34 protein-coding genes are annotated in these 41,091 nt (G+C 71.5%); 14 read left to right on the forward strand and 20 right to left on the reverse strand.

Annotated elements, in window-relative coordinates; all coding sequences use genetic code 11:
* Window positions 1-198 precede the first annotated feature (198 nt).
* From ACIA8K_RS20880 to ACIA8K_RS20890, 3 genes are all read right to left on the reverse strand, one after another.
* Entirely contained in the window at window positions 199-498 is a 300-nt protein-coding gene (locus ACIA8K_RS20880) for a DUF1905 domain-containing protein (protein WP_396061524.1), read from the reverse strand.
* On the reverse strand, window positions 495-1,082 hold the full coding sequence (locus tag ACIA8K_RS20885; protein WP_396061527.1) for a class I SAM-dependent methyltransferase: 588 nt from the start codon (window positions 1,080-1,082) through the stop codon (window positions 495-497). The genes ACIA8K_RS20880 and ACIA8K_RS20885 overlap by 4 nt, the downstream gene beginning before the upstream one ends.
* A gap of 91 nt (window positions 1,083-1,173) precedes the next feature.
* Window positions 1,174-2,040: a helix-turn-helix domain-containing protein gene (locus ACIA8K_RS20890; RefSeq protein WP_396061529.1), complete on the reverse strand. Its 867-nt coding sequence runs from the start codon at window positions 2,038-2,040 to the stop codon at window positions 1,174-1,176.
* Between the two features lie 140 nt (window positions 2,041-2,180).
* Here ACIA8K_RS20890 and ACIA8K_RS20895 point away from each other — a divergent pair, with 140 nt between their 5' ends.
* On the forward strand, window positions 2,181-3,191 hold the full coding sequence (locus tag ACIA8K_RS20895) for an alcohol dehydrogenase catalytic domain-containing protein (RefSeq protein ID WP_396061531.1): 1,011 nt from the start codon (window positions 2,181-2,183) through the stop codon (window positions 3,189-3,191).
* Window positions 3,192-3,195: 4 nt separating this feature from the next.
* Here the strand turns inward: ACIA8K_RS20895 and ACIA8K_RS20900 are convergent, their stop codons facing one another.
* Window positions 3,196-3,762, reverse strand: coding sequence for a GIY-YIG nuclease family protein (locus tag ACIA8K_RS20900; protein ID WP_396061534.1), 567 nt, complete (start codon window positions 3,760-3,762; stop codon window positions 3,196-3,198).
* 76 nt (window positions 3,763-3,838) lie between these two features.
* Between ACIA8K_RS20900 and ACIA8K_RS20905 the strand changes: the two genes are divergently transcribed.
* Window positions 3,839-4,507 carry a VOC family protein gene (locus tag ACIA8K_RS20905; RefSeq protein ID WP_396061537.1) on the forward strand — a complete coding sequence of 223 codons (669 nt, stop codon included), beginning with the start codon at window positions 3,839-3,841 and terminating at the stop codon, window positions 4,505-4,507.
* Here ACIA8K_RS20905 and ACIA8K_RS20910 read toward each other — a convergent pair.
* From ACIA8K_RS20910 to ACIA8K_RS20930, 5 genes are read right to left on the reverse strand one after another with little or no spacing between them, the layout of a single operon-like run.
* Window positions 4,482-5,270, reverse strand: a complete 789-nt coding sequence (locus ACIA8K_RS20910) for a carbohydrate ABC transporter permease (protein ID WP_396061539.1) — start codon at window positions 5,268-5,270, stop codon at window positions 4,482-4,484. The two genes, ACIA8K_RS20905 and ACIA8K_RS20910, sit on opposite strands and share 26 nt — an antisense overlap.
* Complete coding sequence (locus ACIA8K_RS20915; RefSeq protein WP_396061541.1) at window positions 5,267-6,166, reverse strand: carbohydrate ABC transporter permease; 900 nt, start codon at window positions 6,164-6,166, stop codon at window positions 5,267-5,269. Before ACIA8K_RS20915 ends, ACIA8K_RS20910 begins: the two co-directional genes overlap by 4 nt.
* The gene (locus ACIA8K_RS20920; RefSeq protein WP_396061543.1) at window positions 6,163-7,401 is read right to left on the reverse strand and encodes an ABC transporter substrate-binding protein; all 1,239 of its coding nucleotides are present in this window, start codon (window positions 7,399-7,401) and stop codon (window positions 6,163-6,165) included. Before ACIA8K_RS20920 ends, ACIA8K_RS20915 begins: the two co-directional genes overlap by 4 nt.
* Window positions 7,402-7,410: 9 nt before the next feature.
* On the reverse strand, window positions 7,411-10,206 hold the full coding sequence (locus ACIA8K_RS20925) for an MGH1-like glycoside hydrolase domain-containing protein (protein WP_396061545.1): 2,796 nt from the start codon (window positions 10,204-10,206) through the stop codon (window positions 7,411-7,413).
* Window positions 10,207-10,230: 24 nt separating this feature from the next.
* The gene (locus tag ACIA8K_RS20930; protein WP_396061548.1) at window positions 10,231-12,045 is read right to left on the reverse strand and encodes a glycoside hydrolase family 127 protein; all 1,815 of its coding nucleotides are present in this window, start codon (window positions 12,043-12,045) and stop codon (window positions 10,231-10,233) included.
* A gap of 145 nt (window positions 12,046-12,190) precedes the next feature.
* Between ACIA8K_RS20930 and ACIA8K_RS20935 the strand changes: the two genes are divergently transcribed.
* Window positions 12,191-13,216 (forward strand): LacI family DNA-binding transcriptional regulator, encoded by a 1,026-nt coding sequence (locus ACIA8K_RS20935; RefSeq protein WP_396061551.1) that lies wholly within the window; start codon window positions 12,191-12,193, stop codon window positions 13,214-13,216.
* Here ACIA8K_RS20935 and ACIA8K_RS20940 read toward each other — a convergent pair.
* Window positions 13,211-14,404: a cellulose-binding domain-containing protein gene (locus tag ACIA8K_RS20940; RefSeq protein WP_396061554.1), complete on the reverse strand. Its 1,194-nt coding sequence runs from the start codon at window positions 14,402-14,404 to the stop codon at window positions 13,211-13,213. The two genes, ACIA8K_RS20935 and ACIA8K_RS20940, sit on opposite strands and share 6 nt — an antisense overlap.
* Window positions 14,405-14,557: 153 nt before the next feature.
* On the opposite strand from ACIA8K_RS20940, the gene ACIA8K_RS20945 reads away from it, so the two are divergent.
* The 3 genes from ACIA8K_RS20945 to ACIA8K_RS20955 all read left to right on the forward strand — a co-directional run bounded on the left by ACIA8K_RS20945 (window position 14,558) and on the right by ACIA8K_RS20955 (window position 20,350).
* A complete protein-coding gene (locus ACIA8K_RS20945) occupies window positions 14,558-17,050 on the forward strand; it encodes a DUF6493 family protein (protein WP_396061556.1) in 2,493 nt (830 codons plus the stop codon).
* A gap of 151 nt (window positions 17,051-17,201) precedes the next feature.
* A complete protein-coding gene (locus ACIA8K_RS20950; RefSeq protein ID WP_396061559.1) occupies window positions 17,202-19,763 on the forward strand; it encodes a glycoside hydrolase family 97 catalytic domain-containing protein in 2,562 nt (853 codons plus the stop codon).
* Between the two features lie 122 nt (window positions 19,764-19,885).
* Entirely contained in the window at window positions 19,886-20,350 is a 465-nt protein-coding gene (locus ACIA8K_RS20955; protein ID WP_396061562.1) for a hypothetical protein, read from the forward strand.
* Between the two features lie 22 nt (window positions 20,351-20,372).
* On the opposite strand, the gene ACIA8K_RS20960 is transcribed toward ACIA8K_RS20955, so the two are convergent.
* The 5 genes from ACIA8K_RS20960 to ACIA8K_RS20980 form a co-directional block, all read right to left on the reverse strand.
* Window positions 20,373-21,596, reverse strand: coding sequence for an MFS transporter (locus ACIA8K_RS20960; RefSeq protein WP_396061564.1), 1,224 nt, complete (start codon window positions 21,594-21,596; stop codon window positions 20,373-20,375).
* 48 nt (window positions 21,597-21,644) lie between these two features.
* On the reverse strand, window positions 21,645-23,585 hold the full coding sequence (locus tag ACIA8K_RS20965) for an Hsp70 family protein (RefSeq protein WP_396061567.1): 1,941 nt from the start codon (window positions 23,583-23,585) through the stop codon (window positions 21,645-21,647).
* A 33-nt stretch (window positions 23,586-23,618) separates the two neighbouring features.
* Entirely contained in the window at window positions 23,619-24,209 is a 591-nt protein-coding gene (locus ACIA8K_RS20970) for a peptide chain release factor-like protein (RefSeq protein ID WP_396061569.1), read from the reverse strand.
* On the reverse strand, window positions 24,206-25,291 hold the full coding sequence (locus ACIA8K_RS20975) for an RNA ligase RtcB family protein (protein WP_396061571.1): 1,086 nt from the start codon (window positions 25,289-25,291) through the stop codon (window positions 24,206-24,208). The genes ACIA8K_RS20970 and ACIA8K_RS20975 overlap by 4 nt, the downstream gene beginning before the upstream one ends.
* Window positions 25,292-25,531: 240 nt before the next feature.
* Window positions 25,532-26,137 (reverse strand): nitroreductase family protein, encoded by a 606-nt coding sequence (locus ACIA8K_RS20980; RefSeq protein ID WP_396061574.1) that lies wholly within the window; start codon window positions 26,135-26,137, stop codon window positions 25,532-25,534.
* 224 nt (window positions 26,138-26,361) lie between these two features.
* On the opposite strand from ACIA8K_RS20980, the gene ACIA8K_RS20985 reads away from it, so the two are divergent.
* Together ACIA8K_RS20985 and ACIA8K_RS20990 are read left to right on the forward strand one after the other, a co-directional pair.
* Window positions 26,362-26,802: a hypothetical protein gene (locus tag ACIA8K_RS20985; protein WP_396061577.1), complete on the forward strand. Its 441-nt coding sequence runs from the start codon at window positions 26,362-26,364 to the stop codon at window positions 26,800-26,802.
* 191 nt (window positions 26,803-26,993) lie between these two features.
* Window positions 26,994-29,231: a putative bifunctional diguanylate cyclase/phosphodiesterase gene (locus ACIA8K_RS20990; protein WP_396061580.1), complete on the forward strand. Its 2,238-nt coding sequence runs from the start codon at window positions 26,994-26,996 to the stop codon at window positions 29,229-29,231.
* Here ACIA8K_RS20990 and ACIA8K_RS20995 read toward each other — a convergent pair.
* Both ACIA8K_RS20995 and ACIA8K_RS21000 read right to left on the reverse strand, forming a co-directional pair.
* A complete protein-coding gene (locus ACIA8K_RS20995; protein WP_396061583.1) occupies window positions 29,206-29,637 on the reverse strand; it encodes an ATP-binding protein in 432 nt (143 codons plus the stop codon). The genes ACIA8K_RS20990 and ACIA8K_RS20995 overlap by 26 nt on opposite strands.
* A 62-nt stretch (window positions 29,638-29,699) precedes the next feature.
* A complete protein-coding gene (locus ACIA8K_RS21000) occupies window positions 29,700-30,515 on the reverse strand; it encodes an SAM-dependent methyltransferase (RefSeq protein ID WP_396061586.1) in 816 nt (271 codons plus the stop codon).
* Window positions 30,516-30,783: 268 nt separating this feature from the next.
* On the opposite strand from ACIA8K_RS21000, the gene ACIA8K_RS21005 reads away from it, so the two are divergent.
* Both ACIA8K_RS21005 and ACIA8K_RS21010 read left to right on the forward strand, forming a co-directional pair.
* Window positions 30,784-31,905 (forward strand): glycosyltransferase, encoded by a 1,122-nt coding sequence (locus tag ACIA8K_RS21005; protein WP_396061588.1) that lies wholly within the window; start codon window positions 30,784-30,786, stop codon window positions 31,903-31,905.
* A gap of 43 nt (window positions 31,906-31,948) precedes the next feature.
* Complete coding sequence (locus tag ACIA8K_RS21010) at window positions 31,949-32,557, forward strand: TetR/AcrR family transcriptional regulator (protein WP_396061590.1); 609 nt, start codon at window positions 31,949-31,951, stop codon at window positions 32,555-32,557.
* Here the strand turns inward: ACIA8K_RS21010 and ACIA8K_RS21015 are convergent.
* Window positions 32,541-32,756 carry a hypothetical protein gene (locus ACIA8K_RS21015; RefSeq protein ID WP_396061593.1) on the reverse strand — a complete coding sequence of 72 codons (216 nt, stop codon included), beginning with the start codon at window positions 32,754-32,756 and terminating at the stop codon, window positions 32,541-32,543. The two genes, ACIA8K_RS21010 and ACIA8K_RS21015, sit on opposite strands and share 17 nt — an antisense overlap.
* 107 nt (window positions 32,757-32,863) lie before the next feature.
* On the opposite strand from ACIA8K_RS21015, the gene ACIA8K_RS21020 reads away from it, so the two are divergent.
* Window positions 32,864-33,346 (forward strand): MarR family winged helix-turn-helix transcriptional regulator, encoded by a 483-nt coding sequence (locus ACIA8K_RS21020; protein WP_396061596.1) that lies wholly within the window; start codon window positions 32,864-32,866, stop codon window positions 33,344-33,346.
* Here the strand turns inward: ACIA8K_RS21020 and ACIA8K_RS21025 are convergent.
* Both ACIA8K_RS21025 and def read right to left on the reverse strand, forming a co-directional pair.
* Window positions 33,343-36,015 carry a DUF4132 domain-containing protein gene (locus ACIA8K_RS21025; protein WP_396061599.1) on the reverse strand — a complete coding sequence of 891 codons (2,673 nt, stop codon included), beginning with the start codon at window positions 36,013-36,015 and terminating at the stop codon, window positions 33,343-33,345. The genes ACIA8K_RS21020 and ACIA8K_RS21025 overlap by 4 nt on opposite strands.
* Window positions 36,016-36,051: 36 nt before the next feature.
* Window positions 36,052-36,552: a peptide deformylase gene (def, locus tag ACIA8K_RS21030; RefSeq protein ID WP_396061602.1), complete on the reverse strand. Its 501-nt coding sequence runs from the start codon at window positions 36,550-36,552 to the stop codon at window positions 36,052-36,054.
* 79 nt (window positions 36,553-36,631) lie between these two features.
* Here def and ACIA8K_RS21035 point away from each other — a divergent pair, with 79 nt between their 5' ends.
* From ACIA8K_RS21035 to ACIA8K_RS21045, 3 genes are all read left to right on the forward strand, one after another.
* On the forward strand, window positions 36,632-37,690 hold the full coding sequence (locus tag ACIA8K_RS21035; RefSeq protein WP_396061605.1) for a FecCD family ABC transporter permease: 1,059 nt from the start codon (window positions 36,632-36,634) through the stop codon (window positions 37,688-37,690).
* Between the two features lie 126 nt (window positions 37,691-37,816).
* On the forward strand, window positions 37,817-38,665 hold the full coding sequence (locus tag ACIA8K_RS21040) for an ABC transporter substrate-binding protein (protein ID WP_396061608.1): 849 nt from the start codon (window positions 37,817-37,819) through the stop codon (window positions 38,663-38,665).
* Window positions 38,662-39,747, forward strand: coding sequence for an ABC transporter ATP-binding protein (locus tag ACIA8K_RS21045; protein WP_396061611.1), 1,086 nt, complete (start codon window positions 38,662-38,664; stop codon window positions 39,745-39,747). Before ACIA8K_RS21040 ends, ACIA8K_RS21045 begins: the two co-directional genes overlap by 4 nt.
* Window positions 39,748-41,091: the final 1,344 nt, after the last annotated feature.

Raw genomic sequence — 41,091 nt, forward strand, 5'->3', positions numbered from 1 at the left:
ACCCGGAAGACCCCCCCCGCCGCTGCAAGCGGGACCGGCACACCCACCACCGAGACCCTGGCGGCTCTGCGCGCCCTTGCGACGCCGCTGAATGGGCGCTCAGAGCCGCAAGGATCTAGATGGGCGCGAATTGCCGGGTATGCACGTACGCCAGGTCGGGAAGTGGGAGATCCGGGTAGCGGCACAGCGGGGCAGGGATCAGCCCGCGAGTACCTCGACAGTGACGGCGGCCAGATCGCCCACGCCCAGCTTGTTCCTCTCGCGGACCGCCCGCTTGACCGGCAGCACGTAGGCGCCCCGCTTGCTGTCCGGGAAGATGGAGGTGGACCACTCGCTGACGCCGATCGCGGCGCGGACCTTGACCGCGCCGAAGCCGCGCCGCAGCCCTTCGGTCAGGTGTTTGATGTCCTCGGAGACGTCCTCGGGCAGGCTGACGAACGTCCAGCTCTCCCGGCGGGCGTCCCACTCCCACAGCGGCGCCTCGAACTCGACGATCATCGGGTGAGCACCGCGACCAGGAAGTCGGAGTCCGGGCCGAACGGGCGCAGGTCCCACGTGCCGAGCAGCAGCGACTGGGTCAGGCCTGCTTCTTTCACGTCGGCGAGGTAGGCGTCGAAGTCGTAGCCGCGGCCGGCGCCGAAGCCGGTGATCAGGCGGCCGCCGTCGGCCAGGTGACCGGCGAAGCGGCGGAGGATCTCCACGCGGGTGGACGGCGCCACGAAGGTCAGCACGTTCCCGGCGCAGACGATCAGGTCGAAATGGTCAGGCAGTTCCAGTGCCGACAGGTCGCCGACGAGCCACTGCGATCGGGGGTACGACGTGCGCGCGTCCTCGATCAGCGCCGGGTCCAGGTCGACGCCGGTCACTGTGTGCCCGGCCTCGGCCAGCCGCCCGCCGACGCGCCCGGTGCCGCAGCCGGCGTCCAGGATGCGCGCGCCGCGCGGTGCCATCGCGTCGATCAGGCGGGCCTCGCCGTGGAGGTCGGCGCCGCGGGCGGCCATGTCCCGGAACCGCTTGATGTACCACTGCGAATGGTCCGGGTTCTCCGCGAGCTGCCGCAGCCAGAGGTTCTCCTCGGTCATGACGCGTCCCTCATCCCGTACCCGTGAAGATCTGCTCGTGCTAACGGTAGCCGGGCCGGATCGGGGGGAGCAGGACGGGCCTGCGGGCGGGTCAGACGTGTTCGGGAACGTCCGCGGGCGACGACGCGGTCCACTGGGCGAGCAGCCGAAGCGCGGTGTGCGCGGGCGTCCCGGCGGCCGCGGTGTAGACGAACAGCGTCTGCTCCGCGTCGTCCGGCAGGGTCAGTGCCTGGTAGGTGAGCGTCAGCTCGCCCACCACCGGATGCCGGTACCGTTTCGTCCCCGATGTCCGGGCGAGTACCTGGTGGTCCGCCCACCACCGCCGGAACTCCTCGCTGTGCACGGACAGCTCTCCGACGAGCGCGGACAGGTCCGGATCGTCCGGCTGCCGCCCGGCGTAGAGCCGTAGCGCCGCCACCGTCTCCGCCGCGATCGTCGCCCAGTCGGCGTGCAGCTCGCGCGCGTTCCCGTCGAGGATCACGAACCGTGCGTAGTTGCGGTCGCGGGCGGGCAGCGCGTGCAGATCCCCGATCAGCGCGCGGGCGGTCCGGTTGATCGCCAGCACGTCCATCCGCCGGCCGAGCAGCAGCGCCGGGCTCGCGGCAAGATCCAAGGTCTCCATCAGCTGGTACGTCGCGGGCGCGATCCGCTGCGGCCGGCGTGGCGGGCGGCGGCGCTTCACCGGGGGCCGGGCCAGGTCGAACAGGTGCGCCCGCTCCGCGTCGTCGAGCCGCAGCGCACGGGCGATCGCGTCAAGCACCGTGTCCGACGGGTTCAGGTTCCGCCCCTGCTCCAGGCGCACGTAGTAGTCGACGCTGACGCCGGCCAGCGCGGCCAGCTCCTCGCGCCGCAGCCCTTTCACCCGCCGGCCGCCGTCCTTGGGCAGGCCGATCTCCTCCGGCTGCAACCGGGCACGCCGGGACCGCAGGAACGCGCGCAGGTCGTCGTTGTGGCTCACGTACCCAAGTGTGCAGTGGTGTTCGGGGGTGTCGAGGGCGCTGGGTGTTTCCGCCGTTCCTAGGTTCGGGCGGGCCGGTTATCGCGTGTTCGCAGGCCCTCCGGGCGGCTGTGATTGGTGCACATCCACTGGAGGTTCTGATGCACACCGTTCGTTCCGCACAGGTCAGCGCGCCCGGCGCCGCGTTCGAGATCGTCTCCGGGCCGCTGCCCGAGCCCGGCCGCGGGCAGGTCCGCATCGCGGTCGAGGCGTGCGGCGTCTGCCGTACCGACTCGGCGTTCGTCAACGCCGGATATCCGGTGACGTTTCCGCTCGTGGCGGGCCACGAGATCGCGGGCCGCATCGACGCGCTCGGCGAGGACGCCGAGGGCTGGGCGGCCGGCGACCGGGTCGCGGTCGGCTGGTTCGGCGGCAACTGCGGCGTCTGCGTGCCGTGCCGGGCCGGCGAGGCGATCTACTGCGAGCGGCTGCAGGTGCCGGGCTGGGCGTACCCCGGCGGCTTCTCCGAGTCTGTGGTCGTTCCGTTGTCCGCGTTGGCGCGCATCCCGGACGCGATCACCGCGGTCGAGGCCGCGCCGATGGGCTGCGCGGGCGTGGCCACGTTCAACGCGCTCCGCCGCAGCGCCGCCCGGCCCGGGGACCTGGTCGCGGTGCTCGGCCTCGGCGGGCTCGGCCACCTGGGCGTCCAGTTCGCGAACCGGATGGGCTTCGAGGTGGTCGCCGTCGCGCGTGGGGCGGCCCGCGCGGACGACGCGCTCGCGCTTGGCGCACACCACTACATCGACGGTACGACCGAGGACGTCGTCGCGCGGCTCCAGGCGCTCGGAGGTGCGACGGCCGTGCTCAACACGACGAACAGCTCCGCCGCGATGACCGCGGCCTTCGACGGCCTCCGCCACGGCGGTGAGCTGCTCGTCGTCGGCGTCGACCCGGCGCCGATCGAGGTCAGCCCGTTCCAGCTGGTCCCCGGCGGCAAGTCCGTCCACGGCCACCCCTCCGGCACCGCCCGCGACGTCGAGGAGACGCTGCGCTTCGCGGCCCTGACCGGCATCCGCCCGATCACCGAGACCGCACCGCTTGCCGAGGCGAACGCGGCCTACACCCGGATGATGTCCGGCGAGGCCCGCTACCGCATGGTCCTGACCAGCTAGTACGTCACGGGTGGCTGGAGGCGTTGTAGGCGGCCTTCGCGGCGACCACCGCCGGCTGGACGTGTTCGGGCCGTACGCCTGACACGTTCAGCGGCGGATGGAAGCGCCGTACGAGGTCGGCCTCGATGGCCTCGGCCTCCGGGTCCTCGGCCCAGGTCAGGCGCAGGTTGGCGTGCATCCACCGGGTCAGCCGCGCCTCGTCCTCCGGGACCAGGACGACCCGGTCCGTCCAGGTCGTCCGGTACCCCTCGGACAGGAGCAGCCCGGCGAGCGTGCGGCGCAGCGTCGAGCTGCCCGAACGCCGCAGGTGATTGCGCAGGATCCGGCCCCGGAGGCTGGTCGCCCGCCCGAGGTACAGCAGGCGCAGCGACGGCACCTCGTCGTTCGCCGGCCCGCTCAGCTCGGGAAAGACCGAATGAGCGGCCCACCAGGCGTAGACGCCGCTCCCGCGGCCGAGCTGCTTCGACGCGACGTCGAGCGCGAACGGCGCCCCGGACAGCAGCCGCAGCGCCTCGTCGGTCCGCTCCGGGTCGGCGTGCAGGCCATCATCGCGCAATTCGGGATTAATCATCGAGCCCATGCTACGGGCCGGAGCGGTCGGGGCTTAATCGGTTGTCAGGCCGGGGGAGCGTGCCTACGGTGCGGGGATGCGGACGCTGACGGTGACCTTCGATGCACGCGACGTGGACGGCTTGGCGCGTTTCTGGGCCGGGATGCTCGGCCGCGAGCCGCTCCGCGACGGCGACGCCGTTCGCCTGCCGGGCGAGGGCGGCCAGCTCGGCCTCGCGTTCGTGACCGGCCCGGAGCGGAAGCCCGGCGCGCGCAGCATGCATCTGCACCTGACCAGCGCCACAGTCGACGATCAGCAGCGTACGGTCGAGGCCGCGCTCACGCTCGGTGCCGGTCACCTCGACGTCGGTCAGCTGCCCGCGGAGGGGCACATCGTGCTCGCCGATCCGGAGGGCAACCCGTTCTGCGTGATCGAGGCCGGTAACAGGTTCCTGGCCGGCTGCGGGTTCCTCGGCGAGCTGGCCTGCGACGGCACCCGCGACGTGGGCGTGTTCTGGAGCGAGGCGCTCGGCTGGCCGCTGGTCTGGGACGAGAACGGGGAGACCGCGATCCAGTCCCCGGCGGGCGGCACGAAGATCGCGTGGGGCGGCCCGCCGCTCGACCCGAAGGACGGCCGCAACCGCCAGCGGCTGGAGATCGACGGCGAGGCCGGCCACCTGATCGCGCTCGGCGCCCTCCGTCTCGGCGACGGCGAGCTGGCCGACCCGGACGGCAACGAGTTCACCCTCGCAGCGCCCCGGACATGAACCCCCGTACGTAACTGCGCTGCAGCACCACGAAGAGCAGCAGGCACGGCAGCGCCATCAGCGTCACGCCCGCCTCGAGCGCCGCGTAGTCGATCGCGCCGAACGTCGCGGTCCGCATGTTGACCACCGCAAGGGTAAGCGTGAAACGGTCAGTCGAGTTGAGCAGGATCAGCGGCGCGAAGAACTCCGACCAGCTGGACAGGAACGCGAACAGCGCCACCGTCACCAGGCCGGGCCGGACCGCGGGCAGCATCACCCGTACCAGCACGCCCAGGCTGGACGCGCCGTCGACCTGGGCGGACTCCTCCAGCTCGCGGGGGATCGCGGCGAACGAGTTGCGCATCATGAAGATCGCGAACGGCAGCTGGAACATGATCAGCACCAGGCTCAGGCCGAGCAGCGAGTCCTGCAGCCCGACCCAGCCGAGAAGCACGTAGAGCGCGATCAGGATCGTGGCGTAGGGGACCATCAGGATCGCGAGCGTGACAAGGAACAACGCGTCCCGCCCGGGGAAGCTGAACCGCCCGAAGGCGTAGCCGCCGAGCGTCGCCACAAGCAGCGTCCCGCCCACGGTGAGCGCTGCCACGGTGAGACTGTTGACCACGTGGTAGCCCCGGATTCCGCTGTCGTCGGTGAACAGTCGGGCATAGTTCTCCAGGCCGAAACCGTCGCGGGTACGGACGGAGGCGTACCCGCTCCACAGCAGCGGGAACAGGAAGAGGATGGCGAGCGCGCCACCAGTGACGGGCTGCACGAGTTTCATGGGGCACTCCGGCGACGTAGGACGGCCAGCTGCACGAGCGACACCGCGACCAGCACGGCAAGCAGCGCGACGGACACGGCCGCGGACGCACCGAGGTCCAGCTCGATGAACGCCTTGCGGTAGATCACCATCACAAGCGAGGTGGTCGAGTTGTCCGGCCCGCCGCGGGTGAGGATCCAGAACTGGTCGAACGCGAGCAGCGACCCGGTCACGATCAGTGTCAGGACCAGCGCGATCGTGGTCCGCAGCAGCGGCAGCGTGATGTGTGTGAACGTCTGCCACCGCCCGGCGCCGTCGAGCTTCGCGGCCTCGTACACCTCGGTGGGGATGGCCTGCAGGCCGGTGAGCAGGATCAGCATGTTGAACCCGGCGAACCGCCACAGCACCAGCAGGATCGCGGCGCCGAGCGCGGCCGCCGGGCTTCCGCTCACGCTCACCACGCCGCCGAACGGGCCGATCTCCGCGCTGAGCAGCCCGAGGAACAGCAGCGACGCGCTTGCGAACCCGACCGCGGCCGGCAGGAAGAACGCGGTCCGCAGCAGTCCCACCCCGCGCCGCGGACGCTGGACCAGCAGCGCCATCCCGAGCGCGGAGCCGAACAGCAACACCGTGATGATCAGCGTGTACGTGGCGGTGAACCGGGCCGCGTCGCTCAACAGCACATCCCCGGCGAGTCCTGTGTAGTTGGCGGGCGCGTTGATCCGGGGGATTCCCAGCAGCGGCCAGCGGTGCAACGACATCCAGGCCACCAGCCCCAGCGGTACGACGAAGAACGCGCCGACCATGAACGCGACGGGTGCGGCGTAGAGCAGCCCGGTCAGCGCGTGCCGGCGTCGCCGCGTTCCGGCAGTGGTGGGGCGAACCACCACGGCCGGGCGCGACAGCGTGGTCGTCACTTGGCGAGCGAGGCGGTCAGCGCGGACGCCCCCTCGGCAAGCGCCGTGTTCGCGTCACCGAACAACGCGCCCCGGAAGGTGGCGATCCACGGGCTCTGCGGATCGTTGTAGGTGGCGTTGAAGTTCTTCGCGTAGGGCGTGCGGCCCTTCGCCAGCAGCGAGTTGATCGCGACCACCCGCGGATCCGCGCTTGAGTACTTGTTGGCGGCCAGGTCGGTGCGCACCGGCACGCCCTTGCCCTTGGCGATCACCTCGACCTGCGCCTCGTCGCCGAGCGTCCAGGACAGGAAGTCCCAGGCCGCGTCCGCGTGCTTCGAGGTGGCGCCGACTCCGATCGCGTCGCCGCCGACGAACGTGGACTCGCCGCCGCCGGGCCCGCTGATCGGTGCCACGCCGAGCGTGAAGCCGGCCTTCTCCTCGATGATGCCGAGCCACACGCTCGGCGCGGGCGCGATGCCGATGTTTCCGCTCTGCAGCGCGCCCAGCCAGGTCGGCCCGGCCTCGTCCTTCGACGCGGGCGCGGCCACGCCCTCCTCGAACAGCGCGCGGTAGATCGCGAACACCTCTGCCATCTCCGGCCCGTCGATGCCGCTGGCGGTGCCGTCGTCGTTCATCACGTCGCCGCCGGCGGCCCAGACGGACGGCCACAGCGTGAACACGGTGCAGCCGCCGCAGTTCCCGCCGAAGTAGGTGCCGTTGACGTCGCCGCCGAGCTTGTCGATTGTCCGTGCGTGGTCGGCGAACTCTTTCAACGTTGTGGGCGGCGTGGCGGGGTCCAGCCCCGCCCGGGTGTAGAGGTCCTTGTTGTAGAGCAGCACGGACATGTCGATCGTGTGCGGGACCGCATAGGTGCGGCCCTCCCAGGTGCCGTTCCGCACGTGCGCGGGCGAGACCTTGTCCGCCACCGGGAGGGCCGTGAACCTGTCGGTGATGTCCAGCCAGAGGCCCTGGGCCGCGTACTGCGGTGCGAACACCACGTCCGCGGCGAAGAGGTCGGGCAGCGCCCTCGCGCCGGCCGCGGAGGCGAGCTTCGCCGGGTACTCCTCGTTCGGGTACGCGGTGACCTCGACCGTGTCCTCGTGCGTGGCGTTGTACGCCTCCGCATAGGCCTTGGACACGGTCTCGGTCGCGGCCCTGGTCCACAGCGTGACCGTGACCGGGCCGTCCGCCACGGCCTGGCCGCCACAGCCGGCGACCAGGAGCACGGCAGCGGCGCCGCCGATCCACAGCTTCACATCAATCTCCTAAGGGGTATAAGCCTGCAACTCCGTTATTCCGGTCTTGAACCCGGACGCGTGCGTGACCTGGATCCGGAACCGCTGCGCCGTGACCGCGGTGAACCTGACCGTGTTGTAGTTCGATCGCGGCGCGGCCTGGGTGGCCACTGAGACCCAGGCGGAGCCGTTCCAGTACTGCACCGTGTACGAGGACGGCGGCCGATAGCGGTTCGCGGCCCGGTCGTTGCGGAAGTACGCGCGGACCTCGCTCACCGGCCTGGCGGCGCCGAGGTTGACCTCCAGCCAGTCCGCCGCGTTCGGCGAGCCGTAGGTGCCCCAGACCGGCTCGTTGATCGGGTAGCCGTCGACGGCGGCGGCGCCACCGGTCCCGGACGCGGTGTAGGACGCGCTTGTCGTGGCGCCCTTGAACACGTTCGCGGCGCTCAGGTTCGTGCCGGACTTCGCGAAGACGTCCACGATCCGCGCGCTGCTCTGCGTCACCTGGGCCGGCGCCTGCACACCCGGCACCGCCGCGCTGTACGTGACCGCCCCGCCGGACGGCAGCGTCACCGCGCCGGTCGCCGGGTTGTAGACGACAGGGGTCAGCCGGTCCACTGTGAACGCCCGCGTCCCGTTGAGATACACCGAGTAGCCCTGCGGGAAGCCCGGATACCGCGTCACACCGTCCGCCGGGTCGTCCCAGACGATCGACAGGTCCGCGTTGCGGTAGCGCAGGTTGTTCGCCGCGAAGTGTGACCAGCCGATGCCGATCGGGGACAGCTCGATCTGCGCGTCGTTGCGCGGGCGCAGCCCCATTACGTCCTCGATCACGGTCCAGTTGCTGCTGCCGAGGATGTTGTGGTGGATCCAGGACCGGTAGTCGATGGTCTTTGTCGCGGCGTTCCAGTCCGCCCAGAACTCGTTCGCGTCCGGCCAGGCCGTGTTTCCGCCGATGTACTGCGCCCAGGCGTTCCAGTAGAGCAGTTTCTTGTAGTCCTCGGCGTTCATCCACTGGTTGGGGTAGTTGCGCAGGACCGAGGAGTAGAGCCGGAACTGCACCGTCGAGTTGATCGTGGAGAAGTTGTTGCTGCCGGGCTGGCCGGCCGCCGCTGCCGCCGCCTTGTCCCGCTGGTTCGCGGTGAAGAACGGGAAGATCGGGTACTCCGCCGGGTCCGCGTAGAGGCGCAGCGCCTGCTTGTACGTGTCAGTGTTCGGCATCGCGCCGACCGAGAACGGATAGTAGTTGTTGATCTCCTTCCACGGCACGTGCGCGTTCGTGGCCACGTGCCGGTGCTCGATCAACTGTGTCTTGGGGTTCCACAGCACGGTCACGATCGCGTTCCGCACCCGGTCCGCGATCGCCTGCATCTCCGCGGCCTTCGCGGTGTTCCCGGCGACCGTGTAGGCCTGCGCGGCGGCGAGCGCGTTGCTGTAGACGTACGCCGACTCCGCCCGGTCGAGCTGGCCGGAACGCCAGTGGAACGAGACCGCGTCCGCGTCGTTGCCGGTCAGCGCGCCCCAGTCGTACTCGATGAGGCCGTTGTTGTCGTGGTCGTAGAACGACAGCTGGCCCTTCACGTCGCCCTCCGCGTAACGGGCGAGCTGGGCGGCGATCGCCGGCTGTCCACCGTGGATCTGGTACGCCCGCCACGCCGCCTCGGAGATGTACTGGGTGTACGAATTCGACCAGTTCTCCGGGTCGCCCGGGTTGTCCACGAACCGGCCGCCCTTCGACACCTGACCCACAGACACCCACGGCCCGTACGAGTAGACCGGATCGCGCAGGTATTTTAGATCATCGATGTGCATGGGCTGGGTGAGCACTATCGCGTTGTTGTAGCCGAGCGCGCCCTCCACCGAGACCGGGAACTGGAAGTCCTGCCCGGGGATGTCCGCGTCCAGGTGGTTGAAGCGCATCAGCCACCAGCGGTAGTAGATGGTCTTCTTGATCGCCGGTTCGGGCACGTCGAGGTAGGGGATGTTCTGCGCCCACCAGCGGTTGTACGCGCGCACGTGGGTGGCGAACGCGGTGTCCGCCGCATAACCCCGGTAGGCGTTGTACTCGGTGAGCGACTCCGGGATCTCGTTGGCGACGAAGCCGAGCACGATCTTCGTGGTGACTGTCGCGCCGGCCGCGACTGTGAGACTGCGGTTCAGCCCGCCGCCGGTGGCCGTGAAGCCGTCGCCGGACAGCCGCGGGTACAGCGTGGTCAGGTTGTTCTTCACGCTCGTCTGACCAGTCAGTTCGTTGCCTGAGCCGCTTGTCGCGTACGGCGAGGTGGCGCGCAGGGTGAGGGTCGCCGCCGCGCTCCCGCTGTTGGTGATCGCCAGATTCGCGACCGCCACGTTCTGCTGCGTGATGAACTTGGTCTGATTGATCCGGATATTTCCGGACGTGTGGACTGACCGCCAGTGGCTCGGCGCCTGCCACCGCTGCGCGACCTGCTCGGTGAACGTCCCCGGGCTCGCGGTCACTGTGAACGCGGGCTGGTCGTTGATGCTCTCCCAGTACGCCACCTGCCCGCCGAACCCGAGCGTGCCCGGCGTGTGCGTCTTCATGAACAGCGCCCGCCCCCGGCTCATCAGCCAGGTGCCGGCCGGATCGTTTCCGGACCGGGACAGCAGCCGGTCCATCCAGAAGTCGGTGCCGCCGGCTTCCGCGTCGTAGATCGCCTGCATGGTGCTGCCGGTGCTGAGTGCGGCCGGCGCCGCCGGAATGCTGCCACCGGTGAAGGTGGGGTATCCGATCGGTTGTGCTGCTCGGGCCGGCACGGCCGGCGTGAGGAGTGCGAGGACGAGCGCGGAGCTCAGGGCGATCCGCATCGCGTCACCTCCTGGTGAGAGGGGTCAGGTCGGCATGACGGGCAGCCAGACGCGCATCGTGGCGGGACCACGACGGGCCCAGCGGTGGTACGGCACGAGCGGCACGACGGTGGGGGTTCCGTGCGCGCAATCGTCGCCATTGCTGCGGTACGGCCAGCGCGCGTCGGTGGGATCCGCGAACCGGCCCTTCACGACGGCGGCCCCGGGGGCCTCCGACGCGTCGACCATGAGGTGATCCAGGTTCTGCCGCGCGTCAAGCGACTCGACGCACATCACCAGCGGCCCGGCCTCGACCGCCACGCACCCGCGCACCGCGTCGATCCGCGGGTCCGGCCGTGTCCACCGCGGGGTGACCGGCAGGTGCAGCCGCACCACGTCGCCGCGGATGAAGTCGCGCCGCACCCGCACCGCCGTGCCCGGCTCGACAGGCAGTCCGTCCACCGTGGCGCCGGCGGCCCAGGCCGGGATGCGCAAGGTCAGCACCCGTTCGCCCTGGTCCGCGCGGCGCACCTCGATCGCGACATCGCCGTCGTCCGGATAGCGGGTGCGCACGGCGAGCGTCAGCCCGCCCGCGGTGACGTCCATGCTCGCGTACTGGTGGAGCTGCACGCCCTCGGCGCTCGACGTGACCAGGTAGGCCGGGAGCGAGGCAAGCAACCGTGCCACGTTCGGCAGGCAGCAGGAGACCTCGAAGAACGGCGCGCGCGGCCCTCCGCCGAAACGCAGCTGCGCCCGGTCTGCGGGCACGAACTCGGTGGGCGTGCGCTGGTGCAGCGTGTGCGCGTAGAAGAACGCGCGGCCGTCGTCGGCGATCGCGGTGGCGACCACGTTGTAGAGGATCCGCTCGACGATGTCGCCGTACCGCACGTCGCCGGTGGCAAGCAGCAGCCGGTGGGCCAGCATGATCGTGGCGACGCCCGCGCAGGTCTCCGAGTACGCACGGTCGGGCGGCAGCACGAAGTCGTCGCCGAACGACTCGTCCTGATGCCGCGACCCCATGCCGCCGGTCAGGTAGGTGCGCCGGGCCAGCGTGTGGTCGAACTGGCGGACCACAGCGGCCAGCAGCTCGGTGTCGCCGGTCTCCACCGCCACGTCCACGGCGCCGGCGGCCAGGTAGAGCGCGCGCACCGCATGGCCCCGCAGCGAGGTGGCGTCCCGGACCGGCGTGTCGTCGAGGAAGTAGGTCCAGCCGAACTCGTGCTCCGGAAGCGTGCGGTGGCCGCGCCGGTCCACGAACGCCGCAGCCTGCTCCAGGTAGCGAACGTCGCCTGTGACCCGGTACAGCTCCACGAGTGCGGTCTCGATCTCCGGGTGGCCGCAGATGCCGGGGTCGATCCGCACGACATGGTCGGCGGCGCGGCGGGCGACCTGCAGAAGACCAGGTGCCTTGCCGGTACGGGCGGCGGCCACCCCGGCCTGGATGAGGTGGCCGAGGCAGTAGAGCTCGTGCCCGAAGTTCGGATCCGACCAGCGTGCATGCTGCCCGTCCCGCCCGTGCGCCGTACCCAGGTAGCCGTCTTTGTCCTGGGCTTCGGCCACCAGGGCGGTGAGCGTGCCGATCTCGGCGGAGTGGTCGGCGTCGTCCCAGCAGTAGGCCTCGAGCAGCTTGTAGATCTCCGAGTCGGTGAACTCGCGGCCGGTGTGGTGGGCGGGGTCGCGGAAGTTCTGCGTCCAGCCCATCCGGTCAAGCCAGGCGTGGGCGTGCGGCAGGATCCCGGACGCGTTCAGCGCACGCCGATCGGCCCAGAAACCGTGCCCGGTGAGCCGCACGGACTCCGGCGAGACCGGCCGGAACGCGCCGGACGACGGCACCACGGGTCCACACTCGACTGCTCTCACGCCGGCCTCCGTCGATGTGTCGAAAACCTTTTCGGGAATCCTGACACCGGGTTACTCCACTGTCAACGGTCGATGTCGTGCCGATTTCGCGAGGCACCGTGCCGCTATGCTGACTCGAAAATCTTTCGATCTGGCGGGGGTACGAGTGGCGAGGCAGCGGACGCAGGCCGTCACCCTGACCGACGTGGCCCGGCTCGCCGGCGTCTCGGTCGCCACCGCCTCCAAGGCGCTCAACGCGCGCGGCGAGGTCGCACCCGCCACCCGGCAGCGGGTGCAGGCCGCGGCGGACGAGCTCAAGTTCTCGCCGAACATCCTGGCCCGCGGCCTGATCTCCGGGAACACGCGGACGATCGGCCTGCTCACCGACGAGCTGTCCGCGGCCCGGTTCACCATCCCGGTGCTGCTCGGCGCGGAGAACGCGCTCGGCGACGAGCAGATGAGCGTGCTGCTCTGCGACGCGCGCGGCGACGCGATCCGCCGCCGGCACTACATCCGCACGCTGCTGGCCCGGCAGGTGGACGGCTTCATCATCCTCGGTGATGCGAACGACGTCCGGCCGTCGCTGACCAGGGACATCCCGGTGCCTGTGGTCTACGTCTACTGCGAGTCCGACGACCCGGCCGACGTGTCGATCGTTGCGGACGACGCGGGCGGCGCCCGGCTCGCCGCCCGCCATCTCGTGTCACTCGGCCGCCGCCGGATCGCGCACATCACAGGTGACCACGGCTACCGGGCCGCCCGGGACCGCGCCGCCGCCTGGGCCGAGGTCATGATCGACTCGGGGTTGACGCCGGTCGGCGAGCCGCTCTTCGGCCAGTGGTCGCAGCGCTGGGGCCGGCACGCCGCCGCCATGCTGCTCTCCACCCACCCGGACGTGGACGCGATCTTCTGCGGCAGCGACCAGATCGCGTACGGCGTCACCGAGGCGCTTCACGACCTCGGCCGCTCCGTGCCGGACGACGTGGCAGTGGTCGGGTACGACAACTGGGAGGTGATCGCCGCCGAGTGCCGCCCGCCGCTCACCACAGTCGACCTCAACCTCGAACAGCTGGGCGCGGCCGCGGTCAAGCACCTGTTCGCGGCGCTCGACGGCGCTCCCGCCTCCGGGGTGGTGCGCATGCCGACCCGGCTCATCGTGCGTGAGTCCACGGGTGTGGCACGCCGGTCATAGCCCGTACCGGCTCTTCAGATGGCGCCACCAGTCGCGTGCCATCCACTTGTCGAACTCGGTGATCTGGGTGGCGCTGCCGGCCTTCATCAGGAAGCCGCCGACGCCCGGGTCCCAGTCGTAGAAGTCGTCCAGGCCGAGGCCGTGCCCGATCTCGTGCAGCAGGATGTGCTGGTTCTCCTGGTTGAGCGAGTTCACGTAGTACTCGCTGCCGACGCGCTGGCCCCAGTCGCCGCCCGCGCCACCGCTCATGCCGGCCGTGAGCCACAGCGACATGTCGTAGTGGTGGGCGTACCCACCGGGGCAGTTGGGGTATGAACCGCTCTGGTTGAAGAAGCGGCCGCACGGCTCCGCGCACTGCGGCGCGTTCTCCCGGATGTTGTTGACGTAGATGTCGACGGAGTTGTCGGTCCACTGCAGCGTGTTCCGGTCCCGGACCGCCCAGCCGACCACGTTCACCGGCACGTTCGTGTACGGGAAGCCGTCGAAGCCCGCCATCGCCGCGATCCACTTGTTGAACTGCTGCCCGAGCTTGACCTCGATCTGGTCCCGCAGCGCCGCGCTGACCGGGGCTGACGAGTCCCACCGCACGCAGTAGTTGATGCTGCCCTGCGCCGCGGTCAGCTGGTCCCAGATGTAGTTGCGGAACCCGTAGAGGTTGCCGTAGGTCTCCTCCTGGTGCCGCCAGACCGCGTCAAGCGCGCCGGTCAGGTTGGCCGGCGGGTTCCAGGTGCTCGGCTGCGGTGCCGGCGTGGTCGGCGCCGGCGTGGTCGGGGCTGCCGTCGTCGGGGTCGCGCTGCCGGTGCAGGTCACGCCGTTGAGCGCGAAGCCGGTCGGCGTCGCGGTGCTGCCGGTCGCGTTGAACCCGACTGTCGCTTCCGCGTTCGTGGCGAGCGTGCCGTTCCAGGCCGCGTTCGTCACGGTGACCGCGCCGCCCGACTGCGTGTACGACCCGTTCCACAGCTGGCTGATCTGCTGCCCGCCGGGGAACGAGAACGTCAGCCGCCATCCGGTGACCGCGTCGCCGAGGTTCGTCACCGAGACGGTGCCGCTGAACCCGCCACCCCACTGGCTGGGCGTGGAGTAGACCACCCGGCATCCGGCCGCGGCCGCCTGTGCCGTGGCCACCATGACCCCGCTGGCCGCCATGGCCACCGCGATCATGCCCGCGATCAGCGACGGTTTTCGCATCGATCTCATGATTCACGCCCTTCGTCTGCCGAAAACCTTTTCGGGCACCCTAGGCATTTATATAGCTCGATGTCAATGTGTCGCACTGGCGCGCTAGGCTCCGGCGGTGACTTCAATATGGGCATATGTCCCTCCAGTGGCGGGGCGGACGCGATGAGCACGGCGCTGCTTGAGGCGGCCGAGAGCGGTGACCTCGACCGGGTGCTGGCGCTGCTGCCCGCGATGGACCGCGCGGCCCGCCGGTCCGTGGTGGGCCGGCTGACCAGGGCGTACAAGGCGCTGGACGACGCGGGCCGGGACGGGCGGATCGGCAACCGCCGCGACGCCACAGCGATCGCGGCGCTGGGCTGCCAGACCGAGCCGGCCGCGACCGCCACCTTCATCCTGCGCATGCGGCGGGTCAGCCCGAACGTGGCGTACCGCTGCATGAGCGTGCTCGCCGACCGGGACCCGGCGTGGCTCGGCGACCTCGCGCACCGGCTGGCCGCCTCGTTGCGGGTGCCGCAGGCCGGCCGCTTGTACGTCGACCGGGAGAACTCGGACCTCTTCGCGCTCGTCCAGGAGCTGGTGCGGGCCTCCGGAACCGCGGCGCCTGATGGTGAGGCCTATGCGGCCGCGTGGGGCAGGTCCGTGTGGCGCTACCCCCGCGAGGTCGCGCGCGAACTGGCCGAGTTGAGGTCCGACCCGCACACGCCGGTGCTGATCCCGCGCCTGCTGGAGCTGACCGGCTTCGGCGTGCAGCTGGACCAGAACGACTGGGGCGGCGAGATCGCAGCGCTTGCGGAGTCCGGCCACCTCGACCGCGGCGTGCTTCTCGACCGCGCGGCCGGCCGGCTGCTGACCGGCGGCCGTCCGGCCGAGATGCGTGGCTTCTGGACGTTCCTCGACGCGCTCGCCCCCACCGAGGACGAGCTGGCCGCGATGACCGCCGACTGGGTCCGGCTGACCGCGAGCGCGGACTCGCCGGTCGCGGTCCGGGCCCAGGCGATCCTGCAGCGGCTGTCCGAGGCGGGCCGGCTGGACACCGGCGCGCTTGCCGAGGCCTCGCGCGACGTGCTGCTGCGCCCGGAGAAGGTGCTGGTCCGCGCGCAGCTGAAGATGCTTGCCGCGGCGCTGCGGCGCACCCCCGCGGACGCGGCGGAGCTGCTGCCGGTGATCGCTGTCGCGTTCGGGCACGAGGACAGCGCGCTCCAGCAGGCGGCGTGGAAGCTGGTCGCGCCGCACGTGCCGCCGGCCGGGGATCCGCTGCGCGCGGAGCTGGCCGAGGCCGCGACGCTGCTGACGCCGGACCTCGCCGCCCGCACCGGGCTCATCGCCGCGGCGGCGTCAGTCGTGGACGCGTTGCCGCCGGTCTCGTCACCGGGCCGCCTCGCGCCCGCGCCCGCGACCGTGGTCGAGCTGGCCCAGGAGGTGGCCGCGCTTGTCGCGCTGCGCGGCGATCACGCGGCGCCGGCCGACCGGGAGCGGGTGCTCGACGGCCTGGTCCGGCACGCCTACCGGGACCGGGAGAAGCTCGCCGCCGAGCTGCGCCAGGTGACGCGCAAGCGGCTGCCCCACGACCGCATCCACGAGGCGCTTGCCGCGGTGCTGGACGGCACGGAACCCAGCACCGAGCCGCTCCGCGGGGTGGCGCGGTGCCACGGGCACAGCCGGTGTGCGATCTGCGTCTTCCACGCGGCCTGGACGGTGCGGGTGCGCGAGGCCGCGTCCGCGATCCTGACCACCCCGGTGCCGTACCTGCTGGCCACCCCGGCCTGGGAGAACGGCGCGGTCGACCCGGACGAGCTGCTGGAGCGCCTGACCGGGTACGCCCGGGACGGCGTGCGTGCCGGCCACGCGGACCTGGACCAGGCGCTGCTGCGGGTACGCCTGCCGGAGCCGGCCGGCCGGGCCCGGCTCTCCGCCGCGGCCACCGCGCTCGGCACGCCGGACGCCGTCCGCTACGCGCGGTGGCTCGACGGCGGCGGCATCACGGCCGGCCGGACCCCCGAGCTGCCGCCCGCCCGGCTGCCCGCGCTGGACGACGGCTTCTCCGAGCCGTTCACTCTCTTCGGCACCGGGCTGGGCAGCGGCTGCCACTACCACGAGGAGCGCGGCCCGCTGCCGCGCTGGCTTGCGGTGCTCCCGGTGCACCGCGAGCACCTGGCGGCACAGATCAACCACTACGGCGACCGCGAGGAGTTCTGGCCGGACCTGCCGCTGCTTGTCGAGGCGGACGGTCCCGCCGGTCTCGCCGTCACCACGCTTGTCGCCCGTGCGATCGCCGGTGCCACCTCCAGGACCGTGGTGAGCATCGTGGACGCGGTGCTCCAGCTGACCGCGCGCGGCGAGTTCGACGCGGCGGGCTGCGGCGCGCTGTTCGCGGACCGGCGCCTCGCCCCGGACTGGCAGACAGTCCTCGGCGAGGTGGCGCGGGCCGGCGCGCACGCCACGGTCTGGGCCGTGCTGTCCGCGGCGCTGCCCGCCCTGCTCGCCGCCGATGAGCGCCCGCACCGGTTCAACGCGGTGCTGTCGCTGGCAGCCGACTGCGCCGCCCGGTCCGGCGCGACAGGTGCGATGCCGGGCCTGGACGCGCTCGCGGACAGCGGCGGTTCCTCGCAGACCGTGAAGCAGGCGCGGCGGCTGCGCGACGTCCTGACCGGTTGATCAGTCTTTGCCGATGCCTTCGGGAGCTCGGCCGGGGTCCGCACCCGGCCGCGCAACCGCCCCGCGACGAATTGACGCCGGGCATTGTCCTGAGCGTGGCGGTGCGCATAGGGTCGGGGAAGGCATCGATTTCTGTCGTTGGGGAGACTTCGTGCACCTGTTGCTGACCGCTGCCCTCGTCGTGTCGCTCGTGCCCGGTGCGCCGGGTGGGCGGGCGGCGCCGCAGGAGTGGGCCGTGCCCGGACCGTCCGGCGGGGTGACCGCGCGGGTCACGCTTGATGAGGGGCGGCTCGCGTTCGGGGTGGACGGGGTGCTTGCGGCCTCACCGATCGGGATCCGGACCGCGGCGGCCGACCTCGGCGCCGGGCTGACGTTCGTGTCGCGTGGCAACCGCGAGATCCGCGAGACCTACACGATGACGACCGGCAAGCAGCTGCAGCGGGACACCGCGCTGCGCGAGTCGACGTTCTCCTTCAGCGGCGCGGGCGGGGCGCGGCTCGATCTCGTGGTGCGGGTGTCGGACGAGGGCGCCGCCTACCGGTACGTGCTGCCGGGGGCGAGCGTCACGGTCACCGGCGAAACGTCGTCCTGGGCTGTTCCCGCGGATGCCACCGCCTCCCTGCTGCCGTACTCGCCGAATTACGAGGAGGCCTGGATCCAGGGCGCGGCCGGCGCCGTACCCCGGGCGGATTTCGGTTTCCCTGCTCTTTTCCGCATCGGCGGCACCTACGCCCTGCTTACCGAGTCCGATGTGGACGGCCGCTATGACGGCGCCCGGCTCCGGCACACCGGCGGCGGGACCTACGCGGTCACGCTTGCCGACGCGGCGATCACCTCGGCCGGGCCGCTCGCCACGCCCTGGCGCGTCGCGATCGTCGGTGATCTCGCCACCGTCACGGAGAGCACGCTTGTCGACGACCTGGCCCCGCCATCGAAGATCACAGACACCTCGTGGGTACGCCCCGGCGTCGTCGCCTGGTCGTGGCTGTCCGAGCACTCCAGCCCGTCGGATCCGGTCCGCCAGCGGCAGTACATCGACTTCGCCGCCCGCAACAGCTGGCCCTACGTGCTGATCGACGAGGGCTGGGACGCCTCCTGGGTCCCCGAGGTGGTCCGCTACGCCCGCGCCCGCGGCGTCGACGTCATCCTGTGGCTGCACTGGACCCGGCTCGACACCGCGCAGGAGCGCGACACCCTGCTGCCACTGCTCACGTCGTGGGGCGTGGCCGGCCTGAAGATCGACTTCATGGACTCGGACAGCCAGGCCAGGTTCCGCTGGTACGACAAGATCCTCCCGGCCACCGCCGCGCTCAAACTGATGGTCAACTTCCACGGCGCCACCACACCCCGCGGCCTTCAGCGCACCTGGCCGCACGTGCTGACCCAGGAGGCGGTCCGCGGCGCCGAACAGTTCCGTACCCGCGCCGCCACCAACACGATCTTCCCGTTCACCCGCAACGTCGCAGGCGGCATGGACTACACGCCGGTCACCTGGGCGGTCACCGACCGCGACACCACCGACGCGCACGAAGTCGCGCTCTCCGTCGTCTACGAGTCCGGCTGGCAGCACCTCGCCGACCGCTTCGAGACCTACGAGGCGCACCCCGAGGCGCTTCGCACGCTCAACCAGATCCCGACCGTCTGGGACGAGACGCGCCTGCTCTCCGGCGAGCCCGGCAGTTCCTCTGTTCTCGCCCGCCGCTCCGGCGACCGCTGGTGGGCGGCCGGCCTCAGCGCCACCCCCGCCAGGAACCTGCCCGTCGCGCTCGGCTTCCTTCCCACCGGCCGCTGGCTGGCCGAGACGCTTCGCGACGGCGACCACGGCCTGGTCCGCGAGTCCCGGATCGTCCGCCGCGGCGACACGCTCACCGTGCCGCTCGCGGCCAACGGCGGCTTCGTGACCGCGCTGTGCCCGTACACCGGCTCGGCGACCTGTGACCGGCCGGTCGAGCAGGTCCCCGCCACCACCCTGACCGTGACCCCGCCGACCGCGGAGGCCCAGCCCGGCGCGACAATCACGGTGGCCGCGACCTTCACGCTCCCGGCCGGCGGCCCGATCACCGACGTCCGCCTGGCCCCAGCCGCCGGCGGCACCCCCGTGACGGCCGCCCGGCTGAACGGCGGGGAGTCGCTCACCGGCTCCTGGCCGCTCACCGTGCCCGCCGGTACGGTCGGCGCCGTCGACCTGCCGATCGTGGCGACCTACCGCTGGCGTACCGAGACCGTGCACGTCGAGCAGGCGGTCCGTCTCTTCGTGCCGCCGCCCGTGCCCACCGGCAACGCGTGGGTCAGCGACCTGCCGTTCCTCAGCGAGTCCAACGGCTACGGGCCGGTCGAGCGCGACCGGTCCAACGGCGAGCAGGCCGGCGGTGACGGCAACCCGCTCACGCTTCACGGCACGGTCCACCCGAAGGGCATCGGCACGCATGCGCCGGCCGAGGTGACCGTCTGGCTCGGCGCCGCCTGCACGTCCTTCACCGCCCTCGCCGGCATCGACGACGAGGTGACCTCGCCCGGCTCCGCCACCTTCGAGGTTCTCGGCGACGGCCGCCTGCTGACCGGCACCGGCGTCCTGCGCAGCGCCGACCCGGCGTACGGCGTGACCGCGGATGTCACAGGCGTCCGCCGCCTCACCCTGCGCGTCACCGACGGCGGCGACTCCAAGAACTTCGACCACGCCGACTGGGCCGCGGCCCGCCTCACCTGCCGCTGACCGACGGCCCGGTGCGTGACGCCGGACGGACGACCCTGCGCGGGCGACACGCCGTTACCGCGTACGGAACGTGCGCGTTGGGCGGGCAAGGGACGTCCGGGACGACGGTACGGGGTACGACTGTGGCTTTTTGGCGACGCGGCGGGCAGGGCACCAAGGGGCAGTACGACGAGGTGGTGGTGCTCGGGCGGCAGGTGATCACGTCGGCGTACCCGTCGGAGTTGGAGCTCTTCGACGACGTCGCGGCGGAACTGCGCCGGGGACGGCCGCTCGTCACGCGGGCGGCTCGCGAGGCCGACCTCGGCGTGGTCTCCTCCGTGCTGCTGTCGGTGCTCTCCTACCTGTCCGCCGCGGCGGTCACCGGAAGCACCGAATGGGCGGTGGCCACGATCGGCGACGCGGGCGAGCGTCGCCTGGCCGCGCTGCTGACCCGCCAGAGGCCCGCGGTCGCGCTTGAACCGGAGGAGGAATCCGCGGTCTACGCCGAGGTGGTCGCGGCCGCGGAGCGCAACGGGCTGACCCGGAGCCGCGGCGAGACGATGGCCGCGGCGGTGATCGAGGCGCTGCGGCTGCGCGGGCGGGAGTGAGGAAGCCCCGGCCCCGGCCCGTTCAGCGCGCGGGCAGATGCCTCCGGCCCGCGGTGACAAGCGCCAGCAGGCAGAGCACCCCGAGCGCGGTCAGTCCGAGCAGCGGCCCGGTGGTCCCGGTCGTGCCCGCCATCGCGGCCAGCAGCGTGGGCGTGAGGAAGCCGGTGTACGCGATCGCGTAGAACACGCCGGTCAGCCCGGCCAGGTCGGACGGCCCCGCGATCCGCTGCACCTCAAGGATGCCGGACACCATGCCGACGCCGATCCCGCCGCCCATCACCACGGCCACGGCCAGGCCGGCCATCCAGGACTGCAACTGGTTCGCGGCCGCGGCGAGCGCGACACCGACCGTGATCACCGAGATCGCGATCACCAGCCCGCGGGCGCTGTCCACCCGGTCCAAGCGCTTGGCCCACGGCTGCACCAGCGCGGACGTACCGAGCGCGAGCACGCAGAGCAGCGTCGCGTACCCGATGCCGAGGGTGCCTGTGGTCTTCTCCAGAAGCACCGGGAGGTAGCCGTAGGTGAGGGACGGCGCCACGAACAGCCACGGCGCCGCGACCGCGACCACGCGCACGAACCGGCGGTGCCCGGCGGCCGGCACCCGCAGCCTGCCGGACAGCGGGCCGGGCGAGCCCGCGGTCTCCGGCGCGCGCAGGACCAGCCAGGCGAACGGCACGGTCAGGACCACGTGGATGAGGTACGGCAGCTGGAGCGCCCACGGTCCCCACTGCGCGATCAGGCCCGCGACGAGCGCGCCGGTGGCCGAGCCGAGCGCGAACGACGTGGTGGCCCGGCGCGCGCCCGAGCCGGCGTCCGCGCGGAGGTCGTAGGGCGGCTGGGACAGTTCCTTCAGCCAGCTCGTCCCGACGCAGGTGGCGGTGCCGACCGCGATCCCGGCGAGGAACCGGCCCACGCAGATCATCAGTGGGCCGGAGCCGCCGAACGCGAGCGCGGTGCTTGCGGCGAGCGCGGCAAGCACGCCGCCGAACATGACCGGGCGACGGCCGTAGCGGTCCGAGAGCGCGCCGCTGAGCAGGAATGCCGGGCCGAGGCCGAGCACGTAGACGCCGAGGAACCCGTTGACCGCGAACGCGGAGTAGTGCTCGCGCTGCTTGTAGAGCAGCAGCAGCGGGCTGAACTGGTTGCCGGCCCAGGTGGAGAAGAACATGACGGCGTAGACGGAGATCCACGGCCGTTTCGCTGTCGCGGGTGCCGTGACCGGGGCAAGGAGCGTCGCCGTCATACGGACGACGCTACCGCCTTGTATGCAACGATGCGTACAAGAAGTGGCCTAGGACGCAAGCAGATTGGCGAGTGTGGCGGCGGTGTCCGCACGCAGCGCATCAGTCACCGCGTACCGCTCCGGACCGTCGTAGCGGATCTCGTCGCTGCGGACCCAGAAGTCAAGCGCGAGGTTCCGGTCCGCCCGCGCCATACCGATCCGCACATAGCCGGTGGGCGGCCGCACCTCATACCGGAACGCGCGGTCCCCGGCTCCGGTGACGTCCTCAACCGTCACCGTCGTGCCGTCCTTCGCCAGCTCCTCGGTGTCCCGGCGGAGGACGCCCAGCCAGCCGGTGGAGACGCCGGCCGAGGTCCAGTCCGTGATGTCTGCGGTGAGCACGCCGACGTCACCGCCCCGGGTCGTGTACCCGAAGTAGCACAGGATCGTCGCGCGGTTGCCGTTGATGCTGGTCATCGTGGGGCTGGGATCGGGCACGAAGAACTCCATCACCTCGGTGCCCACCACGTCCCGCAGATGGTCGTGCTCGATCTTGTCGCAGACGTCGACAGGTGGGGGATAGGGGGAGAGGGATGGCGCGGGGGACGGGCTCGCGGACGGGCTGCCGGTGCGGCTCGGCGGGGCGCTGGGGTCGGCGGCGTTCACGTCGGAGGATCCGTTGTTGAGCACCACGACGATGAACAGCAGCAGGGCGAGCAGCATCCCGATCCCGATCAGCGCCGGGCCCGGACTCTGCCAGGGCGGGTCGGCCCCAGGCCGGGCATCGGCGGGCGCAGGCTCTGCGGGCGAAGACTCTGCGGGCAAAGGCGCTGCTAGCAAAGGCGCTGCTAGCAAAGGCTCTGCGGGCAAAGGCTCTGTGGGCAGCGGGCCGCCCGGCCGCAATCCGGCCGTCGCGGGCTCCGGTGGAGGAGCGCCCGAGGTCATCGGAGGCGTCCCGGATATCTGGGCAACCGATGCCGTCGGCGTCGCCAGGGCCCCCAGCGCCACCACCAGCTCCGGCTGCTCCAGCACCACAGGCGCTACCCCGAACGCCCGATGCAGCAACACCGCCGCCAGCGGGATCCGGCTCGACCCGCCCACCATGAAAATCGCCGCCGGCGTCCCCGTCTCCGGCCCCGCCGCACGCAGCGCAGACCGGGTCGCGGCCACCGTCCGCTCGATCACCGGCCGCGCCACCAGCTCGAACTGCGGCCGCCCGAGCACCGACTCCCGATCCAGCAACGGAACGTAGACGGACGCGGACGCGCCCCGGGACAGCATCTCCTTCGCGCCGCGTACCTCCTCGCGCAGCTGCCGTGCGGCCCGCCGGTCCGCCGAGTTGGCAGGCATCAGCAGCCGCTCCCACGCACCGCCGGCGTCCGGCATCGTCGCGGCAAGCACACCCAGCACGGCCTCGTCGATGTCCAGGCCGCCGGCATCCGGCAGACCCTCACTTGCCACCACCACGAACCCCTCGGCGGTACGGGTGAGCACGCTCGCATCGAAGGTGCCGCCGCCGAAGTCGTACACCACCGCGGTCCGGCCCACCGGCACGTCGTGCCCGAGCGCGGCCACCCGGTGCGCGGCCGCGACCGGCTCCGCCACCAGTCGCGGCGCGCCCAGTCCGGCACGCGTGGCCGCCGCGGTCAGCACGGCCCGCCGGTGCGGCCCCCACGCGGCCGGATGCGTCAGCACCACCTCACCCGCGCCCGGCGCCTCCGCGGCCACCCGGCCCAGCACCGCCGCGATCACGTCCTCGACCTGTAGCTCGCGTGCACCGAGCAGCAGCACACCGTCGTCGATGCGCCGTTTCGGCCACGGCTCGAACGCGTCCGGCCGGCTGCCGCCCCACTGCACCGCGTCCCGCCCGGTGTGGATCCGGTCCGCGTCCACGCAGACCGCGGACGGCAGCAGCGGGAAGCCGTCGAAGAGCAGCGGCCGCGCCCCACCGGCCGGTGTGGACACGGCCGCGGCGGTATTTGATGTGCCGAAGTCGATACTCAGCGCCACCGCACGAGCGTAGGCCGGGGAACGGGCCCCGCTCTACGGCCGTTCGGTGCGAATCGGGTCGCCGCGGACGAGATCGTCGTGGACCTCCCACCGCTGCGTCTTGAGCCGCTCACCGGCCGCGGCGTCACCGGCCTCAAGCTTCTCCCGCAGCATGCGCAGCGCAAGCGTGCGGTTCAGCCCGAACCTGCGCTCCGCGTCCGCGACCACGACCAGGCCGGACGGGCGGTGGGTGGCCCGCACCGAGGAGCTGACCTTGTTGCGATGCTGGCCGCCGGGCCCGCCGGTGCGGATCGGCACGATCTCCACATCGGACTCGTCGAAGACCGTGACCGGCGCGCCGACCCGCACGGGGGCGGCGATGACATACCAGTTCTTACGGCTCGTCGTGCGGTACGGCGACGCGGCCTGCCAGCACAGCGTCCCGGTCCAGGACGCGGCGAAGGACTCGTCGCCGATCTCCAGCAGCACCGACCGGAACGTGCCGGCCCGATCCCCGGCCACCTCCTCGACGCGGGCGACCGGGGCCTTCGCCCGCGCGGCCTCGCGCTCCAGCCGCTGCACCAGGCGCGCCACCGCCCACGTGCACTCCTCCGGCCCGCGCCCGGCCGAGACCAGCAGGTTCATCGCCGCCCACCCTTCTCCGCGGTCTTGTACGTGACCACCGGGTGCGTGCTGACCACAGGCGTCGCAAGCTTGTGCTCGACCAGGTCGTCGATCACCCGCTCGATCTTCTTGTACGCGGTCGGCGCCTCCTCGAACAGCAGCTGCCGGTCGCCGCACACCACGAACGAGCCCACCGGCGTACGCCGCAGCTCCTCCACCGTGTGCTTCGCCTTCCCCCGCCGCAGCGCGTCCGCCCGGGACATCTTCCGCCCGGCGCCGTGCGCCACCGAGTAGTTCGCGTCCGCGCCCGCATGCGCCGCGACCAGGTAGGACGCGGTGCCGCGGGTGCCCGCGACGAGCACGTCGCGCCGGTCGCCGTTCGCCGCGCCCTTGCGGTGCAGGTAGAGCCCGCCGACCATCTCCACCGAGTTGTGGCACTCGTCCACAATCGGCTCCTCCGGCACCGCGCCAAGCGCCAGCGCGACCCGCGCCGCCATCAGCCGCCGGTTCAGCGAACCCCACCGGACCGCCTCGTCGTGCGCGGCCAGGTAGGCGTCCACGTCCGCGGCCGGGCCCGCGCCGTGCACCTCGGTGTGGGCGCGCAGGATCCGCTCACCAAGCCCGCGCGAACCGCTGTGCACGATCAGGACCAGGTCGTGCGGGTGCAGGCCCAGCCGCTCCGCGTGCGCGTCGTCGTGCACCGCCTGCACCCGCGCCAGCTCCACGAAGTGGTTGCCGCGGCCGACCGTGCCGAGCTGCTCTCCGTACCCTGCGGGAATCTCTTGATCTATCAGTTCGTCGCCCGGATCGAGCGGGCGGTCCAGATCCGGGAACCGTGCCGCCAGCCGCTCCGGCGCCGGCCGCTTGATCCGGATCGGGAACACCGCGATCCCGCACCCGATGTCCGAACCCACAAGGAACGGATACAGCACGCGGGACGACATCGCCGCCCCGATCGGCGCCCCCTTGCCCGGATGCAGGTCAGGCATGGCGGCGACATGGACCATCCCGTCGAGCGCGGCCACCTGGTGACACTGATCGAGCGCATCGGACTCGATCCAACTCGACTCGGACGCGAAAACGGACACACTGGCCTTGGGCACGGAGAACTCACTTCACCAGATCTGGAGACACGCGGACGCACGGCACAACCCGGGCGTTTCGCCACCGGGGGCCGATTTCACTGATTGCAGTCCGTCAGTACGTCATGCCCGAGATCATGACCAACCCGGGCCTGCGGCCGCAACCAGATTTCCGCTTCCCACATCCGTCTCTGGCCGCGGCCCGCACGCTCCCGCGGGCTCACGCGCCGCGATTCCCTCCCGCCGGCGGTCCCGCCGGGGTCACTCCGGCGTGTGCTGCCACCGGCCGCGGTACACGACGTCATCCTTGGGGCGACGGCGCGCGCGCAGGTCGCGGGGCGGCTCGTCGCTGTAGCCGACGGAGATCGCGCCGATCGGGTTGAAGTGCGCCGGCACGCCGAAGGCCTCCCGGAACGAGTCGACCCGGCCCGCGGGAAGGCCGAAGAAACAGGCGCCCAGCCCGGCGTCGACCGCGGTCAGCAGCATCAGCAGCGAGGCCATGCCGGTGTCGATGTCCCAGTACGGTGCCGGCCACCAGCCCTCGGAACGGTCGGCGTGGCCCTTGTCCGCCTGGGCGTACCGCTCCAGGTAGGCGTCCTTGTTCGACAGCGCGACGATCAGCAGCGGAGCCTCGACGTTCGCCGCGAACCAGTTCTCCGGCTGCTCGGCCGGCCGCACCGAGTCCCGGAACAGCGCGATGTCCGCCGCGGTGTCAAGCACCAGGAATCCCCAGCCCTGCGAGAAACCGGCCGACGGCGCACGCAGGGCGTTGTCGACGATCCGGTCCACGACCTCCGGCGGCACCGGCCGGTCCGGGTCGAAGCTACGCACCATGCGCCGGCGCCGGACGACATCCTGGAATTCCATTTCGGCACCGTACCCGAGCCCCGCGCCCCACCGGCCGGGTCAGCCTGCTCCCCGGCCGTGATGGCCCGCACACCCCACTCGCCGTGATGGTCCGCGTTCGGCTGAAGTGGCCGGAAGCGGGCGTGTCCGCATCGGCCGCGGTGACGCAGCCGGTGATGGGCGGGCTCCCGCGAGTCCTTCCCGCCGCTGCTCTCCGTCGTGGGCGGACCGGCTACGTTGTGCGGATGAGTCTCCTTGAGGACGTGGCGACGCGGGACGGCTGGCGCTGCTGGGTGTGCGACGAAGCCGTCGACCCGGACATGCCGGTGAACGACCCGCGTGGCCCGAGCGTCGACAGCCGCACCGCGGACCGGAAGTCAAAGATCACCGAGCGGCTCGCGCACCGTGCCTGCAACACGCGCAAGGGCGCGGTCAAGGTGGTCATCGCCTGGCCGGACCGGCTGCACGTGATCGAGCCCGCCCCGCTGATCGCGGTCGCGGAGCGCCTGGAGCGCAAGGGCGGCCGCGAGGTCGTGGGGCGCTGCCCGAGCAAGAAGGACGCGCAGGAGGCGGCGGACTGGCTCGTCGACCGCTTCTCCCGCCTCACCCCTGCGCTCCCGGTGACCGCAACCGTCGACGCAGGCGGCGGCCAGTTCCTCGTCGCCCTGACCACCGGGCGTCGTTAAGGCGCTCCTCCGGCCTCCTGACCGCGTTTGCGGATCTACGGCTGGCACATCGCGGCGATCACCCGCGTCGAGATCGACAACCTTCCGGTCGTGAGGCCGCCGGTGTGTGCGATTATCCGGCAACGCTTCATCCGGTGGCCGTCCTGCCGATGGGAACCCCTGGAACAGTGCCGTGTCCAGGAGGTGCCGTGATGACGCCTGCGCTCCTGAGACGGCGCGGGATCGCCGCTCCGGTCGTGCTCGCGGTGATCATCGCGGCCGGGCAGATGGTGTCGCTCCTCTCACCTGACCTGCGCTCGCCGATCTTCGGCATGTCGCTGCTGGCGCTGGACGCGCTTGGCATCCGCTACAGCCTGCGCGCCGCCCGGTACGGTGCCCGCCGCACCTGGCGGATCACCGCGGCCGGCCGGGCGCTCTCGCTGTCCATGTCGATCTGCTTCGCGGTCAACGAGGTAACCGGCGCACTCGCCTGGTGGTGGGCCGGCGCGCTCAGCGGCCTCGCGATGTTCCTCGCCCTGACGGCGGCGGCGTTGTCCGCGTCGATCAGCCGGTTGCGCGGCCGGGAGCGGCTCGCCTTCGCCGCCGAGCTGCTCACCGTGTTCAGCTGCGCGTTCATGCTGGTCTGGCACCTGGTGCTGGAACCCGCCTCGCACACGCCGGCAAGCTACCGGTGGGTGTTCGACATCGGCTTCGGGCTGGGCAATCTGCTGCTCAGCGTGGTGATCGGCACCGTACTGCTGCGGGGCGCATCCCGGGGGCTGCACGAGCCGATCACGCTGCTGCTCGGCGGCATGATCCTCTGGGCGGTGAGCGACACGGTGTTCTCCTCGATCCGGATCAACGGCGGCGAACCGGACACCAACGCGCTCGCGGTGCTGGCACTGACCTCGGCCAGCCTGATCATGACTGTCGCGGCGATGCGGATGGAGCCGGGCGCGCAGTCGGACGCGGGCGTGACCTGGAGCGCGCCGCCGATCTGGTCCACCCACCTGCCGTACATCGGCGTAGCGCTCGGCAGCGTGGTGCTTGTCGCCATCACCATCAAGGACCAGGCGTTCCTCACCTGGGGCGGCCTGATCCTGGCGCAGTGCGCGATGACGATCGCGGTCATGCTGAGGCAGGTGGTGTCGCTGCGGGACAGCCGTGAGGTGAGCAGCACAGATCCGCTCACCGGGCTGGCGAACCTGGCGGGGCTGCGCGCCGGGTTGCACCGTGCCACCGGCCCGTACGGAATTCTCCTCATCGACCTGGACGACTTCAAACCGGTGAACGACAGGTACGGCCACGAGACCGGCAACGTGCTGCTCACCCACGTGGCACAGCTGCTGCGCGGGCAGATCCGAGTCTCGGATCTCGCGGCCCGGGTGGGCGGCGACGAGTTCGTCATCGTGCTGTTCGACCTGGAGAGCGACGCCGAGGCCGGTGCCGTGGCCGAGCGGGTACTGGCCGCGTTCGCGAGCACGCCGGTCGAGGTGGGGGAGCACGTCATCCACGCGCATGCCAGCATCGGTGTGGCCACCTCGATCGCCGGGGAGGACGCCAAGGCCGTGCAGCACCGGGCCGACATGGCGATGTACGAGGCCAAGCGCAACGACAAGCACGGGTGGCGGGCCTACGACCCGTCGATGACCGACCAGCGCACTCGGGAGGCGATTCTCGCGGACCTGCTGGAGCTCGCGATCGACGCCGGTCAGCTGCACGTGCACTACCAGCCGATCGTCGACCTGGCGACCGGCCGGACTGTCGGCGTCGAGGCGCTCGCCCGGTGGGATCACCCGTCGTACGGGTCCGTCCCGCCCAGCGAGTTCGTGCCGATCGCCGAACGGTCCCAGCTGATTCACACGGTCGGGCTGTGGATCCTTGAGGAGGCGTGCGCGCAGGTGCAGGACTGGCAGCTCCGCCAGCACCACGACCCACTGCACCTGAGCGTCAACCTGTCGCCCCGCCAGCTGCTCAAGCCCGGCATCGTGGCGGACATCGTCGGCGTACTGGAGCGGACCGGCCTGTCCCCGGCGCACCTGACGCTGGAGATCACCGAGACCGCGATCGTGGTCGCGGACACGGCAGCGCCGATCCTCGCCGAGTTCCGGGCGCTCGGCATCCGGATCGCGATCGACGACTTCGGCACCGGGTACTCGTCGCTGCAGTACCTGATCGGCCTGCCGATCGACGTCCTCAAGATCGACAGGGCTTTCGTGACACAGCTGGACAGCACCACCCGGGGCGCTGCGGTCGCCGAGGCCGTGGTCCGGCTCGGCCAGATCCTCGGCCTCGACACCGTCGCCGAGGGCATCGAGTCACCGGCGCAGGTCGCGGAGCTGCAACTGCTCGGCTGCACGAGCGGCCAGGGCTACCTGTTCAGCCCGCCCCGGCCCGCTGCCGAGATCGAGGCGAGCCTGAGCCTCAGTCCACGTCAAACGGCCCGGTAGCGGGTACCGGGAAGCTCGCCCACACGTGCTTCGCGTGCGGCGTGGTGTACCAGCCGACGTCAAGTGACAGCGACTGCGCGATCTGCAGCCCGCGCCCGCCGGCCGATTCCCACGACGGGTCGACCGGCTCCGGCGGAGTGTTCGGGTCGCGGTCCAGCACGTCGAGCACGAACTGGTCCTCGGTGCGGAGCAGCCGCACCTCGGTCGGCGGCCGGCCGTGCCGGATCGCGTTCGTCGCCAGTTCCGTCGCCACCAGAAGCATCCGCTCCGGCACCTCGGCGAGCGGCTCACCCGTGATCTCCTCGCTCAGCCCGGCCCGGAGCGTGCGGAGCTGGTCCGGGCTGTGCAGCACCCAGGTCCGGACCTCGTTGGCTTCGGGCGGAAGCGACGTGTTCAGATTGCTCACGAGCGGCAACTACCCCGTTGTGACCAGCTCCACTCCACCCGCGAGGGGTGACTCTGTGCGCTTCAGGGGATCCGGGCGACGCCCGCATAGACGGCGGCCTCGGCGGCGGTCGGGCGCGGTTCGGGCTCGGTGTCCGCGCGCCAGTCCGCGACCGAGGTGATGCCGGGTGCGATCACCTCGAGGCCGTCGAAGAACCTGGCGAACTCCTCCCGGGTACGTGGCGCGGCCGGCTCCCCGCTGCGGGCGAACGCGCCGCGCAGGTTGGCCGCGTCGTCCGGCGACAGGTAGTCGAGCGTGCCGTTGGACATGGTCAGGTAGCTGCCGGGCGCCATGGCCGCGACCAGCTGGCCGACGAGTGCGTACGGCCGCATCTCCTCCGGGAAGAAGTGCATGACCGCGACGAGCATCAGCCCGACCGGCTGGGTGAGATCGAGCGTGTCGCGCAGGCCGGCGTCGGAGAGGATCCGGTCCGGGTCGCGGAGGTCCGCATCGACGTAGGCGGTGGCGCCCTCGGCCGAGCTGGTCAGCAGCGCCCGCGCGTGGACAAGCACTATCGGGTCGTTGTCGACGTAGACGACGCGGGTGGCGGGTGCGATGCCCTGCGCGACCTCGTGCACGTTCGGCGCGGTGGGGAGGCCGCTGCCGATGTCGAGGAACTGCCGGATGCCGGCCTCGCGGGCCAGGAAGGTGACCGCCCGCCGCAGGAACCGCCGGTTCTCCAACGCGGAGATGCGCGCGGTGGGGAAGAACCTGGTGAGCATTTCCGCGTTGACCCGGTCGGCCTCGAAGTTGTCCTTGCCGCCGAGCAGGTAGTCGTACCGGCGGGCCGGGTGCATGGTGCTGGTGTCGATACCCGGTGGTACCTGACGGTCGGCCATGCGTGGGTCCTATCCGGTGGCGGCGGTCGATGCCTCCGCAGTGTATCGGTAACCGCACACCCCACAGTGGACCGTTTCAGTTTTCGCCCGGAAGCCGGACTTCGAGGCTGCTGGCCTGCGAAGTCGTCCCTTCCGGTCCGCCGCCGGCCGCCGCGGTCCCGGTGCGTCTCACGGTCGCCGCCGACGATCGGCGCGATCCCGTGGCCGGGCGGGCAGCAGCACATCGTCGGAATGGCATTCTGATCACTGGAACGCTATTCTGATGGACATGCGAGTTCTGTTCAGCTGCACGCCCGCGATCGGGCACACGTACCCCCTCCTGCCGTTGGCTCGTGCCTTTTTCCGCCGTGGCGACGAGGTCGCGTTCGTGACCGCGGCCGGGATGGCGCCGGTGCTGTTTGGCGAGGGCTTCACGCTGCTGCCCGCCGGCCCGATGCCGGACGTGCTGTTCGCCGAGGCCGCCGCGCGCTCCGGCCGGGACCCGGCCGCCGACCCGACGCCGGAGAGCGTGGCCGCGTTCTTCGGTGATGTCCGCCTGGACACGACCGCGGAGGAGGCGCTCGCCGCGGCCCGCGACTGGGCGCCGGACCTGGTCGTCAACGAGGTGTTCGACCTGGTCGGCGCGCTGGCCGCGGCCGAGCTCGGCACGCCGCTGGCCACGGTCTCGACCGGCCCCGGCGCTCCGCCCGAATTCCTGAACGCGATCGCGGCGAACGCGGCCCCCTACTTCACCGCGCGCGGACTTGACGCCCCGGTCACGCTCCCGGCCGGCCGATGGCTGCTCGACGTGTGCCCGGACGCGCTCGGCCCGCTCGGCATCCCGGACGGCGTGACCCGGCTGACGCTCCGCCCGGAGGCGCACCGCGGCCCGGACGGCGACGTCACCGCGGCGTTCCCGCCACCCGCGCCCGGCCGTCCCCGCGTGCTCGTCACGTTCGGGTCGCACGTCGCGGACCCGGAGATGGTGCTGGACCTGCTGTCCACGCTTGCGGAGGGGAGTGACGCCGAGTTCGTCGGGACCGCGCTGCCCGGCGCCGTGCCGGACCCGAGGCTGGTGCCGTTCCAGCCGATGGTGGGACTACTCGACGGCGTCACCGCTGTCGTCACGCACGGCGGCGCGGGCACGGTGCTCGGCGCGCTCTCGCTCGGCTTGCCGATCGTGGTGGTGCCGCAGGGCGCGGACCAGTTCGTGCAGGCCGCGGCCGTCACCGCGGCCGGCTGCGGCGTGGCGACCGCGCCCGGCCGGCCCGACCCGGAGCAGCTGCGCGCCGCCGTGCACGCGGTGCTCACCGACCCGCGGTTCGCCGCGGCCGCCGCCGGCGTGCGCAAGCAGATCGACGCGATGACCTCGCCGGACGAGGTCGCCGCATCGCTGGCCGCCGCGATCTAAGCTCCAACGGCGGCCGCGCCCGGCCGCCCGCACAAGGAGCACCATGGCCGTGAACCCAAACTCCCGGCGCGCGCAGGCCGCGGAGCACACCCGCGTCCTCATCCTGCGCGCCGCGCTGGAACGCTTCACGGCCGACGGGTACGCCAAGGCCACGGTCAACGACATCGCGAAGGCCGCAGGCGTGGTGGTGGCCACCGTCTACACAAGCGTCGGCGGCAAGCCGGTCCTGCTCGAACAGCTGGTCCGGCAGGGCGTCGAGGACACCGAGGTGGAGCGCACCACCGAGGCGATCCGGGTCGCCGCCACCGGCCGCGAGGTGATCGACCTGCTCGCGGACGGCACCGGGCTCACCTACCGCAGGCACGCGGCCGTGATCGGGCTGCTGCTCGACACGGCCGCCTACGAGCCGTTCGCCCGCCGCCTGCTCACCGCCGGTAACCGCACCTACCGGGCTGCGCTCGCGGCCGGCGCCCGGCGGCTGGACGAGCTTGGCGCACTCGCGGACGGCGTCGACGTGGACCGCGCGACGGACGTGCTCTGGTACCTCTTCGGCATCTACTCCTGGCCCCGGCTGCTCCGCGAGGCCGGCTGGACCGACGCGGAGGCCGACGCCTGGCTTCGCGACACCGCGGCGGTCAGGCTCCTGCGCTAGCCCGCCGGCGCCGCTGCACGTAGGGCAGCACGAACAGATACAACCCGGAGACCAGGAGCAACAGCAGCGGGAGTACGGGAAGCGTGTAGACCCAGCCGGCCGGCTCACCCTGCACGACGAGCAGAACTGTGACCAGCACAACGGCGGCGGTGAACGCGATCGACAACCATCGGTGCACCTGGCGAATCAACTTGTTCATGCAGCTCACGCTAGGTGCACCGACTCCCGGCGCGCTTCTCGATTTCTGACCGTTCCTGACCCTTCTCGCACCTCGGTGCTTCGAATTCGCACGGGTACGCTGTGCGGGTGACCGATGGGCTCGATCCGCAGCAGCTGAGCAGTTACTTCGCGTTCATGGAGAGCGCCAGCCTGCTCCAGCACCACGTCGAGCAGCAGCTGCGGACCGCCGGAGACATCAGCTATGTGCAGTTCCAGGTGCTCGCCCGGCTCGGCGACGCGCGGGACGGGCTGTCCATGACCGAGCTTGCGGACGGCGTCGTCTACAGCCGCAGCGGCCTGACCTACCAGGCCGGCCAGCTGGAGAAGGCCGGCCTGATCACGCGCGGCCCCAGCCCGGACGACGACCGCGCCACGCTTGTCACCCTCACGGACGCCGGGCGCGCGCTCCTCGCCCGGGTGTTCCCCGGGCACATCGAGACCGTCCGCGGCACGCTCCTCGCTCCGCTCTCCGCGGACGATCTGCGTACCCTCGGCGACATCATGTCCCGCGTCCGCGACCACATGCGCGCCCAGCCGCCACGCTCCGCCGCCCCACGAAAGCGCCGCTAACTCTGGGTGAGGGCGTTCAGGTCGCGGGCCAGTTCGGAGACGGCGGTGGGGGAGAGCCGGTCCCAGGGGACCGTGCCGTCACGACGCCACCCGACGTGGGCCGGGCCGGGCAGCAGCACAAGCTCCTCAAGCGTCTGCTCGGGAAAAACGTCCGGCGCGCCGATCGCGATGCCCGGGTCCAGCATGATCGCTGCGGTGAGCCCGTCGCCGACCGGCCGCTCGATCCAGCCCTGCACGCCGTTGTCCTCCGCGCAACCGCGCCGCCAGCCGCGCGGTTCCAGGCCGAGCACCCGCCCGACCGGCACCGTCACGTTCTTCACGTCCCCGACCTGCGTGAACACCTCGCGGTGGATCTGCGGGAACGGCTGCACGATCTCGTAGTCGGTGAAGACCCCGGCCCATGGCGCGAGATCCACCGCGGCCGGGTGCGGCAGGTGGATCACCGCGTCGTCCGGCACGGTAAGCGCCGTGTCGTCGGCCGTGGCGAAGGTCCGGTCCTCGGCCACCCGGAAGCACGGACCGTCCACCACGCCCCAGACCAGGCGCCGCACCAGGTGCCACAGCAGCGGATGCCCGGCCAGGAACTCGCGGAACTCCGCCCCGGACCAGCGGCGTTCCTCCACCATCGACCGCTCCAGCCGCCGGACCTGGTCGGCCGCGATCATCCGGACGTCCTTCTTCAGCGCGCCGAACCGCGAGTACGCGGCGGGATCGTCCTTCACCCCGGGTTTCGGCAGCGACTTCAGCCGTCGGCCGGCGGCGTCCGTCACGTACGGCCGCAGCTGCTCGTCGAAGCCGACCGTGAACTGGCGCGGGCCGTAGTCAAGCAGCAGCGAACCGTCCGCGGACAGGCCGAGATCCGGCACCAGGCGGTCCGCGAGCTGGGCCGCGCTCAGCCCCATCGTGGCCGCGACCGCGGCGATCTTCTCCCCGGCCCGGTCCTTTAGCGCCTTGAACGTCACGCGCTGCGCGATGCCGTGCAGGTGCATGAGCGCCACGCCGGTGCCGATCGCCGCAAGCACGGACAGCCCGAGGACGGCCTTGCGGTGGCCGCCCTCACCCGGCCAGGCGCGGATCACCGGCGTCAGGCGGCGCACGGTCCCGTCGTCGCCGAGCAGGCCCAGCGCGGTCAGCGCCCAACTCTCCTTCGCCGGTGCGCCGGCCGCCTGCCAGCGCTCGAACAGCGCCCAGCCGAACTCGGCCCGGTCGCCCGGGTCGAGCGCCTCGACGGCGTCCCGGCCGAGTGCGTGGTTCTTGATGGGGTCTCGGCTGGGTGCGGGGGTCTTGACGGCGTCCCGGGCGAGTGCGGGGGTCTTGATGGCGTCTCGGCCGGGTGCGGGGGTTTTGGTGGCGTTCCGGCTGGGTGCGGGGGCCGACAGTGCGGCCAGCAGGTGTCCGACGGCCTCCGGTGGCAGTGTGCCGGAGCCGTCCCGGAGCGCGATCCGGGGCAACCCGGCCGGAGTCGCCCACGACGGCAGCGCACGCGTCCCGGACAGGGCTGTCAACGCGGCCGGAACGTTCCCGGCCGGCGCGTCGAGGGTCACCTCTGCCGTGGCTGCCAGTGCCGCGCGCACCCGGTCGGCAGGCGGCCCGGCCAGCTCCGGCAGCAGTTCCTCGGCCATCGCCGGATCGCCTGCCACCCGCACGCGCAGCAGCGCCGCCACGGCCGGGGCGCCGGATCCCGCCGCGAGCCGTACCGCCCGGCGCGGATACCGCGTCGCCGCGTCCGCGAGCGCCGCCCGTACCGCGGGATGAGCGGCTCGGTCCAGCAGCACCTGGAACGCCTCGTCGGACGGCAGTGCCGCGATCATGGCCGCGCATCTCCGGCGCGCCTCCGCCTCGATGTACGGCTCGTCGAACCAGCGCAGCAGCACCGGCAGCGCGTCCGCGCCGACGCCCTCGACCATTGAGGTGAGCGTGCCGCCGGTCCACCTGATCGCGAACGGTTCCGTCGCGGCCGCGGCCGCCTCGAGCTGCGGGCCGGTCCGCACGGACGAGAGCAGCAGCGGTACGCCCACGCCGCCCGTCAGAGGCGCGGTCCGGACCATGGACAGGTCCTCGTCGACCCAGTCCTGCCGGTGCGGCATCAGGAACGAGGTCATCAGCCGTTGCAGCGGCAGGCCGTGCTCCCGCCAGGGGGCGAGTGCGGCCTCGGCGGCCGCGTGGTCCTCGTCGCTCGCGGTGGCCAGCCGGGCCCGTACCCCCGCGCTGAAGTGGTTGTGGGAGTCCGGCCACCCGTGGTACGGCTGGGGGTCGAGCCAGTCGGCCGCGTCCCTGCGGCTCAGCGCCGAGTGCGCGCGGATGCCGGCCAGCGCCACCGCCGTCTCCGCCGCGAGTGGGAGGCCGTGCCGTGACGCCCACGGCTCGGCCCGCTCCACGGTCGGGGTCACGCCGCGCCAGTCGCCCGCGCCGACTGCGGCAGCGATCACCACGGCCAGGCCGAGCCCGGTGGCGTGCGCCGGATCGTCCAGGGCGGCGCGCCCGGCCGCGGCAAGATCGGGGTCGCCGCCCGTGTTCGCCAGGACCGTGCGGGCCTCGGCCTCATGACGGGTCAGGAACGCGGACGCCTTGGCGGCGGACGGGGCCGGGATGCGGGACGTGGTGAACCAGCCGCCGCGTCGCAGGTGATGACTGCGCCGCCAGGCCGGCGCGGGCTCTATATCGGACACGGCGCCACCGTAGCGGTGGGGTCCGACAGACCTCTCTCAGCGCAGTCCGGCCTCGCGCAGCAGCTCGTCGCGCTGGTCCGCCGGGAGCAGGTCCACATAGACAGTGCCGAGCAGGTGGTCGGTCTCGTGTTGCAGGCACCTGGCGAAATAGCCGGTGCCGGTCACCGTGATCGGCTCGCCGTGCCGATCGAAACCGGTCACCGTCGCCTCGGTGGCGCGTGGCACTGAGGCGCGTGGGCCGGGCACGGACAGGCAGCCCTCGGTGCCGTCGTCAAGCACCGCGGAGCGGGAGACCAGGACCGGATTGACCACGTGGCCGATCTGGCGTACGTCGTCCGCGTCCGGGCAGTCGTAGACGAAGATCTGCGCGTCGACGCCGATCTGGTTGGCGGCCAGGCCCACGCCGCGAGCCTCATACATGGACGCGAACATGTCGTCGATCAGGTCGGACAGCGCCTGGTCGAAGACGGTCACGTCGGCACAGCGGCGGTGCAGCACGGGGTTGCCGTAATGCGTGATCGGCCTGGGATTCGCCACCACGACACCATACGCGATCTATCCCGCCTTTGATCTTGGTGCTAGGTTGTTGCAAAACCTTGGCAATAAGGAGGGTGGGGTGTCCACCGATCCGCTCGGCGTGCGCGGACGTCGTCGCAACGGTGCGTTCTGGACCGCCGGGCTTGTCGCCGCGCTGATCGTCACCGGTCTCGTCGCGGTCGGCACCGGCGCGATCGCCATCGACCCGGCCACTGTCGCCCGGATCATCGGCCATCGGCTGACCGGGTGGGACACCGGCGACTGGACGCCGCCGCAGGAGGCGATCGTGTGGCAGGTGCGGCTGCCCCGCGTGCTGCTCGGCATGACTGTCGGCGCCGGGCTCGCGGTCTGCGGCGTCGCGCTGCAGGCCATGGTCCGCAACGTGCTCGCCGACCCGTACCTGCTCGGCATCAACTCCGGCGCGTCAAGCGGCGCGGCCGCCGCGATCCTGTTCGGCGTGGGCGCCGGATTCGGCCAGTACGCACTCTCCGGCAGCGCGTTCCTCGGCGCGCTCGCCGCGTCGCTGCTGGTCCTGCTGATCGCGCGCTCCGGCGGGCGGATCACCAGCCTCCGCCTGCTGCTCGCGGGCGTCGCAGTCGGATACGCCCTCTACGCCGCCACCAGCTTCCTGATCTTCGCGTCCGGGTCGGCCGAAGGCGCCCGATCGGTCATGTTCTGGCTGCTCGGCTCGCTCGGACTGGCCCGCTGGGACCCGCTGCTCGCCGTCACCGCGACCATCGTGCTCGGCACGGTCCTCTACCTGACCGTGCTGGGGCGGCGACTCGACATCCTCGCGGTCGGCGACGAGACCGCACACACACTCGGCGTCTCACCCGACCGGTTCCGGTTACGGCTGCTCGTGGTCGTCTCCCTCGCGGTCGGCGTGCTGGTCTCCGCGTCCGGCAGCATCGGATTCGCCGGGCTGGTCGTGCCGCACCTGGCCCGGCGCATCGTCGGCGCCGCGCACGTGCGCGTGGTGCCGGTCTCCGCGCTGCTCGGCGCGATCCTGCTGGTCTGGGCGGACGTGATCGCCCGCGTGCTGCTCGCCCCGCAGGAGATCCCGATCGGAATCATCACCTCACTGCTCGGCGCCCCCTTCCTCCTGATCCTCATCCGCCGCCTGCATGCCACCGCCTGAACTTTCTGAGGAGCTTCGATGAAAAGGGCCTGTCTCGCCGCCGCTGTTCTCTTGATATCGGGCTGCGGTGTGCAGTCGCAAGCGGAGGGTGCGCAAACGGTCACGATCACCAACTGCGGTGTGGACGTGACCTTCGACAAGGCGCCGGAACGGGTGGTGCTGCTGAAGAGCGCGGCCGTGCCGTACCTCCGTGATCTCGGGGTGTTGAATCGTGTCACGGCCCGCGCCGGCCGATACCCGGCCGAGTACTACGACGCCGCCACGCTCGCCGAACTTGCGAAGATCCCGCTGCTCACCGACAAGACCGACACCAGCGGCCACCTGCAGATCTCCAAGGAGGTGGTGATCAGCCAGCAGCCGGACCTGGTGCTCGGCGAGGTCGACAACCTCTCCCGCGACACGCTGTCCGCCGTGGACATCCCGCTGCTGGAGGAGCCGGTACTCTGCCCGGACAGCACCGCGATCCCGTCCTTCGACGGCATCTATGCGCAACTGGAAACCTACGGGCGGGTGTTCGGCAGGCAGGCCGAGGCGACCGCCGCGATCGCGGCGCTCAGAGAGCGCATGACCACAATCCAGAGCAGCGTGGGTACGCCGTCCGGCCGCACCGCCGCGATCCTCTACCCCACGGTCGGCGGCGGCGTCACCTACGCCTACGGCAACACCAGCATGGCCCACCCTCAGCTGGCGGCCGCCGGCTTCACAAACGTCTTCGGCGACTCCACCACCCGCGTCTTCGAGGTCACCCTTGAGGAACTGCTCGGCCGCGACCCCGACGTCATCATCCTGCTGCACGGCGACGGCGACCCGGCGGCCGTGGCGGGCGCCCTCACCGGCCTGCCCGGCGCGGACAAGCTCACCGCCGTCCGGGACGGCGCCGTGATGACGCAGCTGTTCAACTTCACCGAGCCCGCATCCCCGCTCAGCGTCGACGGTCTGGAGAGGATCGTCGCCCGCTTCCGGACCGGCGCATGATCTCCGCGTCCGGGGTGTCGTGGCGCTACGGCTCCACCGCGGTCATCGACGACGTCAGCCTGCTTGCGCGCCCCGGCCGCGTACTCGGCCTGATCGGCCCGAACGGCAGCGGCAAGACCACCTTGCTCCGCCTCCTCTACGGCGCGCTGCGCAGCCCCACCGGCTCGGTCACTGTCGACGGCGAGACGCTGGGCGGTGCCCGCGGCCGGTCGGCCGGGTCTGGCGGCCGGCCGGCCGGGTTCGCCAGTTGGCCTGCCGGTCTTGCCGGCCGAGCTGCTGGTCTTGCTGGTCGTCCTGCTGGTCTTGCTGGTCGTCCTGCCGGTCTTGCTGGTCGTCCTGCTGGTCTTGCCGGTCGTCCTGCTGGTCTTGCTGGTCATCCTGATGAGCTTGCTGGTCGTCCTGCTGGTCTTGCTGGCCGAGCTGCTGGGCCTGCTGGGCCTGCTGGGCCTGCTGGGCCTGCTGGGCCTGCTGGGCCTGCTGGGCCTGCTGGGCCTGCTGGTCGGTCGGGCGGGCTTGCCGGTCGGGAGGCCGCGCGCCGCCTCGCCGTGGTTGTGCAGGAGACCGGCGCCGACACCGCGCTCACCGTCGGCGAGATGGTGCTGCTCGGGCGCGGACCGCACCTCGGCACGTTCCAGCGCACCGGCCGCGACGATCACGAGATCGCCACCCGCTGCCTCACCCGGGTCGGCGCCGCGCACCTGGCCACCCGCGCGTTCACCGGCCTCTCCGGCGGCGAACGGCAGCGCGTGCTGATCGCCCGCGCGCTCGCCCAGCAGGCCACCCACCTGCTGCTCGACGAGCCCACCAACCACCTGGACATCCGCTATCAGCACGAAATCCTGCACCTGGTCCGCGCCCTGGACACCTGCGCGATCATCGTGCTGCACGACCTCAACCTCGCCGCCCGCTACTGCGACGACCTGGTCCTGCTCGGCAACGGCGGCGTGATCGCGGCCGGCACCACATCCGAGGTCCTCGACCCCGCCCTCCTCGAGCCGGTCTACGGCATCCGCATCCGCCGCCTGGACCTCGAAGGCACCCTCCACCTGCTATTCCACCCCACCGACGACCCCACCACCTGACGGCGCGCAGGCTCACATCGACGCAAAGCGCTTCGCGGCGGCGGTCGGCCGGTGCTGTCTACCGCAGGCCTTCGCAGCCAGGCCAGAGTTTTGCCGGCGGTCCGGAGTGTGGGGCGGTCGCGCTCCGGCGGTCGTTTGGGTCTCGCGTCAGCGGCGGTCGAGCGGTGCTGCTGCGGTTCGCCTGTTGCAAGGTCGGGCTGCGAGGCGAAGGATTTGTCGGCGGTCCGGTGGGTGGGGCGGTCGCGGTCCGGTGGTCGTTTGGGTCTCGCGTTAGTGGCGGTCGAGCGGTGCTGCTGCGGTTTGCCTGTTGCAAGGTCGGGCTGCGAGGCGAAGGTCTTGTCGGCGGTCCGGTGGGCGGGGCGGGGCGGTCGCGGTCCGCTGGTCGTGTTGGGTCTCGCGTCAGCGGCGGTTAGGCGGTGCGGCTGCGACGGTCGCGATCGCAAGAATCGGCAGCGAAGCCGCAGCCTCGCGAGCTCCGGTGGTCGATCACGGCCCTTCCGTTTCTCGAAGGGCATTGCCGACGAGCAGGTAGTCGAGGTGGGCCACGGTGCGTGGGCCTATGGTGAAATTGGAGCACTGCGTGCCCGAATTTCAGTATTTAACGCATGATGGCGACTCACGCCCTTGACGACGAAAGCCAGCAGCGAGACAGACCCTGCTGCTGTCGCGGATCGCTTCGCAATGGGCGTCTTACTGATCTTTCGGGGCAGGGTGAGCGCCGCCGCAGCCCGCTACATCGCGGACCTTTCGGACGCGACCCACCCGGCCGGTCCCGTAGGACCGGAATTCGACCACAAAGGTCAATAGTGGCCCGCCTGGCTCGGCGATGCTCACCGTGGATCCGGACGGTCAGCAGGTCTCGCGGGTGAGATCAGGAGCGGCATGCTCCGTACTCAAGGACGAAGCCCACCCGGGCACAGGAAATGTCGTCTCATAAGCACCTGGACGGCGAGGTGGCCGAGGACGGTCAAGATCCTTGTTTTGCTCACTGTCCTTTCTCGGCGGTGCAAAGGACCGTGAGCAAAACAAGGATCTTGATTCCCGCATAGTGGAAGATCCATTTCCGGTCGGCGGGCTGGCCGGTCTCGCCGGACGCGGATCTTGAGACCGAAGCCTCAGTGAGAGGAAATGTCGGGCGCGGATTGTCTGGAGTACCTGTAGTGCGCGACGCGTGTTCAAATCATGAGAAATTCTCTTCCACCTGTGAGATAGAAGATCCTTGCGGCTCTGGTGGGAGCCTGTCAGGATGTCTGTGTAACCATCCTTTTGCCCCTATAAGACCATTGTAGACGTGATGCGGCCTGGGAATGCGATTTCGAAGGCGCCGAGTGCGTCTTTCCAGCC

This window comes from Catenuloplanes sp. NPDC051500 (genome assembly GCF_044454585.1).
Classification (GTDB): Bacteria; Actinomycetota; Actinomycetes; order Mycobacteriales; family Micromonosporaceae; genus Catenuloplanes.

Bases quoted from the DNA above. Each gene is read 5' to 3' on its own strand.
- ACIA8K_RS20880 (WP_396061524.1), bottom strand. From the start codon at position 498: ATGATCGTCGAGTTCGAGGCGCCGCTGTGGGAGTGGGACGCCCGCCGG.
- ACIA8K_RS20885 (WP_396061527.1), bottom strand. From the start codon at position 1,082: ATGACCGAGGAGAACCTCTGGCTGCGGCAGCTCGCGGAGAACCCGGAC.
- ACIA8K_RS20895 (WP_396061531.1), top strand. From the start codon at position 2,181: ATGCACACCGTTCGTTCCGCACAGGTCAGCGCGCCCGGCGCCGCGTTC.
- ACIA8K_RS20900 (WP_396061534.1), bottom strand. From the start codon at position 3,762: ATGATTAATCCCGAATTGCGCGATGATGGCCTGCACGCCGACCCGGAG.
- ACIA8K_RS20905 (WP_396061537.1), top strand. From the start codon at position 3,839: ATGCGGACGCTGACGGTGACCTTCGATGCACGCGACGTGGACGGCTTG.
- ACIA8K_RS20910 (WP_396061539.1), bottom strand. From the start codon at position 5,270: ATGAAACTCGTGCAGCCCGTCACTGGTGGCGCGCTCGCCATCCTCTTC.
- ACIA8K_RS20925 (WP_396061545.1), bottom strand. From the start codon at position 10,206: ATGCGGATCGCCCTGAGCTCCGCGCTCGTCCTCGCACTCCTCACGCCG.
- ACIA8K_RS20940 (WP_396061554.1), bottom strand. From the start codon at position 14,404: ATGCGAAAACCGTCGCTGATCGCGGGCATGATCGCGGTGGCCATGGCG.
- ACIA8K_RS20945 (WP_396061556.1), top strand. From the start codon at position 14,558: ATGAGCACGGCGCTGCTTGAGGCGGCCGAGAGCGGTGACCTCGACCGG.
- ACIA8K_RS20960 (WP_396061564.1), bottom strand. From the start codon at position 21,596: ATGACGGCGACGCTCCTTGCCCCGGTCACGGCACCCGCGACAGCGAAA.
- ACIA8K_RS20970 (WP_396061569.1), bottom strand. From the start codon at position 24,209: ATGAACCTGCTGGTCTCGGCCGGGCGCGGGCCGGAGGAGTGCACGTGG.
- ACIA8K_RS20980 (WP_396061574.1), bottom strand. From the start codon at position 26,137: ATGGAATTCCAGGATGTCGTCCGGCGCCGGCGCATGGTGCGTAGCTTC.
- ACIA8K_RS20985 (WP_396061577.1), top strand. From the start codon at position 26,362: ATGAGTCTCCTTGAGGACGTGGCGACGCGGGACGGCTGGCGCTGCTGG.
- ACIA8K_RS20990 (WP_396061580.1), top strand. From the start codon at position 26,994: ATGACGCCTGCGCTCCTGAGACGGCGCGGGATCGCCGCTCCGGTCGTG.
- ACIA8K_RS21000 (WP_396061586.1), bottom strand. From the start codon at position 30,515: ATGGCCGACCGTCAGGTACCACCGGGTATCGACACCAGCACCATGCAC.
- ACIA8K_RS21005 (WP_396061588.1), top strand. From the start codon at position 30,784: ATGCGAGTTCTGTTCAGCTGCACGCCCGCGATCGGGCACACGTACCCC.
- ACIA8K_RS21010 (WP_396061590.1), top strand. From the start codon at position 31,949: ATGGCCGTGAACCCAAACTCCCGGCGCGCGCAGGCCGCGGAGCACACC.
- ACIA8K_RS21015 (WP_396061593.1), bottom strand. From the start codon at position 32,756: ATGAACAAGTTGATTCGCCAGGTGCACCGATGGTTGTCGATCGCGTTC.
- ACIA8K_RS21045 (WP_396061611.1), top strand. From the start codon at position 38,662: ATGATCTCCGCGTCCGGGGTGTCGTGGCGCTACGGCTCCACCGCGGTC.